The organism is Azospirillum sp. Marseille-Q6669, from assembly GCF_965111635.1.
Genome location: NZ_CBCOOP010000001.1, coordinates 2,131,779 through 2,187,418, shown reverse-complemented (window position 1 = coordinate 2,187,418; position 55,640 = coordinate 2,131,779). Strand labels below are relative to the sequence as shown.

At 68.9% G+C, this 55,640-nt stretch carries 53 protein-coding genes (2 of these 53 cut by a window edge); 25 read left to right on the top strand and 28 right to left on the bottom strand.

What is annotated here, in order from left to right:
* Positions 1-402: the 5' portion of a hypothetical protein gene (locus tag ACWPXE_RS09660; protein ID WP_454017630.1), read on the bottom strand. 192 nt of this gene lie to the left of the window's left edge; the window shows 402 of its 594 coding nt (coding positions 1-402); the start codon lies at positions 400-402; its stop codon lies beyond the left edge, outside the window.
* A gap of 120 nt (positions 403-522) precedes the next feature.
* On the opposite strand from ACWPXE_RS09660, the gene ACWPXE_RS09655 reads away from it, so the two are divergent.
* Positions 523-2,829, top strand: coding sequence for a hybrid sensor histidine kinase/response regulator (locus ACWPXE_RS09655; protein WP_454017629.1), 2,307 nt, complete (start codon positions 523-525; stop codon positions 2,827-2,829).
* Positions 2,830-2,953: 124 nt separating this feature from the next.
* Positions 2,954-3,076 (top strand): hypothetical protein, encoded by a 123-nt coding sequence (locus ACWPXE_RS09650; protein ID WP_257722160.1) that lies wholly within the window; start codon positions 2,954-2,956, stop codon positions 3,074-3,076.
* Between the two features lie 19 nt (positions 3,077-3,095).
* On the opposite strand, the gene pdxA is transcribed toward ACWPXE_RS09650, so the two are convergent.
* From pdxA to lptG, 3 genes are all read right to left on the bottom strand, one after another.
* Positions 3,096-4,124 carry a 4-hydroxythreonine-4-phosphate dehydrogenase PdxA gene (gene pdxA / locus ACWPXE_RS09645; RefSeq protein WP_454017628.1) on the bottom strand — a complete coding sequence of 343 codons (1,029 nt, stop codon included), beginning with the start codon at positions 4,122-4,124 and terminating at the stop codon, positions 3,096-3,098.
* Positions 4,124-5,569 carry a peptidylprolyl isomerase gene (locus tag ACWPXE_RS09640; protein WP_454017627.1) on the bottom strand — a complete coding sequence of 482 codons (1,446 nt, stop codon included), beginning with the start codon at positions 5,567-5,569 and terminating at the stop codon, positions 4,124-4,126. The genes pdxA and ACWPXE_RS09640 overlap by 1 nt, the downstream gene beginning before the upstream one ends.
* 139 nt (positions 5,570-5,708) lie before the next feature.
* The gene (gene lptG / locus ACWPXE_RS09635; RefSeq protein ID WP_014197489.1) at positions 5,709-6,803 is read right to left on the bottom strand and encodes an LPS export ABC transporter permease LptG; all 1,095 of its coding nucleotides are present in this window, start codon (positions 6,801-6,803) and stop codon (positions 5,709-5,711) included.
* A gap of 226 nt (positions 6,804-7,029) precedes the next feature.
* On the opposite strand from lptG, the gene ACWPXE_RS09630 reads away from it, so the two are divergent.
* The 3 genes from ACWPXE_RS09630 (at position 7,030) to ACWPXE_RS09620 (ending at position 10,573) form a co-directional block, all read left to right on the top strand.
* Positions 7,030-8,532 carry a leucyl aminopeptidase gene (locus ACWPXE_RS09630; protein ID WP_454017626.1) on the top strand — a complete coding sequence of 501 codons (1,503 nt, stop codon included), beginning with the start codon at positions 7,030-7,032 and terminating at the stop codon, positions 8,530-8,532.
* A gap of 143 nt (positions 8,533-8,675) precedes the next feature.
* Positions 8,676-9,125, top strand: coding sequence for a DNA polymerase III subunit chi (locus tag ACWPXE_RS09625; protein WP_174451997.1), 450 nt, complete (start codon positions 8,676-8,678; stop codon positions 9,123-9,125).
* A 200-nt stretch (positions 9,126-9,325) separates the two neighbouring features.
* Positions 9,326-10,573, top strand: coding sequence for an ATP-binding response regulator (locus ACWPXE_RS09620; RefSeq protein ID WP_454017625.1), 1,248 nt, complete (start codon positions 9,326-9,328; stop codon positions 10,571-10,573).
* A gap of 45 nt (positions 10,574-10,618) precedes the next feature.
* Here the strand turns inward: ACWPXE_RS09620 and ACWPXE_RS09615 are convergent, their stop codons facing one another.
* From ACWPXE_RS09615 to ACWPXE_RS09595, 5 genes are all read right to left on the bottom strand, one after another.
* A complete protein-coding gene (locus ACWPXE_RS09615) occupies positions 10,619-11,935 on the bottom strand; it encodes an MFS transporter (protein ID WP_454017624.1) in 1,317 nt (438 codons plus the stop codon).
* Positions 11,936-12,155: 220 nt separating this feature from the next.
* Positions 12,156-13,271: a DUF2336 domain-containing protein gene (locus tag ACWPXE_RS09610; protein WP_454017623.1), complete on the bottom strand. Its 1,116-nt coding sequence runs from the start codon at positions 13,269-13,271 to the stop codon at positions 12,156-12,158.
* 149 nt (positions 13,272-13,420) lie between these two features.
* On the bottom strand, positions 13,421-13,687 hold the full coding sequence (locus ACWPXE_RS09605; protein ID WP_454017622.1) for a neuropeptide-like protein 29: 267 nt from the start codon (positions 13,685-13,687) through the stop codon (positions 13,421-13,423).
* Between the two features lie 104 nt (positions 13,688-13,791).
* Positions 13,792-15,930, bottom strand: coding sequence for an excinuclease ABC subunit UvrB (gene uvrB, locus ACWPXE_RS09600; protein WP_237905770.1), 2,139 nt, complete (start codon positions 15,928-15,930; stop codon positions 13,792-13,794).
* Positions 15,931-16,147: 217 nt separating this feature from the next.
* The gene (locus ACWPXE_RS09595) at positions 16,148-17,020 is read right to left on the bottom strand and encodes a branched-chain amino acid aminotransferase (protein ID WP_200483878.1); all 873 of its coding nucleotides are present in this window, start codon (positions 17,018-17,020) and stop codon (positions 16,148-16,150) included.
* A gap of 140 nt (positions 17,021-17,160) precedes the next feature.
* Between ACWPXE_RS09595 and ACWPXE_RS09590 the strand changes: the two genes are divergently transcribed.
* Complete coding sequence (locus ACWPXE_RS09590; protein ID WP_035676767.1) at positions 17,161-17,673, top strand: MarR family winged helix-turn-helix transcriptional regulator; 513 nt, start codon at positions 17,161-17,163, stop codon at positions 17,671-17,673.
* A gap of 37 nt (positions 17,674-17,710) precedes the next feature.
* On the opposite strand, the gene ACWPXE_RS09585 is transcribed toward ACWPXE_RS09590, so the two are convergent.
* On the bottom strand, positions 17,711-17,968 hold the full coding sequence (locus ACWPXE_RS09585) for a hypothetical protein (RefSeq protein WP_454017621.1): 258 nt from the start codon (positions 17,966-17,968) through the stop codon (positions 17,711-17,713).
* A gap of 153 nt (positions 17,969-18,121) precedes the next feature.
* Positions 18,122-18,328: a cold-shock protein gene (locus ACWPXE_RS09580; RefSeq protein ID WP_014197503.1), complete on the bottom strand. Its 207-nt coding sequence runs from the start codon at positions 18,326-18,328 to the stop codon at positions 18,122-18,124.
* 324 nt (positions 18,329-18,652) lie between these two features.
* Between ACWPXE_RS09580 and ACWPXE_RS09575 the strand changes: the two genes are divergently transcribed.
* From ACWPXE_RS09575 to ACWPXE_RS09540, 8 genes are all read left to right on the top strand, one after another.
* Positions 18,653-20,809, top strand: coding sequence for an ATP-binding protein (locus ACWPXE_RS09575; RefSeq protein WP_454017620.1), 2,157 nt, complete (start codon positions 18,653-18,655; stop codon positions 20,807-20,809).
* Between the two features lie 75 nt (positions 20,810-20,884).
* Entirely contained in the window at positions 20,885-21,583 is a 699-nt protein-coding gene (locus ACWPXE_RS09570; RefSeq protein ID WP_035676932.1) for a response regulator, read from the top strand.
* A gap of 49 nt (positions 21,584-21,632) precedes the next feature.
* Positions 21,633-22,994 carry an ATP-binding protein gene (locus ACWPXE_RS09565; RefSeq protein ID WP_014197506.1) on the top strand — a complete coding sequence of 454 codons (1,362 nt, stop codon included), beginning with the start codon at positions 21,633-21,635 and terminating at the stop codon, positions 22,992-22,994.
* A gap of 19 nt (positions 22,995-23,013) precedes the next feature.
* Positions 23,014-23,346, top strand: a complete 333-nt coding sequence (locus tag ACWPXE_RS09560) for an HNH endonuclease (protein ID WP_454017619.1) — start codon at positions 23,014-23,016, stop codon at positions 23,344-23,346.
* A 117-nt stretch (positions 23,347-23,463) separates the two neighbouring features.
* Positions 23,464-24,642 (top strand): NAD(P)/FAD-dependent oxidoreductase, encoded by a 1,179-nt coding sequence (locus tag ACWPXE_RS09555; RefSeq protein WP_454017618.1) that lies wholly within the window; start codon positions 23,464-23,466, stop codon positions 24,640-24,642.
* Between the two features lie 65 nt (positions 24,643-24,707).
* The gene (locus tag ACWPXE_RS09550; RefSeq protein ID WP_014197509.1) at positions 24,708-24,863 is read left to right on the top strand and encodes a hypothetical protein; all 156 of its coding nucleotides are present in this window, start codon (positions 24,708-24,710) and stop codon (positions 24,861-24,863) included.
* A 111-nt stretch (positions 24,864-24,974) separates the two neighbouring features.
* Positions 24,975-25,226 (top strand): hypothetical protein, encoded by a 252-nt coding sequence (locus ACWPXE_RS09545; RefSeq protein WP_014197510.1) that lies wholly within the window; start codon positions 24,975-24,977, stop codon positions 25,224-25,226.
* Positions 25,227-25,368: 142 nt separating this feature from the next.
* Positions 25,369-25,641, top strand: a complete 273-nt coding sequence (locus tag ACWPXE_RS09540; RefSeq protein WP_454017617.1) for a ribbon-helix-helix domain-containing protein — start codon at positions 25,369-25,371, stop codon at positions 25,639-25,641.
* Positions 25,642-25,755: 114 nt separating this feature from the next.
* On the opposite strand, the gene ACWPXE_RS09535 is transcribed toward ACWPXE_RS09540, so the two are convergent.
* Together ACWPXE_RS09535 and ACWPXE_RS09530 are read right to left on the bottom strand one after the other, a co-directional pair.
* On the bottom strand, positions 25,756-26,391 hold the full coding sequence (locus ACWPXE_RS09535) for a histidine phosphatase family protein (RefSeq protein ID WP_454017616.1): 636 nt from the start codon (positions 26,389-26,391) through the stop codon (positions 25,756-25,758).
* Between the two features lie 146 nt (positions 26,392-26,537).
* Positions 26,538-27,362, bottom strand: coding sequence for an AraC family transcriptional regulator (locus ACWPXE_RS09530; RefSeq protein ID WP_454017615.1), 825 nt, complete (start codon positions 27,360-27,362; stop codon positions 26,538-26,540).
* Positions 27,363-27,482: 120 nt separating this feature from the next.
* Here ACWPXE_RS09530 and ACWPXE_RS09525 point away from each other — a divergent pair, with 120 nt between their 5' ends.
* The 4 genes from ACWPXE_RS09525 (at position 27,483) to ACWPXE_RS09510 (ending at position 32,842) form a co-directional block, all read left to right on the top strand.
* Positions 27,483-28,025, top strand: a complete 543-nt coding sequence (locus tag ACWPXE_RS09525; protein ID WP_454017614.1) for a carboxymuconolactone decarboxylase family protein — start codon at positions 27,483-27,485, stop codon at positions 28,023-28,025.
* A 37-nt stretch (positions 28,026-28,062) separates the two neighbouring features.
* Positions 28,063-28,218 carry a hypothetical protein gene (locus tag ACWPXE_RS09520; RefSeq protein WP_454017613.1) on the top strand — a complete coding sequence of 52 codons (156 nt, stop codon included), beginning with the start codon at positions 28,063-28,065 and terminating at the stop codon, positions 28,216-28,218.
* Between the two features lie 185 nt (positions 28,219-28,403).
* Entirely contained in the window at positions 28,404-29,564 is a 1,161-nt protein-coding gene (locus ACWPXE_RS09515) for an efflux RND transporter periplasmic adaptor subunit (RefSeq protein ID WP_454017612.1), read from the top strand.
* A gap of 14 nt (positions 29,565-29,578) precedes the next feature.
* On the top strand, positions 29,579-32,842 hold the full coding sequence (locus ACWPXE_RS09510) for an efflux RND transporter permease subunit (protein ID WP_454017611.1): 3,264 nt from the start codon (positions 29,579-29,581) through the stop codon (positions 32,840-32,842).
* Positions 32,843-32,858: 16 nt separating this feature from the next.
* On the opposite strand, the gene ACWPXE_RS09505 is transcribed toward ACWPXE_RS09510, so the two are convergent.
* A complete protein-coding gene (locus tag ACWPXE_RS09505; protein WP_094304876.1) occupies positions 32,859-33,284 on the bottom strand; it encodes an NUDIX hydrolase in 426 nt (141 codons plus the stop codon).
* A gap of 1 nt (position 33,285) precedes the next feature.
* On the opposite strand from ACWPXE_RS09505, the gene ACWPXE_RS09500 reads away from it, so the two are divergent.
* Positions 33,286-33,411: a hypothetical protein gene (locus ACWPXE_RS09500; protein WP_454017610.1), complete on the top strand. Its 126-nt coding sequence runs from the start codon at positions 33,286-33,288 to the stop codon at positions 33,409-33,411.
* A 2-nt stretch (positions 33,412-33,413) separates the two neighbouring features.
* Here ACWPXE_RS09500 and dgcN read toward each other — a convergent pair whose 3' ends face one another.
* The 5 genes from dgcN to ACWPXE_RS09475 all read right to left on the bottom strand — a co-directional run bounded on the left by dgcN (position 33,414) and on the right by ACWPXE_RS09475 (position 39,821).
* A complete protein-coding gene (dgcN, locus tag ACWPXE_RS09495) occupies positions 33,414-34,427 on the bottom strand; it encodes an N-acetyltransferase DgcN (protein ID WP_454017609.1) in 1,014 nt (337 codons plus the stop codon).
* Between the two features lie 51 nt (positions 34,428-34,478).
* Positions 34,479-36,554, bottom strand: a complete 2,076-nt coding sequence (locus tag ACWPXE_RS09490; RefSeq protein ID WP_454017608.1) for a TRAP transporter permease — start codon at positions 36,552-36,554, stop codon at positions 34,479-34,481.
* Between the two features lie 170 nt (positions 36,555-36,724).
* Positions 36,725-37,702, bottom strand: coding sequence for a TAXI family TRAP transporter solute-binding subunit (locus ACWPXE_RS09485; RefSeq protein ID WP_454017922.1), 978 nt, complete (start codon positions 37,700-37,702; stop codon positions 36,725-36,727).
* A 144-nt stretch (positions 37,703-37,846) separates the two neighbouring features.
* Positions 37,847-38,698: an S-formylglutathione hydrolase gene (gene fghA / locus ACWPXE_RS09480; RefSeq protein ID WP_454017607.1), complete on the bottom strand. Its 852-nt coding sequence runs from the start codon at positions 38,696-38,698 to the stop codon at positions 37,847-37,849.
* Between the two features lie 7 nt (positions 38,699-38,705).
* The gene (locus ACWPXE_RS09475; RefSeq protein ID WP_237906501.1) at positions 38,706-39,821 is read right to left on the bottom strand and encodes an S-(hydroxymethyl)glutathione dehydrogenase/class III alcohol dehydrogenase; all 1,116 of its coding nucleotides are present in this window, start codon (positions 39,819-39,821) and stop codon (positions 38,706-38,708) included.
* A gap of 134 nt (positions 39,822-39,955) precedes the next feature.
* Between ACWPXE_RS09475 and ACWPXE_RS09470 the strand changes: the two genes are divergently transcribed.
* Complete coding sequence (locus ACWPXE_RS09470) at positions 39,956-40,873, top strand: LysR substrate-binding domain-containing protein (protein ID WP_454017606.1); 918 nt, start codon at positions 39,956-39,958, stop codon at positions 40,871-40,873.
* A 180-nt stretch (positions 40,874-41,053) separates the two neighbouring features.
* Complete coding sequence (locus ACWPXE_RS09465) at positions 41,054-42,133, top strand: calcium-binding protein (protein WP_454017605.1); 1,080 nt, start codon at positions 41,054-41,056, stop codon at positions 42,131-42,133.
* A 78-nt stretch (positions 42,134-42,211) separates the two neighbouring features.
* Here the strand turns inward: ACWPXE_RS09465 and ACWPXE_RS09460 are convergent, their stop codons facing one another.
* The 3 genes from ACWPXE_RS09460 to ACWPXE_RS09450 form a co-directional block, all read right to left on the bottom strand.
* Positions 42,212-43,447: a YeeE/YedE family protein gene (locus ACWPXE_RS09460; protein ID WP_454017604.1), complete on the bottom strand. Its 1,236-nt coding sequence runs from the start codon at positions 43,445-43,447 to the stop codon at positions 42,212-42,214.
* 130 nt (positions 43,448-43,577) lie between these two features.
* Positions 43,578-44,825, bottom strand: coding sequence for a cation:proton antiporter (locus tag ACWPXE_RS09455; RefSeq protein WP_454017603.1), 1,248 nt, complete (start codon positions 44,823-44,825; stop codon positions 43,578-43,580).
* A gap of 62 nt (positions 44,826-44,887) precedes the next feature.
* Positions 44,888-45,982 (bottom strand): MBL fold metallo-hydrolase, encoded by a 1,095-nt coding sequence (locus ACWPXE_RS09450; protein ID WP_454017602.1) that lies wholly within the window; start codon positions 45,980-45,982, stop codon positions 44,888-44,890.
* 95 nt (positions 45,983-46,077) lie between these two features.
* Here ACWPXE_RS09450 and ACWPXE_RS09445 point away from each other — a divergent pair, with 95 nt between their 5' ends.
* Positions 46,078-47,160, top strand: a complete 1,083-nt coding sequence (locus ACWPXE_RS09445) for an ABC transporter ATP-binding protein (protein WP_454017601.1) — start codon at positions 46,078-46,080, stop codon at positions 47,158-47,160.
* Here ACWPXE_RS09445 and ACWPXE_RS09440 read toward each other — a convergent pair whose 3' ends face one another.
* The 3 genes from ACWPXE_RS09440 to ACWPXE_RS09430 all read right to left on the bottom strand — a co-directional run bounded on the left by ACWPXE_RS09440 (position 47,161) and on the right by ACWPXE_RS09430 (position 50,466).
* Complete coding sequence (locus ACWPXE_RS09440; RefSeq protein ID WP_454017600.1) at positions 47,161-48,888, bottom strand: ABC transporter permease; 1,728 nt, start codon at positions 48,886-48,888, stop codon at positions 47,161-47,163.
* A 19-nt stretch (positions 48,889-48,907) separates the two neighbouring features.
* Positions 48,908-49,936 (bottom strand): ABC transporter substrate-binding protein, encoded by a 1,029-nt coding sequence (locus ACWPXE_RS09435; RefSeq protein ID WP_454017599.1) that lies wholly within the window; start codon positions 49,934-49,936, stop codon positions 48,908-48,910.
* 140 nt (positions 49,937-50,076) lie between these two features.
* The gene (locus ACWPXE_RS09430; RefSeq protein ID WP_454017598.1) at positions 50,077-50,466 is read right to left on the bottom strand and encodes a hypothetical protein; all 390 of its coding nucleotides are present in this window, start codon (positions 50,464-50,466) and stop codon (positions 50,077-50,079) included.
* A gap of 245 nt (positions 50,467-50,711) precedes the next feature.
* On the opposite strand from ACWPXE_RS09430, the gene ACWPXE_RS09425 reads away from it, so the two are divergent.
* Positions 50,712-51,020, top strand: a complete 309-nt coding sequence (locus tag ACWPXE_RS09425; RefSeq protein WP_454017597.1) for a SelT/SelW/SelH family protein — start codon at positions 50,712-50,714, stop codon at positions 51,018-51,020.
* 10 nt (positions 51,021-51,030) lie between these two features.
* Here the strand turns inward: ACWPXE_RS09425 and ACWPXE_RS09420 are convergent, their stop codons facing one another.
* Positions 51,031-52,164, bottom strand: a complete 1,134-nt coding sequence (locus ACWPXE_RS09420) for a D-alanyl-D-alanine carboxypeptidase family protein (protein WP_454017596.1) — start codon at positions 52,162-52,164, stop codon at positions 51,031-51,033.
* Positions 52,165-52,515: 351 nt separating this feature from the next.
* On the opposite strand from ACWPXE_RS09420, the gene ACWPXE_RS09415 reads away from it, so the two are divergent.
* Positions 52,516-54,117 (top strand): L,D-transpeptidase family protein, encoded by a 1,602-nt coding sequence (locus ACWPXE_RS09415; RefSeq protein ID WP_454017595.1) that lies wholly within the window; start codon positions 52,516-52,518, stop codon positions 54,115-54,117.
* Between the two features lie 120 nt (positions 54,118-54,237).
* The gene (locus ACWPXE_RS09410) at positions 54,238-54,618 is read left to right on the top strand and encodes a hypothetical protein (RefSeq protein WP_454017594.1); all 381 of its coding nucleotides are present in this window, start codon (positions 54,238-54,240) and stop codon (positions 54,616-54,618) included.
* 330 nt (positions 54,619-54,948) lie between these two features.
* Here ACWPXE_RS09410 and ACWPXE_RS09405 read toward each other — a convergent pair whose 3' ends face one another.
* Both ACWPXE_RS09405 and ACWPXE_RS09400 read right to left on the bottom strand, forming a co-directional pair.
* A complete protein-coding gene (locus ACWPXE_RS09405) occupies positions 54,949-55,431 on the bottom strand; it encodes a MarR family winged helix-turn-helix transcriptional regulator (protein ID WP_237905742.1) in 483 nt (160 codons plus the stop codon).
* A gap of 117 nt (positions 55,432-55,548) precedes the next feature.
* Positions 55,549-55,640: the 3' portion of a hypothetical protein gene (locus ACWPXE_RS09400; protein WP_237905741.1), read on the bottom strand. Its footprint extends 97 nt past the window's final position; the window shows 92 of its 189 coding nt (coding positions 98-189); the start codon falls outside the window, past its right edge — the gene reads right to left on this strand; the stop codon is at positions 55,549-55,551.

The following is a 55,640-nucleotide window of genomic DNA, read 5'->3' as shown; positions in this document are numbered from 1 at the left end:
GGTCAGCAGCTTGTCCTTGCCGATGTGGAACAGCCGCTCGACCAGCGTGACCTTGACCAGTTCCACGGCCCCCAGCAGCAGGGCGCCCTGGACCGCGTGCCCGGTCCCCATCAGGTACAGGCCGACCGGCTTCAGCGGCTCCAGGACCACCAACGGAATCACGAACAGCGCCAGCGTCGGATAGGGGCCGAGCCGGCGGATGCGCGCGGCCAGCCGTTCGGCGAAGCGCTGCCGCCCGATCCAGGCGGCCAGCGGGCGCAACGCCTCCAGCGCCACCGCGTCGATCAGGAAATAGACCAGCGCCGCGACGGTCAGCAGAGGGCGCAGCACGAAGCGGCGCAGCAGCCCCGCCAGCTTCCGCCCCAAAATCCGAGAGGAGGAATTTCCGTTCGAGGTAGCCATTAGGTCTTTCGTCAGGCGGACAGGGGCGTTTCGCCGGCTTGGGTTCGCCGCGGATTTCCACTATCTAACGTTTCTGCCATTGCGCGTCCGTCCCCTCGTCCACTCTCGGTGCGCCCCATCGTGCTCGGCCATTACGATCCTTACCTCGTTGCGCTGTCCATTGTCGTGGCCTCTTTCGGCGGCTATGTAGCTCTGGACCTCGCCTCTCACGCGCGGGATGCCGGGCGGGGACGGAACGGCTGGCTGGGCGCCGCGGCGCTCGCGCTCGGGGCGGGGATCTGGTCGATGCATTTCATCGGCATGATGGCGATGCGCATGCCCGTGCCGGTGTCCTACGACATCCTGCTGACCGCGTTATCCTTTCTCCTGGCGGTCGGGGTGTCGGGGACCGGCCTCTTCGCCGTGGCGCACGGCGGGGGCGGCCGGGCGACCCTGGCGGCGGCGGGTCTGCTGACCGGCTTCGGGATCGTCTCCATGCATTACGTCGGCATGGCCGGCATGCGGCTGCCGGTGCCGCTGATCTACGACACGCTTCTGGTCGTCGCGTCGGTGGTCATCGCCGTTGCCGCCTCCACCGCCGCGCTCTGGCTCGCCTTCCGCACGGCCAGCCCCCTGCAGCGCCTGTCCGGCGCGCTGGTGCTCGGCGCTGCGGTGGTCAGCATGCATTACGTCGGCATGGCCGCCGCCAGCGCCGCCGAGAACGCCATGGGCCACGCCATCGGTGTGGGGGCCGTCTCGGCCGGCGATGATCTCGGCCTCGTGCTGTCCACGCCGTCCCTGGCGGTGGGGACCGGAATCGGGACGCTGCTGATCCTCTCACTGGGGCTGCTCTCCGTCCTGATCGACCGGCGCCGCTCGGCGGAGCGCGCGGCGGGGCAGGAGGCGCGCTATCGCGCCGTCGTCGACTCCGCCGTGGACCCCATCGTGGTGATCGACGAGACCGGCACCATCCAGTCCTTCAACCGGGCGGCCGAGACGACCTTCGGCTACGGCGCGGAGGAGGCCATCGGCGCGAACGTCCGCATCCTGATGGCGGAGCCGCACCGCTCCGCCCACGACGACTACATGGCGCATTTCCGCGAGACCGGCGAGCGGCGCATCATCGGCATCGGGCGCGAGGTCGAGGGCCGGCGCAAGGACGGCTCCCTCTTCCCGCTGGAACTGTCGGTGGCCGAATGGCACGATGGGCGGCAGCGCCTGTTCACCGGCATCATGCGCGACATCACCGCCCGCAAGGCGGCGGAGGACGCGCTGCACCGCGCCAAGGCGGAGGCGGAACGCGCCCGCGAGGAGGCGCTGGCCGCCCGCGACAATGCCGAACGGGCGGACATGGCCAAGACCAAGTTCCTCGCCGCGGCCAGCCACGACCTGCGCCAGCCCGTGCAGTCGCTGTTCTTCTTCGCGCACGCCCTGTCCGACCGGCTCGACGGCCATCCCGCCTCTCCCCTGCTGGCGAGCATGAGCGAGTCGCTGAACGGCCTCCGTACGCTGCTGGACAGCCTGCTGGACGTGTCGCGGCTGGACGCCGGGGTGGTCACCCCCGCGGTGACGGAGTTCGCGCTGGGTCCCCTATTGCAGCGTCTGGCCGACGAATACCGGGGCCGCGCAGCGGAGGTGGGAATCGCGCTGCACCACGTTCCCACCGACGGCTGGACGCGCAGCGACCCGGCGCTGATCGAGCGCATCCTGCGCAATCTCGTGGAAAATGCCATCCGCTACACGGAGAGTGGGCGGATTCTGATCGGCTGCCGCCGTTCCGGCAGCGGCCTGCGAGTCGAGGTGCTCGACACCGGAATCGGCATCCCCGAGGACAAGCGCGACGAGGTGTTCGTCGAGTTCACCCAGCTCGCCAACCCCGAGCGCGACCGGCGCAAGGGACTGGGGCTGGGGCTCGCCATCGTGCGGCGTCTGGCCGGGCTGCTCGGCCACGAGGTGACTCTGCGCTCCCGGCCGGGACGGGGCAGCGCCTTCGGTCTGACCGTGCCCTCGGTCGCGCCGCGCCAAGTGATGAAAACCTGCCGCCCGGCCGCCCAGTCCGCCGCCAAGCCCGCCGCCAACGGTGGCAAGGGTTTGGTCGTGGTGGTGGAGGACGACGCCATCATCCTCCTCTCCATGCGGACCATGCTGGAGGAATGGGGGTACGAGGTGGTGGCCGCCGTCTCCGCCGACGAGGCGGTGGGCACCCTGACCAGTCTCGGTCAGCGCCCCGACATGATCGTCGCCGACTATCGCCTGCGCGAAGGGCGGACGGGGCTTCAGGCCATCCGCGACATCTACGGTGTCTGTGGGGTGCGGGTGCCCGCTCTGGTGCTGACCGGCGACACCGACCCCGCGCGCATCGCCGAGGTCCAGCAGAGCGGCCACCGCCTCCTGCACAAGCCGGTGGCGCCGGAGGTGCTGCGCAGCGCCCTGACCTCCGCAGCATAGGCACCGCCGCTCCCGGCCAAGTCCCGAGTGTGGTTGAAAGCGCGCTCCGCCCCGCTTATGGTCTTGGAAAGAGGCGCGTTTGCGCCGAAACCACAACCAAAGTCAGGTTCCAGGAGCGCCCCCCATGAAAGCCATGCTGCTCGGCTTCGCCGCCGCCATCGTCATCGCCGTCGGCGCGTCGGTTGCGCTGACCTCCATCGACCACAGCTCGGCCAGCCGCTTCTCCAGCAGTTCGGTCCGCCTCTGACGCTTACCGGCGGTGAAGGTCAGGCGCGGCGGCGGGCGGCCATGGCCTCCGCCGCCGTCAGGGCGGCGATCAGGCTCGACGCGCCGGCCTTGCCCGTGCCGGCGATGTCCAGCGCCGTCCCGTGGTCCGGCGAGGTGCGGACGAAGGGCAGCCCCAGCGTGATGTTGACCCCCGTGTCGAAGTCGATGGTCTTCAGCGGGATCAGCGCCTGATCGTGGTACATGCACAGCGCCGCGTCGTAACCGCGCCGCGCCGCCGCGTGGAACAGCGTGTCGGCGGGCCGCGGCCCCACCGCGTCGATGCCCTCTGCCCGCAGGTCGGCGACCGCCGGGGCAATGACGTCGATCTCCTCACGCCCCATGGCGCCGCCCTCCCCCGCGTGGGGGTTGAGCGCGGCGACGGCCAGCCGGGGCCGGGCGATGCCGAAGTCGCGGGCCAGCGCCGCCGCGGTGACCCGCCCGGCGTGCAGGATCGCCTCCCGCGTCACCAGCGGCACGGCGTCGCGGACGGAGACATGGATGGTCACCGGCACGACCCGCAGATCCTGCGCGGCCAGCATCATCACTGGCTCCTCGGTGAGCCCGGCCAGATGGGCCAAATACTCCGTGTGCCCGGGATGGCGGAAGCCGGCGGCGTAGAGCGCCGATTTCTGGATCGGGTTGGTGACGACCGCCGACGCCTCCCCCCGGCGGACCAGATCGACCGCCCGGTCGATGCTGGCGATCACCGCCGCTCCGTTGGCCGGGTCGGGACGGCCCGGCGTGACCGGCACCGCCAGCGGCTGGGGCAGCACCGGCAAGGCCGTACTGAACAGTGCGGCGCCCTCGGCCATGCTGCCGACTGCCCTGACCGGGACCGGCAGGCCGAGCCGGGCGGCGAGCGCCTCCAAGCGGGCGGGATCGTCCAGAAGGACGAAGGGCGGCACCGCGCCGTCCGCGCGGCCCCCCCCCCTGGCTATCGACCAGGCCTTAAGAGCGATCTCCCCGCCGATCCCCGCCGGCTCGCCCATGGTCAGGGCGAGCGGCGGCCGGACGCCGGATTCGGTCATCAGTTGCGGATCTCCACGAAGGCGGTGCGGCGCAGGTCGCGCAGGTAGCGGCGGGCCAGCAGGTCGGCGCGCTCGTTGATCAGGTCGCGCTCGATCTCCTCGCGCGGCGGCATCTTGATGTCCTTCGGGTCGATCGGCGGCGGGGCCGGGGCGGCCACCGGCTGCGGCTCGGCTTCGGGCGGCGGCTCGATCATCGGCACGTCGCGCTTGCAGACGATCAGGATGACGGCGCCGCCCGGGCTCATCAGCACCGGGCTGGGCTGGCCGAGCGGGATGCCGACGGCGAGTTGCTGGAGGCCCGGCGCGAGGTCCTTGACCCGCAGCGTGCCCATGTCGCCCGACTCCGGAATGCCCATGGCACGCGCCTTCTCGTCGAAGTCGGTGCAGCTCTTGATCGACTTGCGCAGCTTCTCCGCCTGGGCCTGGACCGCCTTCAGCTCCTCCTTCGAGGGGGCCGGGATGACGATCTGCTTCATGTTGACTTTGGCCTTGGCCAGATCGGGCTTCGGCTGGGCGCGCGGACGCGGCGGCGGGGCCGGCGGCGGGGCAGTGGAGGCGTTGCTGCCGAATGGCCGCTGGTCGCGCACCAGCAGGACGTGGTAGCCGGTCGCCGTGCGCACCGGCGAGGAGAGCTGGCCGGCGCGCATGGTGGACAGGGTCTTGTCCAGTTCCGCGTTCAGCTCGCCCGTGCGGACCCAGCCCATGTCGCCGCCCGAGGCGGCGCCGGCGGACTGCGAGAACTGGCGGGCCAGGGCGGCGAAGTTTCCGCCGCGGCGGACCTCTTCGACCAGCCGCTCGGCGTTGCGCCGCACCTCCTCGTCCTGGTCGGGGCTGTCCACGGCCAGGAAGATCTCGGCCACCAGATACTCCGGCTTGCCGATGTTGGCCTTGATGCGCTGCATCACGGCGTCGATCTCCTCGTCGCCGATCACCACCTCCTGCCGGATGCGGCGCTGCATCACCCGCTGCCAGGACAGCAGGGCCCGCACCTGCTCGCGCAGGGTGGAAACCGGGACGTTCTGGGTCTTCAGCAGGGTTTCGAGCTGCGGGCGGCCCATACGGTTCTGTTCGGCGATGCGCCCAATGGCCTCGTCGATCTCCTTGGACGGGACCGAGACGCCGAGACGCTTGGCCTCCTGCAACTGGAGCCGTTCGTCGATCAGCTGGCGGAGCACCTGCGGGGTCAGGCGCTGGCGCGTCTCCGCGCTGTCCTGGGCACCGGCGTTCAGCAGGGCGAGGCGGATTCGCGCGTGCACGTCGGACAGCGAGATGACCTCGTCGTTCACGACGGCGGCGATGCGTTCCGCAGGGCCTTGCGTTCCCGCAGCAGGGCTGTTTGGAGCGTTGGGAGCCCGCGTCTGGGCCGCGGCGGGCGCGCCGGCGGCAAGAAGGGCGCAGGCGGTCGCCACGGCGAAGGCAGACCGGACGGCTCGCAAACTCTGCATGGTGCTCCAGACTCCAGAGGTGGTTGCCGTTTAATACGGCCCCCCCGGGCGCGTGTAAACGGAATCGTGGACCGCATCCTGGAACGGAATTGTGTCCAAAGACCGGGCGGCCGGCGTCAGCCCTGCTCCGGATCCGGCGTCAGCCGTCCTCCAGATGCAGCAGCACCGCGGTGCCGAGCAGCACGCTGACGCAGGCCGGGCTCCAGGCCGCCATGGCCAGCGGGATGGTTTCGGAGATGCCGAAGGTGCGGATCACGTCGGTCATCACGAACAGCACGAATCCGGTCAGAACGCCGCCGGACACCATCGTCATCGTGCCGCCGCGCCGCGGCAGCCGCAGCGAGAAGGCCGCGGCGAACAGCACCATCGCCACATAGAGCAGGGGCTGCGACAGCAGCGACTGGTAATGCAGACGGTGGCGGACCGCCGGGAAACCGGTGGCCTCCAGCGTGCGGATGAACTGCGGCAGATCCCAGAAGGAGATCGTCTCCGGCGCGGCGAAGCTTTCCTCGATGGTGGTCCGGTTCAGCTCCGTCGGGATGACGTAGGTCGGGACCGTCTCCGACTCCTTCTTGCCGAGGTTGATCGTCGCGTCCTGCAATTCCCACTTCCGGTCGCGCAGCACGGCGCGCGGCGCGTCCACCCGCCCGATGTAGGTCATGTTGGTGTCGAAGCGCAGGACGATCACCTGGCTCATCTCGAAGGTCAGCGGGTTCACACCGTCGGCGTGGATGAAATACTGCTCCCCCGCCTCCTGCTGGCGCAGCCACAGGCCGCTGCGCGAGACGTCGAAGCTGCTCGACTTCAGCTTCAGATAGCGGTCCTGAAGCTGGTTGTACTTGGCGATGAAGACCGCGCCGACCGGGTTGATCATCGTCACCTTGACGGCGCCGATCATCAGCGCGGCGATCAGCACCGGGGTCAGGAACTGCCACGCCGACACGCCGACCGCGCGGGCCACCACCAGCTCCGCGCTGCGCGTCAGCCGCCAGAAGGTGAACATGCCGCTGAACAGGATCACGAAGGGAAAGATCTGCTGGCCGATCTCCGGCAGCTTCAGCAGGGCCATGCGCAGGACCAGCCAGAAGGTGATGTCCGGCTTGGTCCCGGCGCGGCGCAGCAGTTCCACGACGTCGAGCAGCAGGATGATCGACAGCAGGATGCCGAGCAGCAGCAGGAACCAGGTGACGAACTGGCGCCCGATGTAGCGCGACAGCGTGGCGGATGAATACATGGGCTCCGGCCTCCCCGGCCGATCGACGGGCGGTACGCGGCGCGCCGGAGGCTTCCACCACGGCGTGCCGGGGCTATGTACTGCGGACGGGCGCGGGAAACAACCGGTCCGCGCCTTGACAGGGCGCACGGGAAGGTCTTTATCCCAGGGTGGTTGCGGATCGATCCCACCCGCCCCGGCGCCCGCGCGCCGGCCGTCCCAGCCGAGAGGAGCCCGAGAGGAGCCGATGAAGTTCGCCTTTGCGAAGCCCGCGCTGCCCAAGTCCGGCACCGTCGCCGTCACCGTCGCCACCGATCGCGCGCTCGGCGCCGCGGGGCGGGATCTCGACCAGAAGACGGGCGGCACGCTGTCCCGCGCCATGAAGGCCAGCCGCTTCACCGGCAAGAAGGAGGAGACGCTGGCCATCCTCGCCCCCGCCGGGGTCGAGTTCGACCGCGTCCTCCTGGTCGGCGTCGGCAAGGGGGAGGATCTGTCCGAGGCCGCCCTCCAGGCCGTCGGCGGCGCCATCGTCGCCGCCCTGGACAAGTCCGGCGAGGCGGAGGTCTCCGTCCTGCTCGACCTGCCGGACGGCGGCACCGTGGCCCCCGACGCCGCGGCGGCGGAACTCGCCTTCGGCGCGCAGCTCCGCTCCTACCGCTTCGACAAGTACCGGACGACCGAGAAGAAGGAGGCCAAGCCCTCCCTCAAGAAGATCATCGTCCTGACCGCGGAGCCGGACGCCGCCAAGCGCGCCTATGGCCGTCTTGAGCCGCTGGCCGAGGCCGTCGCCTACACCCGTGATCTGGTGTCGGAGCCGGCCAACGTCCTGAATCCGGAAAGCCTCGCCGACCGCTGCCGGGACCTGACCGACGTCGGCCTGCAGGTCGAGGTGCTGGACCTCAAGAAGCTGAGGAAGCTCGGCATGGGCGCGCTGATCGGCGTCGCCCAGGGCAGCGCCTTCGAGCCGCGCGTCGTCGTGATGCGGTGGGACGGTGCCCCCGACGCCGAGGACCGCCGCCCGCTCGCCTTCATCGGCAAGGGCGTGACCTTCGACACCGGCGGCATCTCCATCAAGCCCGCCGCCGGGATGGAGGACATGAAGTGGGACATGGGCGGCGCCGCGGTGGTCATCGGCACCATGCGCGCGCTGGCCGCCCGCAAGGCGAAGGTCAACGCCGTCGGCATCGTCGGCCTGGTCGAGAACATGCCGTCCGGCACCGCGCAGCGGCCCGGCGACGTGGTGACCTCGCTGTCCGGCCAGACCATCGAGGTGATCAACACCGACGCGGAAGGCCGCCTCGTCCTGGCCGACTGCCTGACCTACGCGCAGGAAACCTTCAAGCCGCGCCTGCTGGTCGACCTCGCCACGCTGACCGGTGCGGTCATCATCGCGCTGGGCCATGAGCACGCCGGCCTGTTCGCCAACGACGACTGGCTGGCCGAGAACCTTCTGGCCGCCGGCAAGTCGGTGGGCGAGCCGCTGTGGCGCCTGCCGATGGGCGACGCCTACGACAAGGACATCAACTCCGACATCGCCGACATGAAGAACGTCGGGTCGGGCCGCGGGGCCGGCAGCATCGTCGGCGCGCAGTTCCTCAAGCGCTTCGTCGAGGACCTGCCCTGGGCGCACATCGACATCGCCGGCGTCGCCTGGTCGAAGAAGGACACGGCCATCGTGCCGAAGGGCGGCACCGCCTTCGGCGTCCGCCTGCTCGACCGCTTCGTGGCGAACTATCATGAGAGCAAGTAAGGTTTAGCCCTCTCCCCTCCGGGAAGAGGGTGGCCCGTAGGGCCGGTGAGGGGGTTGCGCTTTTGCCGAACGCACTGACACGCATATCCCCCTCACCCCAACCCTCTCCCCAGAGGGGAGAGGGGCATCTCGACGATGAGGCCATGACCGAGGTCCGTTTCTATCACCTCCAGCGGCGCACGCTCGAACAGGCGTTGCCGAAGATTCTGGAAAAGGTCCTGGAGCGCGGTTGGCGCGCCGTCGTCCTGGCCGGCTCGCCGGAGCGGGTGGACGCGCTCAATCAACATTTGTGGACCTACGACCCTTCCTCCTTCCTGCCACACGGCGCGTCCCGCGACGGCTTCGCCGCCGAACAGCCGGTCTGGCTGACCGCCGAGGAGGAGAACCCCAACGGGGCCACCGTCCTGGTTCTGGTGGACGGGGTGACCAGCGACGCGATGGGCTCCTTCGACCTCGTCTGCGACCTGTTCGACGGAAACGACGGCGACGCGGTGCTCGCCGCCAGGGACCGTTGGAAGATCTGCAAATCCGCCGGACACGCCCTCACCTACTGGCAGCAAAACGACCGCGGCGGTTGGGAAAAGCGCGCCTGAAACCAAGGACTGTTATAGGTTTAAAGAATTCTTCGAGTGATACCGCTAACGCGACGTAATATTGCATTCCTTTGTCACCACCGGTCTTGACGGGCCTCCTGTGCGCAAGGTTAATCTAAAACCCGTAAAATCCCGCGGGGCGGCGCACAGGTGGAGGGCAGCATGCAAAGGTGCGTCGGACCGGCAGCGGCGGCACCGCCATGACCCGCAGCGCTCTCGACCCGACGCTCGCTCGCGACGTCAAGGACGCCGCCATTCTGATTGTCGACGACAACGCGTCGAACGTCGATCTGGTGCGCGACATCCTGACCCATGAGGGCTACACCGCCGTGCGGGGGGAAACCGACCCCCGGCGGGTTCCCGCGCTCTGCGAGGCGCAGCGCTTCGACCTTCTGCTGATCGACATCCGCATGCCGCACATGAGCGGCTTCGATCTGATGGAGCGCGTCAACACCCTGTACAGCGACGATTACGTGCCCATCCTGGTGCTGACCGCCCACACCGACCAGGAGACGCGGCGGCGCTCGCTGGAGCTGGGGGCCAATGACTTCCTCACCAAGCCCTTCATCGCCTGGGAGCTGCTGCACCGCGTGCGCAGCGTGCTGGAAATCCGCAAGCTCTACCAGCGCGCCGCCGAGCAGAACCGCGGTCTGGAGCGCCGCGTGTTGGAGCGCACGGCGGAACTCAGCACCGCCCTGGAGGCGGCACGGCAGGCCGACCGGGCCAAGCTCGACTTCCTCTCGGTGACCAGCCACGAGTTGCGGACCCCTCTGAACGCCATCATCGGCTTTGCCGAGGTGCTGTCCAGCGAGGCGCACGGGCCGCTCGGCCACGACGACTACATGGATTATGTCCGGCTCATCGAGGAGAGCGGCAAGGCGCTGCTCGGCATGGTCAACAACATCCTGGACTTCACGCGGGGGTCCGGCGGCATCGACCTTGCCGAGTCGACCATCGACCTGCCCGGCCTGCTGATCCAATGCATCGATCTGCTCGGCGCCAAGGCGCAGGCCAAGTCACAGACCATCACGCTTCAGCCGGGACCGCCCGTCACGCTGCGTGCCGACCAGCGCCGCTTGGCGGAGATGATCGTCCATCTGCTGGACAACGCGGTGAAGTTCGGTCACCGGGGCGGGCGGGTCTCGCTGCGGATCGCCCTGCAGGGCGGGATGGTCGCCGTCGCCGTCGCCGACGACGGCCCCGGAATTCCGCCGGACATCGTCGACCACGTCTTCAGCCCGTTCATCCAGGGCGAACGTTCGCTCGTGCGCCAGCACGAGGGCATCGGGCTCGGCCTGCCCATCGTCCGCCGCTTCGCCGAACTGCACGGCGGTCGCGTGGAGTTGGACAGCGCACCGGGGCACGGCACGACAGTGACCATCCTCCTGCCCGCCGCCCGCCTGACGGCCCCGCCCATCGCCGGCCTCAGGGAATTTCGGGCGTTCTAAAAGTGTCCCCGGTTCCGGATGGGTTGAGCCCCGGCATCGGACGGGTCATTCGGCGAGGCTGGGCTCCTCCAACGGTCCGGCCCCAGCCTCGGCAGGGTTGGCCGGAGCGGATTCCGGCAACCCGAGGAACAGGGCGGCCAGCGCGATCAGGGCCATCGCCCCAGCCGTGAGGAAGGCGGCGGAATAGCCGAAACGATCCACGATCACGCCGGTGACGAAGCCGCTGGTCGCAGCCCCCACGCCCTGCATCGTGGCGACCGCCCCGAAGGCAAGGTTGTAGCGCCCGGTTCCGCGCATCAGATCGGCGATCACCAGCGGCGTCAGGGCTGTGAAGATCCCGGCGCCCACCCCGTCCAGAAGCTGGACGCCAATCAGCCAGGCGCTGTTGTCCGACAGGGTGTAGAGGACGGCCCGCAGGGGCAGGATGGCGAAGCCGACCAGCAGGATCGGCTTGCGGCCCAGACGGTCGGCCGTCCGCCCGACCAGAATGGCGATGGGAAGCATGACGAGCTGGGCGGCGATGATGCAGGACGACATCATGACCGTCGCCCATTCCGGGTGCGCCGCGGCCAGCTTCTGCCCGACCAGCGGCAGCAGGGGCGCGTTGGCAAAATGGAACAGCAAGGCGCAACTGCCGAAGATCAGCAACGGCCGGCAATGGACCAGGATGCCCATGCCGCAAACCTTCTCCCCGTCGGCCGCTCCGCCTTCCGACCCGCCGCCTGCCGGCGCCTCCACCCCGCGGGCTCGGCGCTGGTCGATGGCGGAGGCCGGGATCGACAGGACGGCGATTGATGACAGGACCGCAAACACCGGCACCAGCAGAAAGACCGCCTGCTGGGAGAACAGCCAGCCGACCAGCCCGGCGAGCGCCGCCACGCCGACGTTGCCCGCATGGTCGAAAGCGGCGTTGCGCCCCATCCGCCGGGCGAGCATGCGCTGCGGGACGAGGCCGAGGGTCAGGGCCGCCACCGCCGGACCGAACACGTCCCCGACCACCGCGATCAACGTGTTCGCGATCAGGACCGGCCAGAAGTTGGGGAACAGGTAGATGCACAGCGCCCCCGCGCCGAGCACGGCCAGCGCCAGGACGATGGCCTCGCGCTTGCGGTGGGTGGAGTCGATGGCCGCCCCGATGGGCGTCTGCACGGCAAGCCCGAGCCAGCCGGCCAGACTGGTCACCAGCCCGACCTCCGACTGGCTCCAATGCTGCTGGGTCACCAGAAAGACGTTGAGATAAGGGCCGAGCGCCCCACGCACGTCCGCCAGCAGGAAGTTCACGGCGTCCAGCGACGCCGGCCGGAAGCTGTGACCGGATTCATCCGGAACCACCGCCTCCCGTCCCTTGCTCTCATCGGGCAACCGCGTTCCCCCTTCCAAGGTTCTGGCAGGAAAGACCGCGGCCAGACGCAAAGGTTAGGAACAGCGGGCATCAAAAAATGGCACCGTGAGGCAGGCTGCTCAAGGTGATCGTGAGGGCGTGCTCAGATCACGTCAAAGCCTTATCAAATGATGAGCTGCCAACCCCGTTTGATACCGCAACCGAAAACTGCAGGCCGAGCAATTTTCGAAGGCTCCAGCGTTAATTCGTTTCCTCGCGCATGAGGTCGCCCAGCTTGTCGAGCAGGTAATCCAAATCCTCCGCCGCCAGATCCTCGTACTGGGTCAGGATGCGCTCGATCACCCGACGGCGGTGGCGTTCGATGTCGTGCGCCTCGCCGTCGTAGGGGGTCTCTTTCAGCACGTCCAAGGCGATCCGGCAGGCGGGCAGCAGGGCCGGCGGCTGCTTGGCCTTGTCGTAGATTGACTTCAGACCCAGCCGCCCAGCGTCGTGGATCAGCAGACGGGCGTTGGTCAGAGGCACGTTGGCCAGATGGGACAGCGCCGTCTCGAAGAAGGCGCTGTCGCCCATGCACAGCGCCCGCACCAACAGCGACGGGGTCAGGCGGCCGCTGCGCGACAGCTGCGCGACCAGCCGCTCCAGCGCGCCCTCGTCGCTTTCTCCGGAGAAGAGGGCGACCGTGGCGCGCTCGCGGCTTTGCAGGATCAGGTCGGCGGCGACCTTGGCCGGGAGATCGTGGTTGGCCACCAAATGCTGTTGCAGCTTTTCCGACACCACGGCGACCAGCCGCTCGGCGATGGTGATCGGCAGGCGGGCACGCTGGACCAGCGGTTCCTGCACGGTTTCGCTGTCGGCGAAGCGTTCGATGACACGGCCGAGCGTGCGCTCGCCGAGATCCGCGCTCTCGTTGGCGACCAGCACCGCCACAGCCCCTTCCGATGCGGTGTCGATCAGCGCGTCGGCGACGCTGGCCGACAGGGCCGGACGCTGCGCGATGGCGGTGTGCTTGGCGTCGGTGCCGGTCCGCACCAGTTCGACGAGGTCGGCGTCGGTCAGCACCGTGGAGACGCTGAGCACCGGGATCGCCACGGCCTCCACGTCGCGGGCCAGCATCAGCGCGACGTCGCGCGGCAGCGCCGGGTTGGCCTTCAGGTTCTCGGCCAACGACTGGCGCACGCGCACCACGGCGTCGCGCGCCATGAAACGGATGATGTCCTCGGCGAGCCGGCGCTCGCCGTCCGTCAAGGTGGCGGCGGAGAATTGCTTGGCAACCTTGACCGCCAGTTCGGAACGGCTGTTCGGCGACGGGTCCGACAGCAGTCTGGACACGTCGTCCTTGGTGAGTTGGTCGCTCATGGGTCCCGGACCCTTTCCTGCCCTGCTTCGCCTCCCGCGCTTCGGATTCATGCATCAGCGGGAGCGAATGTATTCAGGTCATGATCGGACCAAAGCATTGAACCTTTGTTAACGACGATTGCCGGGAGCGGGCCGGCCCCGGCCGCCTCTCACCAGCCGCCGTGGCGGTGCCCGCCGTGCGGTTTGTGGTGACGGGGGCCGCCATGATGACCGCCGCGATGGCCGCCATAGTAGGGGCGGCCATACACCACGGGCGGCGGCCCGTAATGGCGGTACAGCGGGCGCTCGTAATAGCCGTACCCATAGGAACGGTGTCCATAGCCATAGACGGGTCCGGGTGTCCCGGCGGCGACGTAGCAGCCGGACAGGAGAAGGGCGGCGAAGGACAGAAGAGACAGCGAGCGGAGCGTCGTCATTGGCGTTCCTGTGCCAGGGGTCGCGGCCCGGCGAGCGGGCCGTACTGGCAGGATGAACGCCTGGAAGGGGGATATTATTCCCGAAGTGGTTCCGCCCTTTCCCGTCAGCGCCGTCCCCGCCGCCCCTGTTTCTTCGGCGCGCCCTCGGGAATGCCGCGGCCCTGGCGGGCGGAACTGATGCCGATGCTGCCCGGCTGCTCCAGCCCGAGGTCCATCGCCTCCAACCGGCGGAGTTCGTCGCGCAGGCGGGCGGCCTCCTCGAACTCCAGGTCGGCGGCCGCAGCCTTCATGCGCTTCTCCATGTCGGCCATCACGGACTTCAGGTTGTGGCCGACCAGTTCCGACGCGTTCAGGCCGGTCTTCACGGTGACGTGGTCGCCGCGCTCGTAGACGCTCTCCAGGATGTCGCCGATGGCCTTTTTCACGGATTCCGGCGTGATGCCGTGCTCCAGATTGTAAGCCCGCTGCCTCTCGCGGCGGCGCGCCGTCTCGTCGATGGCGTACTGCATGCTGCCGGTGATCCTGTCGGCGTAGAGGATCGCCCGCCCCTCAATGTTGCGGGCGGCGCGGCCGATGGTCTGGATCAGCGAGGTCTTGGAGCGCAGATAGCCCTCCTTGTCGGCGTCCAGAATGGCGACCAGCGAGCATTCCGGGATGTCCAGCCCCTCACGCAGCAGGTTGATGCCGACCAGCACGTCGTAGGCGCCGAGCCGCAGGTCGCGGATGATCTCGATGCGCTCCAGCGTCTCCACGTCGGAGTGGATGTAGCGCACGCGCAGCCCCGCCTCGTGCATGTATTCGGTCAGCGCCTCGGCCATCTTCTTGGTCAGGGTTGTGACCAGCACGCGGTTGCCCTTCGCCACCACCTCCTTGCACTCGTGGATCAGGTCGTCCACCTGCGTCTCGGTGGGGCGGATGATCACCTCCGGGTCGATCAGGCCGGTCGGGCGGACCACCTGCTCGGCGAAGACACCGCCGGTGCGCTCCATCTCCCAGGGGCCGGGGGTGGCGGAGACGAAGACCGTCTGCGGGCGCATGCCTTCCCACTCCTCGAACTTCAGCGGGCGGTTGTCCATGGCGCTGGGCAGGCGGAAACCGTATTCGGACAGCGTCTCCTTGCGCATCCGGTCGCCGCGGTACATGCCGCCGATCTGCGGCACCATGACGTGGCTTTCGTCCACGATCAGCAGCGCGTCGCCCGGCAGATACTCGAACAGCGTCGGCGGCGGCTCGCCCGCCGCGCGGCCGGTCAGGTAGCGGGAATAGTTCTCGATGCCGGCGCAGGCGCCGGTGGCCGCCATCATCTCGATGTCGAAGGTCGTGCGCTGCTCCAGCCGCTGCGCCTCCAGCAGCTTGCCCTGGGCGTTGAACTCCTCCAGCCGGAGCTTCAGCTCGCGCTTGATCTGCTCGATGGCCTGATTGAGCGTCGGCTTGGGCGTCACATAGTGGCTGTTGGGATAGATACGCACGGCTTCCAGCGAGGCGATCTTCTCGCCGGTCAGCGGATCGATCTCATGGATGCCCTCGATCTCGTCGCCGAACAGCGAGATGCGCCAGGCGCGGTCCTCCATGTGGGCGGGGAACAGCTCCACGGTGTCGCCGCGCACCCGGAACAAGCCGCGCCCGAAGGCCGCATCGTTGCGTTTGTACTGAAGCTCGGTCAGCTTGCGCAGCAGGTCGGGCTGGGCGACGACCTGGCCCTTGCGCAGATCGACGGTCATCTCCGAATAGGTCTCGACCGAACCGATGCCGTAGATGCAGGACACCGACGCCACGATGATGACGTCGTCCCTTTCCAGCAGCGCCCGCGTCGCCGAGTGGCGCATCCGGTCGATCTGCTCGTTGATCGAGGATTCCTTCTCGATGAAGGTGTCGGTGCGCGGAACGTAGGCTTCTGGTTGATAGTAGTCGTAGTAGGAGACGAAGTATTCCACCGCGTTGTTCGGGAAGAAGGACTTCATCTCTCCGTAGAGCTGCGCCGCCAGCGTCTTGTTCGGGGCGAGCACCAGGGTGGGGCGCTGAACGTGCTGGATGACGTGCGCCATGGTGAAGGTCTTGCCGGACCCCGTGACGCCGAGCAGCACCTGATCCTTCTCGCCGGCGCGCAGCCCCTCGGTCAGTTCCCCGATGGCGCGCGGCTGGTCGCCGGAGGGCTTGAACTCCGACACCAGTTCGAACTTCTTGCCCGCCTCCAGCTTGGGCAGGGACTTCTGCGGGAGGGCAGTCAGGACGGGATGGGACATGCGGGTGCGCTCGCGCCAGGGGTACGGAACGGGAACCGAGTATATGGCCCACCCCACCCCCGCTGTCGAGCGTGGGCTTGTCCGGAGTGCCCGCTCGCGCTTCCCCCTCCCTTTCTTTCCCTCCCCGCTTTTAGCGGACCCATGGTCCGCCTACCGCGTCAGCGCAAAGCTTTGGTTTGCGCGAGAGCTGCGCAAGGGAGGGAAAGAGGGGCGTTCCTTACCCGCGCACCAGCGCGTCGTAGTCCTTCACCAGCGTCTCGCAGACGCGGCCCGGCGTGAAGCGGTAATCGCCGATCTGGCCGACCGGGGTCACTTCCGCGGCGGTGCCGGTCAGGAAGACCTCCTGGGTGTTCGCCAGTTCGTCGGGCTGGATGTGGCGTTCGATCACCTCGATGCCGCGGGCCTTGGCGAGGTCGATCACCGTACGGCGGGTGATGCCGTCCAGGAAGCAGTCGGGCTTCGGCGTGTGGATCTTGCCGTCCATCACCAGGAACAGGTTCGCCCCGGTCGCCTCGGCCAGATAGCCGCGGTAGTCGAGCATCAGCGCGTCCTGATAGCCCTCGGCCTCGGCCGCGTGCTTGGACAGCGTGCAGATCATGTAGAGGCCCGCCGCCTTCGACGCGGTGGGGGCGGTGTCCGGGGCCGGGCGGCGCCAGGGCGCCCAGGTCAGCTTGATGCCGGCCATCTTCGCCTCGGGGCTGAAATAGCTCGGCCACTGCCAGACGGCGATGGCGACGTGGATGCGGCTGGCCTGCGCCGCCACGCCCATCATCTCGCTGCCGCGCCACGCCACCGGGCGAACATAGGCGTCGGTGAAGCCCATCGCCTTCACCGTCTCGTTGGTCGCCGCGTCGATCTCCGCCACCGAATAGGGAAGTTCGAAGCCCAGGATGCGGGCCGAGGCAGCCAGACGCTCGCTGTGCTCGGTCAGCTTGAACACCGTGCCGTTGTAGACGCGCTCGCCTTCGAACACGCAGCTCGCATAGTGCAGGCCGTGCGACAGGACGTGCAGATTCGCGTCGCGCCACGGCACCAGCGCGCCGTCGTACCAGATCACGCCGTCGCGGTCGTCGAAGGGAAGGATGGACATGGCGGCTCCCACCTTGGTCTTTGGCCCGTTGCTCGGGACTTGGAATGGAATTGTCGAAAGCCGCGCTTGTCTCGCGGCCTTTGTTCGTTTATGTCTGGCTTATTGACCCATTTGTAACGAATCGCACCGATCACGTCAACATGGCTGACATAAAAGCGGGCGTGAACCAGCTTTTCCTGCGCGAAGAGGAACTTCGCACGGGCATGGAGCTGCTGTTCTACGCCTACCGGGAATTCACCGCGGAGCCGGACGAGATCCTGGCGCAGATCGGCTTCGGCCGGGCGCACCACCGCGTCATCTACTTCGTCGGGCGCTACCCGAAGATCACCGTGTCGGAGCTTCTGGCGATCCTGAAGATCACCAAGCAGAGCCTGTCGCGCGTGTTGGGGGAATTGGTCCGGCAGGAATTCATCCAGCAGCAGACGGGCGTGCGGGACCGGCGGCAGCGTCTGCTGGAACTGACCGAAAAGGGCGTGGAGCTGGAACGCCAGCTCTCCGAAACGCAGCGGCAGCGGATCGCCCGCGCATACCGCATGGCGGGGGCGGAGGCCGTGGAGGGCTTCCGCAAGGTGATGCTGGGCATGATGGACGAAGAGGACCGGGTTAAGTTCGCTCCTCCGGTGCCGGCCCGGCTCGCCGCCGTGAAGCGGTAGGAACCGGGCCGGAAAGCCGGTCGGGCCAAGCCTTCGGTCAGCTGTCCTTGGCCGGGGTCGCTTCCGTGGTGGTGGCGGCAGGAGCCGCATCCGCCGGCGGGGTGCCGGCGGCGCCCTCCGCCCCTTCCTTGCCCGCGGCGTTCGCGGCGCCGCGGCGGCGGAAGGACGTGCGCTTGTACACCACGCTGTCCGAGGACCCCGGCGGGCACTGAACGATTTTACCCCCCTTCGCAAGAAACTCGCGGGTCATGGAGTCGAGATCATTCCGATCCGCGCTGCGGTTATCGGATGCCATGCATGCCTCCTGTGATCGTCATCGTGCCCCATGGCACCATCCGGGCGGTCCCGGTGGTCCATGGAGCATGCGTTTCTTTTGTGAAGCGGCTGTTACAGGATTGGGGGCAACCGGCCCCTGAAGAGCGGCTCCGACAAAAATCGGAGCTGAAAATCACGCTTCCTTCAGGTTGGCCGCGGCGCTCTTGCCCTTCTTGGGGTCGCGCTGGAGTTCGTAGGACAGCTTCTGGCCTTCATGAATGTTGATGCCCGACCGCTCAACGGCGGAGATGTGGACGAACACGTCGGCCGTCCCGTCATCCGGCTGGATGAAGCCGTAGCCCTTGGTGGTGTTGAACCATTTCACGGTTCCAGTAGCCATCTGGTAGTTCCTTGAACGAGGTTTCCCATGGCGCTCGTGCCACGGGTTCACATCAAATCACCGAGGGGAAGGACCAGACGCAGCGATCTGCAAGCGGACCGTAGACCCAAAGAAATTCGACTCTTTTCATGTGGGGATCGCAAGGCCGTGATGCAACCCGAACCCTTCGGGCAAAGCCCTGCGCACTTGCTTCGACTCACGACTCTTGCCTCGTTCGTCGGTGTCGTCCCTGCCCTTCGGCAGAGTTGTCCCCGGCTTGTTGCTTAGCCCATGATTTTGGCAACCCGATTCTTTTGTCTTAGCTTTCCTGAAGGAGCCGGCTGCATGCAGCGTGCCCATCTCGTGGCCGCGTTCCTGACCTTTGCCGCCCTGTGCGTCGGCGTGTCCGCCCTGTCGGTGTCCCGCGACCGCCACGCCACGCTGGAACAGGCCCGCCGGGAGTTCGCCGCCACCGCCCATCTGCTGGACGAGCACGCCAGCCGCGCCATCGAAGCCGGGGACGCCCAGTTGCGCATGCTGCTGGACGCGCTGGAGCGGTGGGACCGCCACGACCGCGCCGAAGGGCAGCGCATCCAGGCGGCGATGCGCGCCCGCGCGGAGCGCCTGCCGCAGATCAACGGCGTCTGGGTGCTCGACGCGCGGGGGCGGCTGATTCTGGACAGCGCGGAGCACCCTCCCCCTCCCCGCGACCTGTCGGACCGGGACTATGCCCAGGTCCATCTGGACTCCACGCGGGGACCGCCGCCGGGCCTGCATGTCGGGTCTCACCTGCCCGGCTCCGGCGTCATCCAGGGACGCTTCACCATCAGCCGCGCCCTGCGCGACGAAGAAGGAACCCTCCAGGCGATCGCGGTGGCGGGCATCCAGAACACCTATTTCTCGCAGATGTACGGCGAGGCCGGATGGGGCGAGGGGGCGCGTCTGGCCCTGTTCACCAGCGGCAAGGAGAAGCTCGCGGAATGGCCGCCGGACAGCGCCGTCGAGCCCCCCACCACCGCTTGGCCCCAGCCCTGGGACCCGCCGGACGGCCCGGCGATCATCGAGGGCACGCAGATCACCGCCGCGCGAATGCTGACCGGTTTCCCGATCGTCGTGGTGGCGAGCCGCCCCCTGGCCGAAGTGCTGGCCCCCTGGCGGGAACGCGCCCTGTGGACCACGGCGGTCAGCGGCGGCATCTTGACCGGGGCGTTGGTGCTGTTCGTCTTCGCCCTGGCCGGCGCCCGGCGGGAGGACGCGGTCCGGGCAGAGCTTCTGCGCGCCAACCAGAGCCTTGACGACCGCGTCCGCCAACGTACGGCGGACCTGGAGAAGGCACTGCGCAGCGCGGAGATGGCCAGCCTCGCCAAGATGAAGGTGCTGGCGACCGTCAGCCACGACCTGCGCCAACCTCTGCAAGGCCTCGCCGCCTTCCACGAGCTGCTGCTGAAGGAGGCGCCGAACCCGACGCTCCAGCAGTTGGGCGCCATGGCCTCGGCGTCGCTCCAGGCCGGGCAGCGTCTGCTCGACGATCTGCTGACCCTGTCGCGGCTGGAGGCCGGCGTGGTGCCGGTGGAGATCAGCGCCTTCCCGCTCGCCCCGCTGCTCGACCAGCTCGCCGCCGAACTGCGGGGGGAGGCCGAGGGCAAGGGCCTGCGGCTGATCGTGATGCCCACCACCGCCTGGGTGCTCAGCGATCCCACGCGGTTGCAGCCGATCCTGCGCAACCTGCTCTCCAACGCCGTCAAGTACACGGCGCGCGGCGGGGTGATCGTCGGGGCGCGGCGGCGCGGCGACGGCTTGCGGGTGGAAATATGGGACAGCGGCCAAGGCATCGCCGCCGCCGAGCTGGGCACGATCTGGGAGGAGTTCTACCAGATCGGCAACCCCGCCCGTGACGGGTCGCGCGGCGCCGGCCTCGGCCTGTCCATCGTCGAGCGCACCGCCCGCCTGCTCGGACACCCGCTGGAGGTCCGGTCGCGGGTCGGCCGCGGCTCGGTCTTCACGGTCACCCTGCCCCGCGTTCCGCCCCCTGCGGTCCCGACGCCGATGGCGGTTGCACGGTCGGCGGACCCCGCCCCCCTGGCTCGCGCCGCCGAGTCCTCTCCCGGCCGTCTGGCCGGACGGCGGGTGCTGGTGGTCGAGGACGATCCGCTGCAGCGCAGTTCCCTGACACTGCTGCTGGAGCAGGCCGGAGCGGGAGTGATGGCGGCGGAGAGTTTCGATTCCGCCCTCGCCGCCGCGCAGGCCACGCTTCAGGCGCCTTCGGCGATCCTCAGCGACTACCGGCTGCCCGGCGGCACCGACGGGTTGAGCGGCATCCAGACCCTTCGCGGGGTGCTGGGACGGGAGGTTCCGGCCATCCTGCTGACCGGGGAACTGTCCGCCGACCTCGTGCGCGCCGCCAAGGACGCGGGCTGCTTCGTGCTGACCAAGCCCGCGGCGCCCAACCGCATCCTGTCCACCCTGGCGGAGCTGACCGCGGGCGCCGATGCGGCGGCTTGATACGGGGCCTGATGCGTGGTCTGGCCGGCGCCGCTTCTCTTGGTGCGGGGGGTGCGGTTGCGCTACAGTCGCGCCATGACCGAAGAAGACCAGCCCCACATCCTGGTCGTCGATGACGACACCCGCCTGCGCGAGCTGCTGCGCAAGTATCTCGCCGGCAACGGCTTCCTGGTGGCCACCGCGAAGGACGCCGCGGAGGCGCGGGCCAAGCTGGCCGGGCTCGCCTTCGACCTGCTGGTCCTCGACATCATGATGCCGGGCGAGACCGGGCTGGAGCTGACCGAATCGCTGCGGCGGGAGCGCGACCTGCCCATCCTGCTGCTGACCGCGCGGGGTGAGCCGGACGACCGCATCGCCGGGCTGGAGGCCGGGGCCGACGACTACCTCGCCAAGCCGTTCAACCCGCGCGAGCTGCTGCTGCGCATCAACTCGATCCTGCGCCGTCAGGCCAGCCGCCCGGCCGACCCGGTGCCGCCTCAGCCGGTTAAGCTCGGCCCGATGATCTACCTGCCCGATCGCGACGAGTTGCGGGCGGGCGAGGAGGTGGTCCGGCTGACCACCGCGGAGGCCGGGCTGCTGCGCGTGCTCGCCGCCTCTCCCGGCACCATCTTCTCGCGTGAGGAGTTGACGGAGCGCAGCAAGGTCGCCGGCAACGCCCGCACCATCGACGTGCAGGTGACCCGGCTGCGCCGCAAGATCGAACCCGACCCGCGGGAGCCGCGCTACCTCCACACGGTGCGCGGCGAGGGCTATGTGTTGAGGCCGGACCCGTAACGGGGGCCGCCGGAGCACCCAGAGGACCCAGAGCACTAGGACCAGGACCATGACCACCGACACCGCCGCCGCACCGATGCCGATGCCGCGCCGCGAGCAGACGGGGCTGCTGAAGCGGTTCCTGCCGCGGACGCTGTTCGGCCGCTCGCTGCTGATCATCGTGACGCCGGTCATCCTGGCCCAGGCGGTGGCCACCTGGATCTTCTACGACCGCCACTGGGACACCATGACGAACCGGCTGGCCTTCGCGGTGGCCGGCGACATCGCCATGGTCATCGGCATGCTGGAGCACGACCCGACCCCGGAGGGGCGCAACTGGACGCTGGCCGCCACCGCGCGCAGCACCGACCTGATCGTGACGCTGGAGCCCGGCAGCACCCTGCCCGACCACCCGCCGAAGCTGCGCGGCATGCTGGAGAACACGCTCAGCAAGGCGCTGCACGAGCGGGTGCGGCGACCCTTCGCCATCAACACCCGCATCACCCGCGAATGGTACGAGATCCGCGTGCAGATGCCGGACGGCGTGCTGTCGGTGATGTCGCCGGAACGCCGCCTGTTCAGCCCGACCAGCTACATCTTCATCCTGTGGATGGTCGGTTCGGCCCTGGTGCTGTTCACCGTCGCCATCATCTTCATGCGCAACCAGATCCGCCCCATTAAGCGCTTGGCCGCCGCGGCGGACGCGCTGGGCAAGGGCCGCGACGTGCGCAACTTCAAGCCGGAGGGAGCGACCGAGGTGCGGCAGGCCGCCGTCGCCTTCCTGCGCATGCGCGAGCGCATCCACCGCCAGATCACCCAGCGGACGGAGATGCTGGCCGGAGTCAGCCACGATCTGCGCACGCCGCTGACCCGCATGAAGCTGGCGCTGGACATGATCGGCGACGGGCCGGAGGTCGAAGAGCTTCTGACCGACGTCACCGAGATGGAGACGATGATCGAGGGCTATTTGGCCTTCGCCCGCGGCGAGGGGACGGAGGCCGTGCAACCGACCGACCTGACCCGCATCCTCAACGAGGTGGTCTCCGGCGTCCGCCGCGAGGGGGCGGAGGTGGCCCTGACGGCACCGGACGGGCTGACCCTGCCGCTGCGCCCCAACGCGACGCGGCGCTGCCTCGCCAACCTACTGTCCAACGCGCGGCGCCACGGCGACCGCATCTGGGTGCGGGCGGAGCGCGAGCACGGTTTCATCGACATCCTGGTGGACGACGACGGGCCGGGCATCCCGCAGGCCTCCCGCGACGACGTGTTCAAGCCCTTCTTCCGCCTGGACAGTTCCCGCAACCAGGCGACCGGCGGGGCCGGGCTGGGGCTGACCATCGCCCGCGACGTCGCCCGCAGCCACGGCGGCGACATCACGCTCAGCGACAGCCCCTACGGCGGCCTGCGCGTGCTGATCCGCCTGCCGGTGTGAATTGCCGAAGGATTCCGCCATGCCCGTCAGTCCCGACGAGTACCGCCTCATGGACGTTCTGCAAGGCGGGCGCTGCTTCTATTGCGGGGAGCCGGTGGGGGCCCAGGCGACCTTCGACCATCTGATTCCATTGGCCTATGGCGGCCTCGACGCGGCGCCGAACGTCGTGCTGGCGCACCGCCGCTGCAACCAGCGCAAGGCCGACCGCCTGCCGACGCCGGAGGAGATCGACCGCTTCGTCACCGAGCGCCGGCGCAGCCGATTGGGCGTCTGGCCGCCGCTGCTGGCCCTGCGCAACGCCGCTCCGGGGGACGAGTGGATGACCGTCGCCCGCGCCATCGCCGGGCTGTGAGCGCTGGGCCAGTAGCGGAGGGCTGTGAGCGCCGGGCCTCCTGAGCCCTCTTGACGGCGGCCCCGCCTTCTGGCCCGATCACCGGAACGATAAACAAGGTTAATTCGGGAGCGTTCGATGGCGGATCGGTACGACGTCGTGATCGTCGGCGGTGGTGTGATGGGCTGCGCGGTCGCCTATTTCCTGGCGAGCGACCCCGGCTTCGGCGGCACCGTCGCGGTGGTGGAGCGGGACCCGACCTACCAGCGCGCCTCCTCCGCCCTGTCGGCCAGCTCGATCCGGCAACAGTTCTCGACGCCGGCGAACATCGCGCTGTCGCAGTTCGGCCTGTCCTTCATCCGCAACGCGACGGAGCATCTGTCCGTGGACGGCGACCCGGTGGATCTGGGCCTGCGCGAGCCAGGCTATCTCTATCTGGCGACCGGGGCCGGGGCGGACATCCTGCGCCGGAACAACGCCATCCAGCTGTCCTGCGGCGCCGACGTGGCGCTGCTGTCGCCGGAGGAACTGACCGCCCGCTTCCCCTGGCTGTCGGTGGAGGGGATCGCGCTCGGCTCGCTCGGCCTGTCCGGGGAAGGCTGGTTCGACGGCTACAGCCTGATGCAGGCCTTCCGCCGCAAGGCCAAGGCGCTGGGCGTCACCATGATCGCGGGGGAGGTCGCGGGCATCGACACCGCCGACGGCAAGGTCACCGCGGTGCGTCTGGCCGACGGGCAGCGGCTGTCCTGCGGGGTGGCGGTCAACGCTGCCGGGCCGCAGGCCCGCCGCGTCGCCACCATGGCCGGGGTGGAGCTGCCGGTGTCGGCGCGCAAGCGCTGCGTCTTCGTGTTCGACTGCCGCGAGGAGCTTCCCGGCTGCCCGCTGGTCATCGACCCGTCCGGCGTGTGGTTCCGGCCCGAAGGCAAGCAGTTCATCTGCGGCGCCCCGCCGCCCGCCGATCGCGACCCGGACACCGACGACCTGACGGTGGAGCACGACCTGTTCGAGGAGATGATGTGGCCGGCGCTGGCCGAGCGCGTCCCCGCCTTCGAAGCGATCAAGGTCACCAACGCCTGGGCCGGCTTCTACGAATACAACGAAATCGACCAGAACGCGATCATCGGGCCGCATCCGGAGCTTCGCAACTTTCTGTTCTGCAACGGCTTCAGCGGCCATGGCCTGCAACAGGCGCCGGGCGCCGGACGCGGGCTGGCGGAGCTGATCGCGACCGGCGCCTACCGCAGCCTGAACCTGTCGGCCTTCGCCTATGACCGTCTGGTGGAGAACCGCCCCCTGCTGGAGACGAATGTGATCTGATGGAACGGGTACGAGCCTGACCGGTTGATGGGGTCACCTTTCCGAACGGAGCAAGAGGCCCCGCAATGAAGCAGCCCCACACCGAAGAGACTGTCAAGCACACCGACGACCAGCAGAACACCGGCAACCACAAGAAGCCGGACGCCCCCGACGCCAAAGGCGCCGACCGTTTCGGCGGCACCCGCAAGGGCGCGGAGAATGTGGAGCCGACCAAGGACTGACGCTGGGGACTGAGGCCGGCCCGAAGGGCTTGCACCGGCGGGGGCGGGCGTGCCACACCCCCTGGCGCGTCCGTCCCCAATCAGGCCCCACCCAGGCCGGGAGCCCCTCCCATGGCTCACGCCATGTTCAAACGCTACAAGATCCTGTTTACGCGCCCCCTGCCCGGCCTGCGTCCGGGCCGGCCCGAGCGCGACGCCATGGTGGAGCGGGTCAAGCGCTTCGCCAGCCAGAACGGCATGGCCGGCGACCTGCACGCGATCGCGCCCAACGCCGGCTTCGGCATCCTGGAAATCCAGTGCACGGACAAGCTGGCCCGCCGGCTGAGCGACCTGTCGGATGTCGAATCCGTTTTGGAGGCGTAAGCGGCTGATGGCACACCCTGTGACCTTATGGCCCCGCGCCACGAACCCCTGCGTTTCATGTGAAGTTCATCACATGTTTTTCGGCTCGGACTCCGCGACGCTTCACACATAAGAGTGCAACCAGTCGCGCAACGGTCCCGCCATGTCATCGAAGAAGCTCAGAAACGTCTATGTCGCCGGAAAGCGCACCAGCATGCGGCTGGAGACCGCCTTCTGGGAAGGGCTGGAGGAAATCGCGCAGAAGGAAAGCCTGACGGTGGGCGAACTGTGCAATCGCCTCGCCGAGCGGGTGGAGGCTGTGGATGCCAACAACCTTTCCAGCGCCGTACGGGTCTACGTGCTGGAATACTTCAGGGCGGCCACGCCAAAACCGCGGGAATCCTCTTACACCCCCTTGGCCATCGCGGCCGAGTAACAGGTGGCATTCCCGGCCGGCCTTGGGAGCGCAAAGGGTGCTCGACGGCGCCCGGAACCGTCCGATGTTGTCCAGGCCCACGGGGCACGGTGCTGGCGCCGTGACCCGTGGGCTTCAACGCGCCAACCATCCATCTGGAGCGTCTAGCTGGAGCCGTCCGTCGATTCTGAGGCGCTCTTCGATGGCCGGCTTGTCCGTTCCGTTCGCCCGCAGGAGAACCGATTCTCCGGACGCCGGGAAGACACCGGTCAGCGCGGTCACAACCACCTGATGCGTCACCAGCACGACCGGAGCGCCATCGGCTGGCAGTCCCGCCAGAAAGCGGCGCAACGAGGCCATCTGTGCATCCTGCTCCTCACGCCGCTCGAAGAACGAGTTGAGCACCGGAAGCTCCCGCACCGCACCGACATCGAGAAGCCGCGCCGTTTCCAGGCATCGACACCATTGGCTTGAATAGACCGTGGCCCCCCCGACAGCGAGGCTGCGCAGCCGATCACCGACCCGCCGTGCCTGCTCGCGGCCGTTCGCGTCCAAGTTGCGCTGGGTCGCACAGTCGCGGAGCTGAAAATTCGGCGGATCGCCGACTCCGGGTGCCTCCGCATGCCTCATGAGGATGATCAATCCCCTTGGATCGACTTTGCCGGGATCAGCGGCCGAACCCACCGAAGCGGAACACGCGATCAAAACGGCAATGGCCACGAGGGCAATGGCGATGAGGGCAAGCGACCTGCGGCGGAACGGCTTCGGCATCGGACCATCGCGGTTGACGGCAAATTGATGAGGTCAATATTGGTCCGGCGAGCCGAAAGCCCAGGCCGCCTTGCGGCCCGCCACTCTGCCACCAGACGGCGTCGCCGTGTCTCGCATCCGGGACGTCCCACCCCTGGAGCGGCTCCCTACGACACGCTTGCCGACAGGGCCCGCGACAGCGCGGCATGGCTGGCGTAGCCGACGTCGCGAGCCGCCTGTTTCAGCGTCGCCCCCTCACCCAGCCGGGCTCTCGCCAATTGAAGGCGCCAGCTCCGCAGATAGAGGCCCGGCGTCATGCCCACCACCTCGGCGAAGGTTTCGGCGAAGACGCTGCGCGACATGCCAGCCTCATCCGCCATGCGTTCCAGGGTCCAGGCTGCCGATGGTTGCCCATGCAGCCGGACCAACACGCGGGACAGCGCGGGATGGGCCAGACCGGCCAGCAATCCCGTGCGGCCGTCCGCCCGTTCAATGGCGTGGCGCAGCACATGGACGATCGCGACCTCCGCCAGCCGATCCAGGACGACCTGACGGCCACACCCCTGCCCTCCCGCCTCGTCGAACAGCAACTCCAGCACCGCGGCCAAGGCCTGCGCCTGATCGAGCGGGACGACCATGACGTCGGGCAGTCCATGCTCCAGCGGGTTGCGCAGGCCGCCGAGGTCGATGTCGGCGCAGACGAGATCCACCGTGGCCGCCTCGCTCCGCCCGTCCGTATCGGTGGTGTCCATTTCGGTGGTCAGGTGATGGCGGTGCGCCCGCGGCAGGAGGATGGCCGCAGGTCCCATCACCTCAAGGAGGCGCCCCCGTCCGCTCTCCAGACCGAGGCGCCCGCCCCGCAGCAGGTGGAGATGGCCGCCGGCGCGCTCGCCCAGCACGGCGCCTGTCCCGCAGAATCCGCCGGCGTGAAACACCCGCGCGGTGATGCGCACACGCTGCAAGGCGGCAGCCAAACGGTCCGGCTGGTTCATGATGGCCTTTCGGACGATCTGCAAACAAAAACGGACGATTTGTTGCGGATCGTACGGCTATCCTCTGCCCATGTCGAGGCGGCATCGGGTCGCCTCACCGATTTGGAAAGACAGACTCCCATGGCCCGCATCATTCCCGTCGACCGCAGCAACCCGCCCGCCGCAGTCGCTCCGCAACTCGCCGCCATCAAGGCGAAGATCGGAAAGGTACCGAACGTGCTGGCCACGCTGGCGCACTCCCCCGCGGCGCTCGGCAGCTATCTGGCCGTCACCGGCGCGCTGGCCGGAGGCGCCTTGTCCGCCAAGGATCGGGAGCGCATCGCGCTGGCCGTCGCGCAGGCGAACGGCTGCGACTACTGCCTTTCCGCCCACAGCCTGAGCGGCAAGGCCGTCGGGCTGAGCGAGACGGAGGTGTTGGTGGCGCGCGCCGGCCAGCCGGAGGACCCGCGCTCGAACGCCATCGTGACGCTGGCCCGGTCCATCGTGGACAACCGTGGGCGCGTCCCGACGGTGGTGCTCGAGGCCGTCCGGGCGGCCGGGCTCGACGACGCCATCATCCTGGAGGTGCTGGCCAACACCGTCGGCAGCGTCCTGACCAACTACGCCAACAACCTGATCGAAACCGACCTCGACTTCCCCAGGGCGCCGGCCCTTCCGTCCTGATCGGCGGTGATCGAGCATCTGAAGGCGCAACCGCGCCATGCCGCTGAAAGCCTTCAGCGTCGAGACGATGAAAGGTCTGGCGACCGACGCCGCGGAGGTCATCGTCGAGGCCATCCGCGACAACCCGGGCGGCGAGCGCACGCTGGTCCACGACGTCAACGCAAGCCTCGCCGCCCCCCCCACCCCTGTTTGATCCCGTCCGGGCTCGCCGATCAGCCTTTCCGTTCTCTTTTATAACGGGTGGCAGCCGCAGCTTTCGCGCGCTGTGGAACTCCGCCGATCCATGCAACCATCGATGTTCCTGAAGCGGGAGCGAAGGCGGCCATGATGGTGGTGGGGACAAGCAAAGCCGCATTCTGGATGAAGGCCGGTCCGGCGATGCTCCTTATCGCCATCGCGGCGGTCGGTGGCCTGGGAATGGCCGGCCCATCCGGCCACCGCGCCCATGCCGCCGACACCGCCCAGAATGCCCCGCCGCCGGTGACGGTCAGCCCGCCGCTGCGCAAGGAGATCGTCGAATGGGACGAGTTCACCGGCCAGTTCCAGGCGGTGGACTTCGTGGAGATCCGGGCACGGGTCAGCGGCTATCTCGACTCCATCGCGTTCCAGGACGGGCAAGTCGTCAAGCAGGGCGATCCGCTGTTCGTCATCGACCCGCGGCCGTTCGAGGCGGCTCTGGCCTCGGCGCGAGCGGAGCAGCAGCAGGCCGAAGCCAAGCTGGACCTGTCGAACCGCCAGCTCGCCCGCGCGTCGGAGCTGCGGCGCAGCGACAACGTCGCGGCCAGCGTGTTCGACGAACGTCAGCAGCAGGTCCGTGTCGACGCCGCCGGGGTCGAGGTGGCGAAGGCCGCCGTCCGGACGGCGGAGTTGAACCTGAACTTCACCCGCATCACCGCCCCGATCGCCGGCCGCATCAGCCGGCGCGAGGTCAGCGTCGGCAACCTCATCGTCGGCGGGGACACCAGCACGACGACCCTGTTGACCACCATCGTCTCGCTCGATCCCATCTACTTCACCTTCGACATGAGCGAAGCCGACTACCTCGCCTACCAGCGGGCGGCGGCGCGCGGCGCGCTGAAGTCGCAACGCGACGGCGGCATCGAGGTCGAGGGCCGCCTGTTCGACGAGCAGAGCTGGCCCCTGAAGGGCACGCTGAATTTCATCGACAATCAGGTGAGCCCCGGCGCCGGCACCATCCGTGCCCGCGCCGTCTTTCCCAACCCGTCGCTGCTGCTGACGCCCGGCCAGTTCGGGCGGCTGCGCCTGCCGGGGTCCGACCGCTACACCGCCACGCTGATCCCCGATCAGGCGGTGGTCAGCGACCAGGCCAACAAGATCGTCCTGACGGTCGCCGACGATGGGACGGTGGTGCCGAAGCCGGTGCGGCTCGGCCCCATTGAGGACGGGCTGCGCGTCGTGCGCTCCGGGCTGGAGGAGACGGACAAGGTCATCATCAACGGCCTCGTCCGGGCCCGGCCGGGTGCCAAGGTGACCCCGCAGGACGGACGGATCGAGCCACCCAAGCCGCCGGCCGGTTGAGCGGAGCCGGGGCCATGAACATTTCGCACTTCTTCATCAACCGGCCGATCTTCGCGGCGGTCCTGTCCATCTTCATCACGCTGATCGGGGTTTTCGCCTATCTGACCCTGCCGGTCGCGCAATATCCGGAAATCGCACCACCGACCATCGTGGTCAACGCGACCTATCCCGGCGCGTCGGCGCAGGTGGTCGCCGACACCGTGTCCGCTCCCATCGAGCAGGAGGTCAACGGCGTCGAGGACATGCTCTACATGGCCTCGCAGGCGACAAGCGACGGGCGCCTCCAGCTTACCATCACCTTCAAGCTGGGCACCGACCTGGACACCGCGCAGGTGCTGGTGCAGAACCGACTCGCCGTGGCCGAGCCCCGCCTGCCGGAGGACGTGCGGCGCATCGGCGTGACCGTGCGCAAGAACTCGCCCGACATGCTGATGGTGATCCACCTGAACTCGCCGGACGGGACGCGCGACCAGCTCTACATGTCCAATTACGCGCTGCTGCAGATCAAGGACGTTCTGGCGCGCCTGGACGGGGTGGGCGACATCCAGGTGTTCGGCGCCCGTGACTACGCCATGCGGGTCTGGCTCGACCCCGACCGGGTGGCGGCGCGCGGCCTGACCGCCGGCGACGTGGTGCGGGCGATCCAGGCGCAGAATGTCCAGGTGTCGGGCGGCGTCATCAACCAGCCGCCGGTGCCGGCTCCCGGCGCCTTCCAACTGAACGTCGAGACGCTGGGCCGCCTGACCGACCCGCGCGAGTTCGGCAACATCATCGTCAAGACCGACGGGGCCGCGGTCACCCGTCTGCGCGACGTGGCCCGGGTCGAGCTGGGGGCGCAGGACTACAACCTCAACGCCTATCTGGACCGTCAGCAGGCGGTGCCGCTGGTCATCTTCCAGAGGCCGGGCTCCAACGCGCTGGAAACCGCCGACCGCATCCTGGCAACCATGGCGGACCTGTCCAAGGGCTTCCCCAGCGGGATGCGCTACGATGTGGTCTACAACCCGACGGAGTTCATCGCGCAGTCCGTGGAGGAGGTCTACAAGACGATCTTCGAGGCCGTGGCGCTGGTCGTCGTCGTCGTCGTCCTGTTCCTCCAGACGTGGCGCGCCTCCATCGTGCCGATCGCCGCGATCCCGGTCTCGCTGATCGGCACCTTCACGGTCCTGGCGGCGCTGGGCTACTCGCTGAACACGCTGTCGCTGTTCGGACTGGTGCTGGCGATCGGCATCGTCGTGGACGACGCCATCGTCGTGGTGGAGAATGTGGAGCGGTTCATCCGCCAGGGCATGAAGCCCAAGGACGCCGCGCACGAGACGATGAACGAGGTCGGCGGCGCGCTGATCGCCATCGCTCTCGTGCTCACCGCGGTGTTCATTCCGGCGGCCCTGGTCAGCGGCATCTCCGGGCAGTTCTTCCGCCAGTTCGCGGTGACCATCGCGACCGCCACGGTGATTTCCTGCCTGGTGTCGCTGACCCTCAGCCCGGCGTTGTGCGCTCTGCTGTTCAAGCCGCACGAGGAGCACCCGCCCAAGCCGTCGCCATTGACGCGCCCGGTCCACACCTTCTTCCGCGGCTTCAACCGGGGGTTCGACCGGCTGTCCAACGGCTATGCCGGGCTGACCGGGCGGCTGGTGCGGCTGCCGGTGATTGTGCTGGCGGTCTACGGCGTGCTGCTCGCCCTCACGGCGTGGCAGTTCAGCCGGGCGCCGACGGGATTCATCCCGAACCAGGACCAGGGCTATCTCATCACGGTGGTGCAGTTGCCGCCCGGTTCGTCGCTGGCCCGCACGGACGAGGTGGTGCGCACCGCGGTCGATACGCTGCTGAAGACGCCGGGGGTGATCCACGCCGTGCCCTTCGCCGGCTTCGACGGCGCCACCTTCACCAACGCGCCGAACGCCGGGGCGATCTTCGTCACCCTCGCCCCATTCGCCGACCGCATCCCGAAGGGCCAGACCGCGGAGTCCGTGCTGGGCGACCTGCGGACCCGGCTGGGCGCCATCGAGGACGCCTTCATCATCACCATCCCGCCGCCGCCGGTGCGCGGCATCGGCAACTCCGGCGGCTTCAAGATGATGGTCGAGGACAAGCGGGGCCGCGGCCTGCCCACGCTTGAGGAGGCGGTGAACGAGCTGTCCGCCGCGGCGAACCGCATCCCAGGCCTCGTCGGCGTGTTCTCGCTGTTCAACACCAAGACGCCGAAGGTCTTCGCGGACATCGACCGCCAGCGCGCGGAAATGCTGGGCGTCACCGCCGATCAGGTGTTCGAGGCGCTGCAGATCTATGTCGGCTCCGCCTTCGTCAACGAGTTCAACCTGCTGGGCCGCACCTACCGTGTGACCGCGCAGGCCGACGGGCGGTTCCGCCAGACCCCACGCGACATCGCCAACCTGAAGACCCGCAACGCGCAGGGCGACATGGTCCCGATCGGGGCGGTGGCGGAGTTTCAGAACATCACCGGACCCTACCGCGTCGCCCGCTACAACCTCTATCCGGCGGCGGAGCTTCAGGGGAACACGCTGCCCGGCTTCTCCACGGGCTACGCGCTGGCGGCGATGGAGAAGGCGGCGGCCGACACGCTGCCAGACGGCTTCGGCTTCGAATGGACCGAACTGGCCTATCAGGAGAAGGCGGCGGGCAACACCGGCCTGCTGGTGTTCGGCCTGTCCGTCGTCTTCGTCTTCCTGGTGCTGGCGGCGCAGTATGAGAGCTGGGCGATGCCACTGTCGGTCATCCTGATCGTGCCGATGTGCCTGCTGGCCTCGGTGACCGGCCTGCTGATGCGCGGGCTGGCGGTGGACATCCTGGCGCAGGTGGGGTTCGTCGTGCTGGTCGGGCTGGCCGCCAAGAACGCCATTCTCATCGTCGAGTTCGCCCGCCAGAACGAGCTGTTCGAGGGCAAGGACCGCTTCGAGGCCGCGGTCGCGGCGGCGCGCACCCGGCTTCGCCCGATCCTGATGACGTCCTTCGCCTTCATCCTGGGCGTCGTGCCGCTGATGATCGCGCAAGGGGCCGGGGCAGAGATGCGCCAGTCGCTGGGCACCGCGGTGTTCATGGGAATGCTGGGGGTCACCCTGTTCGGCCTGATCTTCACCCCGGTGTTCTATACGGTGATCCGCGGCCTGTTCAGCGGGCCGCTGGCCGTCAACCAGCATCCCTCCCCAAGCACGGAAGAGCAGCCTGTCCATCCCCAATCCGGGACGGACACCAACCGGTCCGGAGGGTACCGTCGGGCCGGCGAGGAGGTTCCAGGGACATCCGCTCCCGAGCGGTGAACTGCGCCGGACGGGCTCAGTCCGGCGGAATGCCCAGCCGCAGCAGCATCTCCACGAGGCCGCTTTCCCCAACGGCCAGGGCGGCCTGGGACGGCGTCAACCAACGGCGCTCGCGCTGGCCCTTCTCGGGCCACTCGTCCAGCACCTCGTCGACTTCCAGCAGGAAGACGGTCACCGCGCACAGGACCGACTTGTTGACGCTCAGCCGCTTCATGTAGCGGAAATTGCCGAAGGGCCGGTGATCGACGGTGCCCCGCACGCCGGCTTCCTCGTAGGCCTCCCGCGCCGCCATGGCGCAAGGCTTCACGCCCTCCTCCGCCCACCCCTTGGGGATGATCCACCGCTTGGTTTCCCGCGACGTGACCAGCAGGATTTCCGGCCGGCCGTTGCGAAGGCGGAAAGGAAGGGCGGCGTATTGGGTGGCGGGAGTGCGGCTGCTCATCATGTCCAAGTGGGAAGGCCGGACCCGCGATCCAATTCGGCTGAACGGGATGGCGGGCGATCATTCTTATGACGATGGGCGGCTGTGCTTCGTGCCGCCCATCGTCATCATGATCATCCCCTATTAACGTTACTCAGTGGCAAATTCTTCCGTCAGACGGTCAATAATTTCGCCTACGCCAAACCGGATAGGATCGCTGGCCGGAAGGTTATGGGCCTTGGCCGCCGCCTCCAAACAGGCGCGCGCCTCGTCCTCGCCATAGGCCTTGGTGTTGATGGCGATTCCGACCGGGCGGATGGCCGGGTTGGTCAGTTGCCCGCAGCGGATCGTCAGGTCGATGACCTCCTGGATCGACGGCAGCGGGTGCTGCACGCCGCGCATGGTGGTCCGGGTCGGCTCGTGGCAGACGACGAAGGCGTCCGGCTGGGCGCCGTGCAGCAGCCCCAGCGACACACCCGCGAAGGACGGGTGGTAGAGCGAGCCCTGCCCCTCGATCAGGTCCCAGTGGGCCGGGTCCGCCGCCGGGGCGATCCACTCCACCGCGCCGGAGATGAAGTCCGCCACCACCGCGTCGATGGCGACCCCGCGCCCGGAGATGAAGACGCCGGTCTGGCCGGTGGCCCGGAAATCGGCGTCCATGCCGCGGGCGCGCATTTCCTTCTCCAGGGCCAACGCCGTGTATTTCTTGCCGACGGAGCAGTCGGTGCCGACCGTCAGCAGCCGCCGGCCCGGACGCTTGGTCCCCTTGCCGGTGGCGAAGCGCTCGTCGGAATGGCGCACGTTGAAGAGCTGGCGGCCATGGCGCGCCGCCGCGTCGGCGATGGCCGGGATGCTTTCCAATCGGGTGTGCAGGCCGCTCGCCACGTCCATGCCGGCCTCGATGGCCTGGACGATGACACTCGTCCAATGCTCCGGCAGGACGCCGCCGGCGTTCACCACGCCGACCACCAGCGTGCGGGCGCCCTGCCCCGCCGCCTCCGCGATCGTCATGTCGGGAATGCCGAGGTCGGCCTTGCAGCTTTCCAGCCGGATCTGGCCGAGGCACCAGTCGCGCCGCCAGTCCACGATGCCCTGCGCCGTCTTGGCACCGAGCTGGTCCTGCACATCGCCGAGGAACATCAGGTAGGGATGGGGAATGTTCATGATCGGGTCCTCTCGAAGAGTCCGGTTGTTCTTGTCAGGCGGCTTCGGGGCTCAGGCCGTTTCCGGCGTCAGGCGGCGGGCGGACATCTGGCGGAGCAGGACGGGCACGATCAGCGCCAGCCCCAGCAGCGACGAATACAGCTCCGGCGCGACCAGCAGGATAGCGGCAAACCCCAGCAGCACCCGTTCCCAGGTCCGCATGGTGGTCAGCAGCCAGCCGGTGAGCGTGGCGCCCAGGCAGACGATGCCGACGATGCAACCGAAGAAGGCGATGAGGAAGTCCGGCCAGGTGAAGCCCGGCGCCACCAGAAGGAGCGACGGCGAGAAGACGAAGACGAAGGGCACCAGAGCCTTCGCCAGACCCAGTCGGAAGGCGGTGTTGCCGGTCTTGAAGGGGTCCGCTCCCGCCATGCCCGCCGCCGCGTAGGCGGCCAGCGCGACCGGCGGCGTGATGTCCGCCAGCACGCCGTAATAGAAGACGAAGAAGTGCGCGACGATCGGCGCCACGCCCAGCAGCCCCAGCGCCGGCGCGGCGATGGTCGCCATGATGATGTAGTTGGCCGTCGTCGGGATGCCGCAACCCATCAGAATGCAGACGATGCCCGTCATGATCAGGGTGAACAGCAGCGTCAGCCCCTTCACGTCGGCCAGCCAGCCCGGCAGGAAGGCGCCGAGCACCCCGGCCATCTCGCCGGCGGTGGAGGTGACGATGTAGGAGATCTTGAAGCCGACGCCGGTCAGCGTGACCACGCCGACGATGATGCCCACGGAAGCGGCCGCGGCGCCGACCGCCAGCGCGTATTTGGCGCCGTCGCGCAGGCCGTCCAGAACCTCCCGGATGGTCATGCGCTTGCGCGGGTTCAGCAGGCCGACCGCGATGCACAGGGTGATGCCCCAGAAGGCCGCCAGATAGGGGGTGTAGCCGGCGATCAGGATGCCGATCAGCACCACCAGCGGGATGACCGTCGGCCAGTCGCGGCGGAAGGCTTCCTTCAGGTCCGGCATCTCGTCCGGGCGCAGGCCGCGCAGGCCGTTGCGCTTGGCTTCCAGATGCACCTGAACCAGCACGCCGAAGAAATGCATGAAGGCCGGGACGATGGCCGCCAGGATGATGGTCGTGTAGGGCAGGCCCAGGAACTCGATCATCAGGAAGGCGGCGGCCCCCATGATCGGCGGGGTGATCTGCCCGCCGGTCGAGGCCGTCGATTCCACGGCGGCGGCGAAATGCGGCTTGTAGCCCAGACGCTTCATCGCCGGGATGGTCAGCGAGCCCACCGTCACTGTGTTGGCGACCGACGAGCCGGAGATCATGCCGAACAGCGCCGAGCCGAAGATGGCGACCTTGGCGGGACCGCCGGCGTAGCGCCCGGCCACCCAGGCCGCGCAATCGAGGAAGAGCTGCCCCAGCCCGATGCGCGTGGCGAAGACGCCGAACAGCACGAAATGGAAGACGTAGGTCGCCACCACGCCCAGCGCGATGCCGTAAATGCCCTGCGTCGTCAGGTACAGGTGATCGACGAGCTGCGACACCGTGGCGCCGGGATGCTTCAGCAGCCCCGGCATCTGCGGTCCCCAGATCGCGTAGAGCATGAAGATCGACGCGATGATCGGCAGCGGCCAGCCGACCGACCGGCGGGTCGCCTCCAGCAGCACGATGATCAGGACGGAGCCGAGGATCACGTCGGTGGTGGTCGGGTTGCCGACGCGGAAGGCCAGATCGTCGAGCGGGATCAGCGGGACGTGCATCACCGCGACGACCGCGCCGATGGCCAGCGCCCAGTCCTGAAGGCCGATGCCGAGCGGGCGCAGCAGGGTGCCCATCACCGGTTCGCCGTAGCCGCGCTTGGTGAAGGGGAAGACCAGGAAGACGAGGCCCAGCACGAAGGAAAGATGGATGCCGCGGTGCTCCATCTCCCCCAGCAGGCCGAATCCCGCGGTGTAGTAGTGGAACAGCGACAGAATAATCAGCAGGCCGCCGACCAGATGTCCCGCCAGCGGCGACAGCGGCCGGAAGCGGATTTCGGAGTCGAACTTCTCCTCCAGCTCCCGCGCCTTGGCCTCGTCGAGTTCCATGGACGCGGACTCCAGCCGGATGTCGGGCGGCGGGTCGCGATGGGTATCGGTCATGGATGCTCCAGAATGAATCGGGCGGGGCCGGGGGCTTGCTTCATGACCCCTCAAACCCGAAAACCCTCCAACCCCGGAAGGGGAGGAGGGAATGACCCCACGGGTGGGGACGGGAAAGGGCCGCGCCATGCCGGAACGGCCCCGCCCGGTGCATCGTGTTCAGAGGCGCCTTACTTCAGGACGCCCTGTTCCTTGTAGAACTTCTCCGCACCCGGATGCAGCGGGATGCCGAGGCCCGAGGTGGCGTTCTTCAGCGTGACGAGCTTGCCCTTGGCGTGGCCGGCGTCGAGCGCGGCGCGGCTCTTCTCGTTGTAGAGCGTCTTGACGATGTTGTAGACGAGATCGTCCGGCTGCTTGGCGCTGGTCAGCCACTGGGCGTTGACGGAGATGGTCGCCGTCTCCGGAACGTCCTTGTAGGTGCTGGCCGGAACGGTGTCCTTGGCGAAGAACTGGTACTGGCCCAGCATCTTGTCGACTTCCGGCCCGGTGATCGGAACCAGCGAGATGCCCGACGAGGTCGCGAGTTCGGAGATGGCGCCGGTCGGGTAGCCGCCGACGAAGAAGTAGGCGTCCAGCGCGCCGTCGCGCAGGCGGTCGCCGGCCGGACCCGGCTTCAGATACTCCGCCTTCACGTCCTTCTCGGTCAGGCCGAAGGCGCCCAGCACGATGCGCGCGTCGACCAGCGTGCCCGAGCCCGGCTCGTCCAGCGACACCCGCTTGCCCTTCAGGTCGGCGACCGACTTGATGTTGGCGTCCTTGCGGGCGACCAGATGGATGGTTTCCGGGTAGAGCGTGGCGATGACGCGCAGGTCCTCCACCTTGCCCTTGCCCTCGAACAGGCCGGTGCCGGTGTGGGCCCAATAGGCGACGTCCGACTGCGAGAAGCCCGACTCGGACGAGCCGCCGTTGATCGCGTTGATGTTGGCGACGGAGCCGTTGGAGGCCACGGCGGTGGCCACCAGACCGGGCACGCCGCCGTTGGTGCCGGAGATGACGTTGGCGATCAGGCCACCCACCGGATAGTAGGTGCCGGCGGTGCCGCCCGTGCCGATGCGGAAGAAGGCCGGGGTCTGCGCCACGGCGACGGTGGCGCCGATGGCGACCGCGCCCGCCACGGCAGCGAAGGCCAGACGGCGGGTCTTGGACATGAACTTCACGACAACCTCCCAATTATTTCGCGTCGTAACGAAATCATGCCTTTGGGTAGGAGGCTTGTCGATACGAATGGGTGCCCCGTTCGCACATACGGCCCATTCCGGAGGCGGACGGGCGGTATGTGCGGACGAAACGCGTCAGTCCTTCAGCAGTGCCGCCGCGTGGTGGCGCAGATGGTCGTCGATGAAGCTGGCGATGAAGAAGTAGCTGTGGTCGTAGCCCGGCTGCATCCGCAGGGTCAGCGGGTGGCCCGCCGCCTCCGCCGCCCGCTGCAGGTTTTCCGGCTTCAGCTGCTTCTCCAGGAAGCTGTCGGCATCGCCCTGGTCCACCAGGATCGGCAGCTTCTCGGTGGCGCGGCCCAGCAGGGCGCAGCTGTCCCACTCCAGCCACGCCGCGTAGTCGGTGCCGAAGAAGCGCTCGAACGCCTTCTCGCCCCAGGGCACGCTCGCCGGGTTGCCGATCGGCGCGAAGGCCGACACGGCGCGGTAGCGGCCCGGATGGCGCAGCGCGCAGACCAACGCGCCATGCCCGCCCATGGAATGGCCGGAGATCGAACGCCGGTCGGTCACCGGCAGTTCGGCCTCGACCAGTTCCGGCAGTTCGCGCACCACATAGTCGTGCATGCGGTAATGCTTCGCCCACGGCTCCCGCGTCGCGTTGACGTAGAAGCCGGCGCCCAGCCCGAAGTCCCAGGCGCCGTCCGGGTCGCCGGGCACGTCGGGGCCGCGCGGGCTAGTGTCCGGCGCGACGATGGCGATGCCGAGTTCCGCCGCCATCCGCATGGCGCCGGCCTTCTGCATGAAGTTCTCGTCCGTGCAGGTCAGGCCGGACAGCCAGTAGAACACCGGCACCCTGCCCGATTCGGCCTGCGGCGGCAGATAGATGGCGAACACCATGTCGCAGTCCAGCACCGCGGAGCGGTGCCGGAAGCGCTTGTGCCAGCCGCCGAAGCAGCGGTTCGCCGCGATCTGGGTCAATTGCGACTCCATCCGGTCCTCACGGGTTGTAGAGGATGACGGAACGGATGCTCTTGCCCTCGTGCATCAGATCGAAGGCCTCGTTGATGTCCTCCAACCCCATGGTGTGGGTGATGAAGGTGTCCAGCTCGAACTCGCCCTTCAGGTAGCGCTCCACGTAATCCGGCAGCTCCGACCGGCCGCGCACGCCGCCGAAGGCGGAGCCGCGCCAGACGCGCCCGGTGACCAGCTGGAACGGGCGGGTGCTGATCTCCTCCCCCGCCCCGGCGACGCCGATGATCACCGACTCGCCCCAGCCCTTGTGGCAGCATTCCAGCGCCGCGCGCATCACCTTGACGTTGCCGATGCACTCGAAGCTGTAATCGACGCCGCCGTCGGTCATCTCGACCAGAACCTCCTGGATCGGGCGGTCGTAGTCCTGCGGGTTCACCACGTCGGTGGCGCCGAGCTGCTTGGCGATCTCGAACTTGTCGGGGTTGATGTCGATGCCGATGATGCGCGACGCCTTCGCCATGACGGCGCCGATGATCGCCGACAGGCCGATGCCGCCCAAGCCGAAGATCGCCACCGTCGAGCCCGGTTCGACCTTCGCGGTGTTGCGCACGGCGCCCATACCGGTGGTCACGCCGCAGCCGAGCAGGCAGACCTTCTCCAGCGGCGCCGCCTTGTTGATCTTGGCGACCGCGATCTCAGGCAGCACCGTGTATTCGGAGAAGGTGGAGGTGCCCATGTAATGGAACACCGGCTGGCCCTTCACCGTGAAGCGGCTGGTGCCGTCCGGCATCAGGCCCTTGCCCTGAGTGGCGCGGATCGCCTGACAGAGGTTGGTCTTGCCGGACAGGCAGAATTTGCACTTGCCGCATTCCGGCGTGTAGAGCGGGATCACATGGTCGCCGACCTGGACGGAAGTGACGCCCGGCCCGACCTCCTCGACGATGCCGGCGCCCTCATGGCCCAGGATCGCCGGAAACACGCCCTCCGAATCCATGCCGGACAGGGTGTAGGCGTCGGTGTGGCAGACGCCGGTGGCGACGATGCGCACCAAGACCTCGCCCTGCTTGGGCGCTGCGACCTCGACCTCTTCGATGTCAAGGGGGCGCTTCGCTTCCCAGGCCACCGCCGCGCGTGACTTCACCATCCCACCGTCTCCATGCGTTCGCGTTTCTTTGATGATCGACGTTAGCATTCCGCGCGCGTTGACAACGCTGCAATGTTGGAGAGGATTGTTGCCGTATGGGGATAATCGGCGCGGCATTGGAGGTCTGACGGGTGAGCCGCTGGGATGGCATCGACGAATTCGTGGCGGTCGCCGAGTGCGGCGGCTTCTCCCGCGCGGCGGAGCGGCTGCGCATCTCCTCCTCGCAGGTCAGCCGGCAGGTGGCGCGGCTGGAGGACCGGCTGCAGGCCCGCCTGTTCTACCGCACCACCCGCAGCGTGACGCTGACCGAGGCCGGCCGCTCCCTGCTCGCCCAGTGCCGCCGCCTGATCGAGGAGCGGGACGAGGCGCTGCTCGCCGTCAGCGACCTCCAGGCGGAGCCCAAGGGCCTGCTGCGGCTGACCTGCGCGGTGGCCTACGGCGAGCGGTTCGTCGTCCCGCTGGTCAACGATTTCCTGGAGCGCCACCCCCAGCTCCGCGTCGAGATCGAGCTGACGAACCGCCGGCTGGATCTGGTGCATGAAGGGGTGGATCTCGCGGTGCGGCTGGGGCGCCTGATGGATTCCAGCCTCGTCGCCACGCGGATCGCGCCGCGGGTCATGCATCTGTGCGCCGCCCCGTCCTATCTGGAGCGGCGCGGGACGCCGCGTCGGCTGGCCGACCTCACCGAGCACGACTGCCTGACCGGCACCGCGGACGGCTGGACCTTCGACGCAGGCTCGCTGGAGGATGGCACCTCGGAAGGAAGCGGCCCGGAGTGGCTGTTCCGGCCGCAGGGGCGCTGGCGCTGCAACAGCGGCACGGCGGTGCTGGACGCCGCGCTGCGCGGCTTCGGGCTGTGCCAGCTGCCCGACTACTATGTGGTGGAGCATCTGACGGCGGGGCGGCTGGTCGCCCTTCTGGAAGCCCACCGCCCGCCCAACACCGCCGTCTGGGCCGTCTACCCGCCGCAGCGCCACTTGTCGCCCAAGGTGCGGCTGCTGATCCAGCATCTCAAGGAAGGGCTGGCCCGGCGGCCGGAATATCGCTGACGACACGACACCCGCGCCCAAAGAGAAAATCATTTCACCCGACACCCGTCATGCGTCTTCCCGCCGCAGAACATTTCTCATCAGGAGTGACGGCCGTCACGCTCATCTACCCTGAATTGCCGATACCGTCGCGCGCCGCAGGGATGCGGGTACCGAACAACGATCAATCAGGAGATGAGGATGTCGACGATCATTGGCACTGCGGACGCGGACTCCCTGACGGGTGGATACGATGCCGATACCCTTTCAGGATTGGAGGGCAACGACACCTTGCGCGGTGGGGGAGGCAGCGATCTTCTTGACGGTGGCGCCGGCGATGACTGGCTTTATGGTGTCTCCGGCTCCGACACGCTGCTTGGTGGCGATGGCGACGACCACCTCCATGTCGCGGCCATCCTCTACCATTACAATCAGGTGGATGGCGGAGCCGGCTTCGACACCCTTGTCGTGGAGGGGAGCGGGTCCATCATCGTCGACCTCGCGGCATCACAGATCGAAAGGGTCTATGGCGGTGATGGAAATGACAGCTACAGCAACCACTTCGCCGCCACCGCCGTGGAGATCGACGCGGGAGCCGGCAACGACAATCTGTTCGGAGGCAACGGAAACGACGCCCTGCGCGGCGATGACGGGAACGATACCATCAATGGCGGCCTGGGGGCCGATGTGATCATCGGCGGCGACGGCATCGACTTGGCCTCCTTCATGTACTCCAACGAGGCGGTCACGGTTGACCTTTCCACCGGCATCGGCGTCGGCGGCCACGCGGAGGGCGACCTCCTCAGCGGGATCGAAAATCTCTACGGGTCCTATATGAGCGACACCCTGACCGGGGATTCCGGAGACAACAAGCTGCAAGGGGGGAGCGGCAACGACACTCTTTCCGGCGGGGCCGGAAACGACACCCTTCTGGGCGACTTCGGCAACGATGTCCTGATCGGCGGCGCCGGTGCCGACGCCTTCCGCTTCAACCGGTTTTTCGGAAATGCGGACGTGATCCTGGACTTTGAAAGCGGGGTGGATCGCATCGAACTCGAAGGCTCAAGCTTCGGCCTCCCCGACGGAACGCTTGACGCGGGTCTGTTCGCGCTGGATGCGCCGACGGACGCGGATGACCGCTTCATATTCGACACCGCAACCGGAACGCTGTCCTACGACGCCGACGGCTCCGGCTCCGGCGCCGCCGCCGTGATGGCGACGCTGAATGTGAGGACCCTGTCCGCTTCGGACATCGTGTCCGTCCCTTACCAGCCTTTGTAAAAACTTCGCGTCAGCGACGTGGCGATCCGTCTCCTCGACGGCCCGCCACATCGCTTGTTTCCGATCGGAGCATCCCGCTCAGCAGGCGGTCTGGCGCGGCGTGCGCTCGACCTCCAGGCCGAAGAACGGGCGCAGGGCGGTGCCCAGATAGTTGCCGGCCAGCGCCGCGCCGATCCACACCCAGCCGTGCAGGCTGCCCGACGCGATCCCGCTGAAATAGGCGCCGATGTTGCAGCCGTAGGCGAGGCGCGAGCCGTAGCCGAGCAGAAGCCCGCCGACCACCGCCGCCACCAGCGACCGCAGCGGCAGCTTCCACACCGGGGCGAATTTGCCGGCCAGACCGGCGGCGAGCAGCGCGCCCAGGATGATGCCGAAATCCATCACCGAGGTGACGTCGGCCAGCACGCTCTCCTGCAACGCCCTGGCCTGGGCCGGCGCTTGCCAGAAGGGCCAGGAGGCGACGTCCACGCCCAGCCCAGCCAGCCCTTTGCTGCCCCACAGCGCGAAGGCCGAGGTGATGCCCCACGGGCGCCCGGCCAGCGCCAGCGTCGCGAAGTTCAGCACGGCCAATGCCACCGCTCCCCAGACCAGCGGCCAGGGGCCGCGCAGGAAGCGCCGCAGGCCCTCGGTCTTGGCCGGGGCGCCTTCGATCAGGCGGCCGTGGCGCCGCTTCTCCAGCGCGAGGGTGCCGGCATAGACCGCGGCAAAGAGGACGAGGTTGACCGCCAGCGCCACCGGCCAGCCCCAGGCCGCGACCACCGACACCGGGGCGGCGGTCCATTGCGCCTGCCACCAGGGCAGGTGATAGGCGCCCAGCACCGAGCCGACGATGAAGAAGGCCAGCGTCACGACCATCCGCGTGCTGCCGCCGCCCACCGTGAACAGCGTGCCCGAGGCGCAGCCGCCGCCGAGCTGCATGCCGATGCCGAACAGGAAGGCGCCGGCCACCACCGACAGGCCGACCGGCGACACCAGCCCCTTCACCGGCGTGCCGAACAGCGTCCCCGCCGCCAGCACCGGGAAGAACAGCGCGCAGGCCACGGCGAGCATGACCATCTGCGCCCGCAAGCCCGCCCCGCGCCGGTCCGCGATGAAGACGCGGAAGGCGGAGGTGAAGCCGAACAGCGCGTGGTAGAGCACGAGGCCCATGGCCCCGCCCACCAGATAGAGCGCCGCCTGCCGTCCCGACACGGCGTCGCCGATCCACAGGCCGCCGCCCACCAGGGCGAGCAGCGCCACGGTGACCACCCGCCAGTCGATTCCCGGCAGCAGCGTGGCCGAACCCGCCGCCCGGCCCAGAGTCGTGTCCGTCATCCCGACACTCCAAAACAACAAAAATGAAACGTTGATAAAGGCGATTGCCTGATTGGCTTCAGTAGATAATGGGATGCTTTCCACAGGAAAGGCCGTTCTGCGCATTCCTGTCCTGCGCGGGAGACCTCCATCAGCCCTCGGGGAACAGGCGCCGGGCCAGCCGGCCGAGCGTCAGGCTCTGCACGATGATGGTGAAGGCGACGACGGCGTAGCAGGCGACCAGCAGCAGGTCGCGGTACGGGTTGTCGGGCAGCGACAGCACCAGGGCCACGGCAATGCCGCCGCGCACACCACCCCAGGTCAGAACGGCGGTCGCCGCCGCCTTGCGCTGGCTGCGCAGATGGACGGCGACCACGGGCAGCACGCTCGCCAGCCTGGCCACCAGCGCCAGCAATGGTGCCAGGAACGCCACGACCATCACCGGCGCCTGCCAGGACAGCACCACCGCGGCCTCCAGTCCGACCAGCATGAACAGGATGGCGTTCAGGATGGCGTCCACCATCGCCCAGAAGGCCTTCATGATGAAGCCCGTCCGCTCCGACGAGACATGGTGCTTGGCGGTGTTCCCGATCAGCAGCCCCGCCATCACGACGGCGATTGGGCCGGACAGGCCGAGCCGCTGGGCGAGGCTGTAGGTCGCCGCCGCCAGGGCCAGCGAGATCGACAGCTCCACCGCCGGATCGTCCGCCCGGCTCTTCGCCCAGAAGGCGATCGAGCCGGTCGCCAGCCCGAGCAGGGCGCCGCCGCCCGCCTCCTTCACGATGTCCCAGGCGACGCCCGTCACCGTCAGGTCGGTGTCGGTCCCGGTGGCCAGCCCGAGCAGGAGGGCGAACAGCACCACCCCCATGCCGTCGTTGAACAGGCTCTCCCCCGCGATGGCGGTGCGCAGCCCTTCCGGCAGCGACGCCTTGCGCAGCACGGCCAGCACCGCCACCGGGTCGGTCGGGGCCAGCGCCGCCCCCAGCACCAGGCACCAGATCAGCGGCACCGGCTGGCCCATGGCACCGAAGACCAGCCACATGCCTGAGCCCATGACCCCCGTGGAGATCACCACGCCCAGCGTCGCCAGCAGCGCCACCGCCCAGCGCCGCCGCCACAGCGTGCCGCTGTCCTGCTCCACCGCCCCGGCGAACAGCAGGAAGGCCAGCACCCCTTCCAGCAGCGCTTCGGGCAGGTGGGTGCTGGTCACCAGACGCTCCTCCCAGGCGCGGATGTCGATGGCCGGCACCAGCGTCCCGACCACCGCCGTCGCGAAGGCGAAGCCAAAGGCCAGCAGGAACACCCCCGCCGTCGCCGGCAGGCCGAGCAGGCCGCGGCTGGCGAAGCTGAACAGCGCCGCCAGGGTCAGCAGGATGGACAGCAACTCGAAGGTGCCCATGGACATCCGTCGGCAAAGGGACAAGCCATGCCAACAGGATGTCCGCCGCGTTCCTCTCGCGCTCAGTCTTCCGGAGCGTCCAGCCCTTCCAGGGCCGCCGGGGCGAAGGCGGTCCGCCAGCCCTCCCGGTGCCGGATATCGCCGAAGGCGGGCAGCACCCGCTCCGCCCCCGTGGCGGCCACCAGCGCCGCCAACTGGCGCAGCGTCGGATGGACGTTCCAGCGCCGGTAGCGCGCCCGGCCGGCATCGACCAGGGTCCGCGACGGCGTGCCCTCGGCGAGGTAGCCGGTGAAGACGATGTCCGGCCCGACCGCCCCGCCCCAGCGCTCCACCAGCTCGGCGGCGGCGCCGCTGGTGGCGTTGGGGCCGGCGGCAAAGGTCACGTCGCGTGGGTCGCCCGGCACCTTGGCGCGGTCGAGCAGCCGGCGCAGCCGTTCCTCCGCGCCAGGACGCAGGGCGGTGTCGGCCTCCGCCAGCAGATGGGCGATGGCGGCGAGGTGGGCGTCGTCGATGGCCGGGACGACGCCGTGATCCAGCGCCCACAGGGCCATTTCCGGCCCGCGCCCGTCCGCCGCCACCGGGAACAGCGCGCCGCCCGCGTGCAGGAAGGGCTCCAGCGCGGCCAGCCGCTCGGCCTGCGGGGTGTCGTCCAGCCCGTAGGAGGCGTCGAGGATCACCCGCCGCGCCGGCGGCGGCGGGTCGAAGGGGAACAGGGCCGACTCGTCGGAATGGTCGCCCATGTAGAGAATCCCGCCATCCTCCGTGCCCAGGTGAATCCACACCCCGCCCGGCGCGTGGCCGGACCGCCCGGTGGTCACCGGCACGCCCTGGATCTCCACCGTTCCACGGACCGGCAGGGGATGCGCCGCAACGGTCGGCGGCAGGAAGCGGGCGGCCAGCGGCGTGGCGTAGACCGGCGGACTGCCGACCCGGTGGCGCAGGCGCAGGGCGCCGGCATGGTCACCGTGGGTGTGGGTGATCAAAATGGCGTCCACCCGCCCCGCCCCGCTCAATGGCGGCAGGCGCCCGGCGTCCGGCCCCTCGCCGAGGTCGAGCAGCAGCCGCGCCCCGCCGTCCATCGCCAGGAAGCAGGCCGGCCCCTTGCTGCCCAGCCCCGACAGGGCGCGCAGCCGGACCTTGCGTCCGCGTCCCGTCATAGCCCCCGTCATCGCAGCGTCACTTGACATCACGCCCCCGTTCCGCACTGTGCCTATCCCTCGCCGCCTTCCTGAATAGCGCGACTTCCGGTGCCATGACCACTCAGACGCCTGCTCTCCTGATCGACGACGCCTCCCGCCACTATGCCGGGACGCCCGCCCCCGCGGTGGACGGCGTGACCATCGACGTGGCGGCGGGGGAGTTCCTCGCCCTGCTCGGCCCGTCGGGCTGCGGGAAAAGCACGCTGCTGCGCATGGTCGCCGGCTTCGAGCGGCTGGACGGCGGGCGCATCACGGTCGGCGGGCGCACCCTGTCCGGCCCCGGCACCCACGTCCCCCCGGAGGAGCGGCGGATCGGCCTCGTCTTCCAGTCCTACGCGCTGTGGCCGCACATGACGGTGGCCGGCAACGTCGCCTACCCCCTGGAGACCGCCCGCGTTCCCCGCGCGGAGCGGGAGCAGCGGGTGCGCGCCGCGCTCGACACGGTGGGGCTGTCGGGCTTCGATGCGCGCCACCCCGCCGAATTGTCGGGCGGCCAGCGGCAGCGCGTGGCCCTGGCCCGCTGCCTCGTCATGAGTCCGGAGCTGGTGCTGCTGGACGAACCGCTCGCCAACCTCGACGTGCATCTGCGCGCGGCGATGGAGGAGGAGTTCGCCGACTTCCACGCCAAGACCGGCGCCACCATGGTCTACGTCACCCACGATCAGGCCGAGGCCATGGCGCTGGCGACGCGCATCGCGGTGCTCGACCATGGGCGGCTGGCCCAGGTGGCGGCGCCCCGCACGCTCTACCGCGAGCCGGCGACACGCATGGTCGCCGGCTTCGTCGGCCAGGGCGCGGTGGTGGAGGGTGTGGTGACAGGGCCGGCCGCCGACGGCCGCGCGCGGGTGCGCCTGTTCGGGGCGGAGGCGCTGATCCGCTGCCGCCCTGGCCAGCCGGAGGGGCCGGCGCTGGTCTGCCTGCGCCCTGAGGACCTGGAGCCGGCGGCGGACGGACCCATCGCCGCGACGGTGGTGCGCGCCGCCTACAAGGGCGGATTCGTGCTGGTGGAGGCCGAACCGCAGGCCGCGCCGGGCGTGCGCCTGCTGCTGCGGGTGTCCGGCGACGCGCAGGTCGCGCCGGGCGAAGCGCTGCGCCTCGCGGTGCGCGACGGGTGGGTGGTGCCGGAAGGGGTGTGATCACCCCCGCCAGGGAATGATCCCCGCCGGCAGCCGCCGCCCCAGCCAGCCGACCGCCAACAGCACCGCCACGACCACAGCGATCGTCACCACGCTCAGCGCCGCGGCGAGCGTCGGGCTGCCGCCCTCCTCCAGCGCGTAGACGACGACGCCCAGCGTCTCCCGCCCCTGCGACCACAGCAGGATCGACACGGTCAGCTCGTTGAAGGCGGTCAGGAACACCAGCACCCCGCCCGCCGCTGCCGCGGGCGCCACCAGCGGCGCCACGATGGTGCGCAGGCGGCGCAGCGGGCCGGCGCCGCAGGCGCGCGCCGCCTCCTCCATCGCCGGGTCCAGCGCGGCGCAGGCGGCCTGGGCCGGGCGCAGGGCCAGTGACAGGAAGCGCGCCAGATAGGCCGCCAGGATGATCCCCAGCGTGCCGTAGAGGCTGACGCCCAGCAGCGGCAGCGGCTTCAGGAAGACCAGGATGCAGCCGATGGCCAGCACCACGCCGGGCACCGCGTGCGGCAGTTCGATCAGCACACCGACAGCGCGGACCAGCCGCCCGCCCTTTCCCGGCCCGGCCATCGCGTGGGCCAGCGGGATCGCCAGCAGGATCAGCAGCAGCGCCGCCACCCCCGACAGGACGAACGAGTTGGTGAAGGCCCGCCCCACCTGATCCAGCCCCAGCACCGTCGCGTAATGCGCCAGCGTCGCCGTCTCCGGCCCCAGCGGCAGGCCGTAGACACGGATCAGACTGGTCGAGGCCAGCGCCGCCAACGGCGCCGCCAGGATCAGCGCCACCACGGTCCAGCAGAGGATTTCCAAGGGGCGCCGCGCCCGGCCCAGCCGCAGCACCGCCGCGGGCGCCGAGCCGCCGATCACCCGCGCGTCCACCCGCGCCTGGAGCGCCATCTGCGCGGCGATGCCGACGCAGGCGATGGCGCCGATCAGCACGGCCAGCACCGCGACCTCCGGCAGCACGGACGGCCCGAAGCCCGCCAGCCGCCGGTAGATCAGCGTCGGCAGCACCGGAATTCCCGCTGGGATGCCGAGCAGCGCCGGAACCCCGAAATTGCCCAGCGCCGCGACGAAGGACAGGGCCAGACCGGCGGCCAGACCCGGCAGGCTGAGCGGCAGGACGATGGTGCGCAGCACCCGCCCGCGCCGGGCACCGGCCGCCTGCGCGGCCTCGACCAGATCGCGCGGCACGGCGCGCAGGGCGGCGCGCAGGGCCAGGAAGACCAGCGGCGCGTGCTCGATCCCCATGACCAGGATCATCCCGGCGGAGGAATAGACCGGGTTCGGCGTGCCCGGCGCCGGGGCGAGGCCCAGCGGCTTCAGCAGCGGGCTGCCCGAGCCGGCGAGGTGAATCCACGACAAGGCGACGATCTGCGCCGGGATCATCAGCGGCAGGATCAGGCAGAAGGCCAGCGCCGTCTTGCCTCTCAGGTCGGTCATGCCGCAGAGCAGCGCGAAGGGCACGCCGAGCGCCGCCGCCACGACCGTGGCCCCCGCCGCGATGGCGACGCTGTTGCCGGTGGCGCGCCACGTCATCTTGGACGTCAGGACGCGGGTCAGCGCCGTCAGATCGCCCGTCGCCATCGGCCCGGCAACCTCCCACACCAGCCGCAGGATCGGCAGCAGGACGATCAGCCCGGCCAGCGCGAACAGCAACGGCGCCCCGGAAACGGAAAAACGACCGGCGGCGTGGAAAGGCCGCCGGTCGCTGAAAGTGGCAAGACTCATGTTCAATCGCCGGATGGGCTCAGCCGCCGAAAAGGTCGGCGAAGTCCTTCTTGTTGGCCTCGTCGTCCTTCAGCGCCTTGGCCGGGTCATAGGGCATCAGCGAGATGAAGGAGGTGTCCGGGAAGCCGGCCGGCGGCGCCACCCCCGGCAGCGCCGGCAGGAAGCCCTGGCGGGAGGCCAGCTCCTGCCCCTCCTTGCTCAGCAGGAAGGCGATGAAGGCCTTGGCGGCGTCGGGATTCTTGCTGGTGTTCAGGATGGCGACCGGCTCGGTCACCGCGCTGACGCCCTCCTTGGGGAAGACGAAGGCGACCGGGGCGCCCTTGGCCTGCTCGCGGATCGGCAGGTAATCGACGATGACGCCGTACAGCTTCTCGCCGCTCGCCACCGATTTCAGGATGCCGCCGTTGCCCTTGGCCGCGGTGGTCCCGTTCGCCTGGAGCTTCTCGTAGAAGGCCATGCCGAGGTCCGGCTGCTCCTTCACGGCGGCCATGTGGATGGCCGCGGCGCCGGAATAGAGGGGGCTGGGCATCACGGTGGTGCCCTTGGCCTCCGGCTTCAGCAGGTCGAGCCAGGAGGAGGGCTTCATCGGCGCCGCCGTGTTGTAGGCGATGCCGGTGGTGATCAGCTTGGTGGCGAACCAGGTGCCGTCCGGATCGTGGGTGCCGGGGCGGTAGCCCTGGACCGGCGCGTCCTTGTAGGCCAGCAGGCGCTTCTCCGCCTTCAGCGACTCCATGGTCACCGCGTCGGCGATCAGCAGCAGGTCGGCCTGCGGGCTGCCCGCGGCGATCTCGGCGCGGAGCTTGTTCATCAGCTCGGTCGTGCCGCTGCGGACCCACTCGACCTCGACGCCGGGGTTCTTCGCCTTGAAGGCGTCCACCGTCTGCTTCGCGTCGGCTTCGAGCTGCGAGGTGTAGAGGACCAGCTTGCCGGCCGGCTTGTCCGTAGCAGCGTGGGCGGGCAAGGCCAGCAGAAGCGCGCCGGCGGCGGCGGCGATGGTCGTCCCGATGGCGGCGAACGCCGCGGCGAGGTGTGTGCGCTTGGCCTTCATGTCTCCCGTTTCCCTCTCTGGTCGCGTCTCCGCCGGTCCGAAGCCCCCACTGGATTGCCCCGGCATGCGGACGAAGGCCCTTGTTTACGCCAGAACCATGACAGCCGCGTGACGGCGGCCGTTCCGGACGGTCTTGAGCGTCATACCCGATTGAGGCCGCTCAGGGAAAGGGGACGCCCTGCGGAGGGAGGGTCGACGGAGGCGGATTCCTCCTTGCCGACGGCCAGCGCGTTGCGGGTGGCCTCCAGCCGGTCGGCGGAGCGCGCCACGGCGTTGGCGCTCTTGCGCAGGCGGTACAGGCTGCGCACCATGCTGTCCACCGCCGCACCGCGGAGTTGGGCGGCGCGGGCTGCGGACGCGTTCTCTTCGCCAGGCACGGCGTGCAGGGGTACCGGCTTCGTCACCAGCAGGGTGGAAACCTCAAGCCGCATGGCGTTGTCGCGGACCGCGTGCACGCGGTGGACGAGATCGGCCAAAGAGATGTCGCGGCACAGGCCACGACACCACAGGGCGCCGGTTTCCGACCGCATGCAGAATCCGCAGCCCGTTTCCTGGCGCCACAAGCGCTTTGCGGTGTGTCCCGGCATGCTCCACCTCGTTGGTCCGACCCCAGCAAAGCGCCGGAAGGGGTCATGAAGCAAAGCGTCTTTGGCAATACTGCTCTGTGGGGAGGCCGCAACGCCCCCTCTTCGAACGGAGTCGCGCGAAGGGCTTGGAAGACAAGCCGTTTGGCAGCACCCTTAGGACGACAGCCCAAGCGACAGGAGCGCGGACCGTGACCAGCGAAGCCCCCGAACGGCCCATCCTTCAGATCGAATATTGCCGCCAGTGCCGCTGGATGCTGCGCGCCGCCTGGATGGCGCAGGAGCTTCTGACCACCTTCGAGGAGGAGTTGGGTGGCGTCACCCTGATGCCCGGCACCGGGGGCATCTTCGAGGTGCGACACGGCGCGGCGGTGGTCTGGTCGCGCAAGGCGGAGGGCCGTTTCCCCGACATCACCGAACTGAAGCAGCGGGTGCGCGACCACATCGCCCCGGACAAGCCCCTCGGCCACGCCGACCGCAAGCGGCCGGCGGACCCGTGAGGACAAACGCTTAGCGAACGGCCTTCACGTCGGTGACGGCCACCGTCTGCTTGGGGGGCGCGGCGCCGAAGCCCTGCTCCAGCAGTTCGGCGACCTCGCGGTCACGGGAGGCGGCGGTGGTGCCGCCCAGCACGACGGCGACCAGACGCTGGCCGTTGCGGCTGGCGCTGCCGGCAAGGTTGAAGCCGCTGAGGTTGATGAAGCCCGTCTTGATGCCGTCATAGCCTTCGACCCGGCCGAGCAGCCGGTTGTGGCCGGGCACCACCGTGCCGTTCCAGTCGAAGCGCGTGCGCGAGAAGTAGGCGTATTCCCGCGCCGGGCGGGACACGATGGCGCGCGACAGGCGGGCCATGTCGCGGGCGGTGGTGCGCTGCTCCTTGTGCGGAAGACCGGAGGCGTTGCGGAAGGTGGTGCTGGCCATGCCCAGCGCCTGCGCCTTCGCGGTCATCATCTCGGCGAACTGTTCCTCGCTGCCGCCCAGCGCCTCCGCCAGCACGACGGCGACGTCGTTGGCCGACTTCACCGTCAGGGCGAGGATCGCGTCCTCCACCCGGATGGTCGAGCCGACGGCGAGGTTCAGGCGCGACGGCTTCTGGTTGGTGGCGTGGCGCGACACCGGCAGTTCCTGGTCCAGGCGCAGCGTGCCCCGCTCCAGCGCCTCGAAGGTCAGGAGCAGGGTCATCATCTTGGTCAGCGACGCCGGGTAGGTCAGCGTGTCCGCGTTCTCCGAATCGAGGACCCGGCCCGACTGCGCGTCCATCAACACATAGGCGTGGACCGGCCGGAAGATGGCGGCGCCCGCCACCGTGCCGGCGGCGGCCCCGGCGGCGACGCGCCCCGCGCGGCGCGCCTTGCCGGTGCGATGGACGGCGGCCTTGCGGACGGCGGCCTTCTGGGTGGCCGATTTGTGGACGGCGGCCTTGTGCACGGCCCGGACGGCGGCGGGCTTCGCCGCAGTCTTGGATGCCGCGGCCTTCTGGGGCGCAGCCTTGGCGGCCGTCTTGGCGGTGGGCTTGGGCGCTTGCTTGTGCACCGTCTCCTGGGCCGCCTTGGCGAGGGCGTCCACAGGGTTGAGGGCAACGGGCGTGGCGACGGCAAGGGACAGAAGCAGCGGCAGGACGAAACCGTACGGCGAACGCGGCATGATGGCGACCGGATGGAGAGATGGTCGCCTCCTGTACCCTGAAAGCGGTTAACAAAAAATGTGTCGAATCTTCGGCGCCTTGTGTGATTTTGCGGTCCCGGCGTGAGCGGCGCCATTTACCATTCGATCACGCACGGTTCTCCCATTGCCTGTGTCCCAACGGCAACTCTGCTGTGCACATTGTGGCACAGAAGCATCATCCGGAGCGATGTCACTTGTGCCGCGCCGCCGTGGGCGTCAGATGTCTTATGCCGAAAGGGCGCTGGTTCCCGCGTGTCGTCCATGCGACCTCACGTATGGACAGGGCCTTTCGTTAGCCGTCTGTTCATCGCCGCGTGGGATGCTTCGATTATGCTGACGACCATTCGCACCTGCGCCCGGCCCGCCCTCGGAGCGAGGGTCGCCGTGTGCCTCCTCGCCGGGCTGCTCGCCCTGCCCGCGCAGGCCGCGCCGTCCACCGCTTCGGGCACCTCCACGGGCCGGGATGTCGTGGGAACCTGGATCGCGCGGATCGACCAGCGCGCTGCCGAACTGGAAGCCATGCCCCGCGTGCAGCAAACGCGCGTGGGCTATGGTTCCGTTCTGAAGAAGGGCGACGGCGGCATGGTCGACGTGGTCGCACCCGGCCCCATGCGCCCGTCCGACGTGCCGGAGGGCACCGCCCCCGCCGCCGGGACGGCGCCGACGGTCGTCGTGACTCCGCCCGCCGAACCGATCCCGCAGGCCGATCCGTCGGCAACGCCCGGCAACGCGCTCAGCGGAACGGCGACGCCCGGCACGGTGGTGGAGGTGCTGCCCCCGCCCCCGGCCCTGACCATCCAGGTGCGGGCGCGCACCGCCGACCGCGTCGGCCGTCTGTCCACCCGGCTGATCGAGCTGGGCTTCCTGACCCAGGAACAGTGGACCGAGACCTTCGACGACACGCTCGAAGTGGCGGTCCGCGCCTTCCAGCTGTCCGAAGGGCTGATGCAGGACGGCAAGGTCGGCGAAGTCACGCGCCAGGCGCTCGACCGCACGCCCAAGGAGGCCGCCAAGCTGATGCGCGGCGCCACCGCGTCGATGCGCGCCTTCCAGGCGTCGGTTCCGGACACGGTGATCCTGGTCAACCTGCCCAGCCAGACCGTGTCCTTCATCGAGCGCGGCAAGCTGAACTTCACCATGCGTGCCGTGGTCGGCCGCCCGTCGCGCCAGACCCCGCTGCTCCAGGACCGCGTCACCAGCGTGACGATCAACCCCACCTGGACCGTGCCGCCGACCGTTCTGGTCGAGGACAAGCTGCCGGTGCTGCGCAAGAAGGGCAACACCGGCATCAAGGACGCCGTCGTCTATCTCGACGGGGTCGAGGTGGTGCCGGAAAGCATCAACTGGTGGCAGGTGACGCCGGAGCGCATCCGCATCGTCCAGAAGCCCGGCGACGACAACGCCCTCGGCCGCTTCCGCTTCAACCTGACCAACGGCGACGGCATCTTCCTGCACGGCACCAACGACCCGCGGCTGTTCGAGCGCGACCTGCGCGCCGCCAGCTCCGGCTGCGTGCGGCTGGCCGACGCGCGGATGGTCGCGGAAACCCTGCTGCGCCCCGCCAAGCTCGACTCCGCGGCGATCGAGCGGCAACTCGACAGCGGCAAGACCAAGACGGTCTCCCTGCCCAACGCCGTGCCGGTCCGCTTCGTCTACTGGACCTCCACGGTGGAGACGGACGGCACCGTGCGGGTCCATCCGGGCATCTACGACGACGTCCCGTCCAGCCCGTCCGCTCCGTCGGCCAGCCAGGCCCCCGCCGCCGCGGGAACCGTCTCTGCCCCGCGCCGGGTGGAACCGAAGCCCGTCCGCCCGACCCCGGCCGCCGCCCCGCAGCCGGCCCCGGCGCCCGCCCAGTCCTCCTCCACGGCCACCCCGGCCCGCGCCGCCGACACGCGCAACGGGGCCGAAGCCGTCCGCACGGCAATGTGACGTCGCCGCGCAGGGCCACGCTTCTGAGAACGTAGAAAAGGCGCCGTCTCGACGGCGCCTTTTTCGTACCCATCTTTCCTTATGGCGGCGCTCCGTCCCGCGCCGCGGCGGAGGTGCGTCATGATCCCCTTCCCGGCTTCGGCGCGGCTGTGCGCCCTGCTCCTGCCCGTCCTTCTGATGACCCCGGCTCCGGTGTTCGCCGGCGGCTGGCATGGAGGGAATTTCTTCGGCTTCAGCATTTCGCTGCCGCTGGCCTTCGGCTTCCCGCCCCCCGTCTATGTTCCACCGCCCCCCATCGTCTATCCGCCTGTGGTCTATGCGCCGCTTCCCCAGCCGGTGCCGGCCGCACCGCTGGCCACCCGGACCTCTCCCACCTATCTCGGCCCCGGCGGGCGCTATTGCCGCGATTTCCAGATGCCGGGAATCGTCGGTGGACGCCCCGCGACGCTCGTCGGGACCGCCTGCCTGGACCCGGACGGCCAATGGCGGGTGATTGGTTGAGGGCGGGCGCGGAGCGCAGGCGACTCTATCCGCAATATCGGGATATCCCCAGAAGCTGTGGGTAACTCTGTGAGCGAATCCAGGGGCAACCTGTGAGCACGGCCGTGAATCCACGACCTTGACCAAATTGCCTAAATTTCAGGCACCAATGAAATGCCGGAATTGCCCGGCTTTTGTGGGTTTTAACGGTTCCAAACGAGTCCGGAAAAACAAAAAAGCAACATTCGCAGAGTCAAGGACGCCGTTCAGGTGAATGTGCATAACTCGGGCTAACCCGGACCATTGGCCCCACCCACCGTTTCGACGCGAACACCGGGGAACCGCTGGGGCTCACAGGCATAGGCGGGCCAGCAGATCGGCCAGCCGGTTCCGTTCCTCCGCCGACAGGCGCCCGGTCAGCTCGGCCTCCGCCTGCGCGATGGCAGGCCCGGCCGCCTCCACCACCCGACGCCCGCTGTCGGCCAACCGGACGAGGTTGCGGCGACGGTCCAGGCTGTCGGGGCTGCGCAGGAGATAACCGCGGTCGATCAGCCGCACCACCACCCCCTGCATCGTGGCGGGGTCCATCGCGATGCTCCGGCCCAAATCGATCTGCGACATCGGCCCATGCTGGTGCAGCGCGGCCAGTGCCGCCCATTGCGGCGCCGTCAGGTTGAAGCCGGTCAACGCGTCGCTCAGCATCGCCGTGGCGCGCTGGTGGACACGGCGGATGCGGCTGTGGATGGACTCGGCGGGGACGGTGCAAAGGGCGACGTCGCAACCCTCCCTGCCGTCGGCACCATCGTTGCCGGCCATTTCGGTCGGGAAAGCCATGAACGCGGCGGCCTCGTGTCAATGAAAGACACTTTGGCCTTTAACACCGATCTGTGTCGGTTGTGTTTCAGGAGACGATTACTACGTTACCGTTTTGAAATATGACTAACGTCCAGCTCACTCCGCCGCTTGATGGATCGATGGCGCCGCCCTGTCACGGGCCTCCCGCCGCTCCAGATCGATGAGCTCGACCATCCGGCGCTCCACGG

Bases quoted from the DNA above. Each gene is read 5' to 3' on its own strand.
- ACWPXE_RS09415 (WP_454017595.1), top strand. From the start codon at position 52,516: ATGCTGACGACCATTCGCACCTGCGCCCGGCCCGCCCTCGGAGCGAGG.
- lptG (WP_014197489.1), bottom strand. From the start codon at position 6,803: ATGTATTCATCCGCCACGCTGTCGCGCTACATCGGGCGCCAGTTCGTC.
- ACWPXE_RS09455 (WP_454017603.1), bottom strand. From the start codon at position 44,825: ATGGGCACCTTCGAGTTGCTGTCCATCCTGCTGACCCTGGCGGCGCTG.
- ACWPXE_RS09595 (WP_200483878.1), bottom strand. From the start codon at position 17,020: ATGTCCATCCTTCCCTTCGACGACCGCGACGGCGTGATCTGGTACGAC.
- ACWPXE_RS09505 (WP_094304876.1), bottom strand. From the start codon at position 33,284: ATGAGCAGCCGCACTCCCGCCACCCAATACGCCGCCCTTCCTTTCCGC.
- ACWPXE_RS09585 (WP_454017621.1), bottom strand. From the start codon at position 17,968: ATGGCATCCGATAACCGCAGCGCGGATCGGAATGATCTCGACTCCATG.
- pdxA (WP_454017628.1), bottom strand. From the start codon at position 4,124: ATGACCGAATCCGGCGTCCGGCCGCCGCTCGCCCTGACCATGGGCGAG.
- ACWPXE_RS09460 (WP_454017604.1), bottom strand. From the start codon at position 43,447: ATGACGGACACGACTCTGGGCCGGGCGGCGGGTTCGGCCACGCTGCTG.
- dgcN (WP_454017609.1), bottom strand. From the start codon at position 34,427: ATGAACATTCCCCATCCCTACCTGATGTTCCTCGGCGATGTGCAGGAC.
- ACWPXE_RS09465 (WP_454017605.1), top strand. From the start codon at position 41,054: ATGTCGACGATCATTGGCACTGCGGACGCGGACTCCCTGACGGGTGGA.
- ACWPXE_RS09640 (WP_454017627.1), bottom strand. From the start codon at position 5,569: ATGCAGAGTTTGCGAGCCGTCCGGTCTGCCTTCGCCGTGGCGACCGCC.
- ACWPXE_RS09445 (WP_454017601.1), top strand. From the start codon at position 46,078: ATGACCACTCAGACGCCTGCTCTCCTGATCGACGACGCCTCCCGCCAC.
- ACWPXE_RS09650 (WP_257722160.1), top strand. From the start codon at position 2,954: ATGAAAGCCATGCTGCTCGGCTTCGCCGCCGCCATCGTCATCGCCGTC.
- ACWPXE_RS09485 (WP_454017922.1), bottom strand. From the start codon at position 37,702: ATGTCCAAGACCCGCCGTCTGGCCTTCGCTGCCGTGGCGGGCGCGGTC.
- ACWPXE_RS09560 (WP_454017619.1), top strand. From the start codon at position 23,014: ATGCCCGTCAGTCCCGACGAGTACCGCCTCATGGACGTTCTGCAAGGC.
- ACWPXE_RS09535 (WP_454017616.1), bottom strand. From the start codon at position 26,391: ATGCCGAAGCCGTTCCGCCGCAGGTCGCTTGCCCTCATCGCCATTGCC.
- ACWPXE_RS09515 (WP_454017612.1), top strand. From the start codon at position 28,404: ATGCTCCTTATCGCCATCGCGGCGGTCGGTGGCCTGGGAATGGCCGGC.
- ACWPXE_RS09420 (WP_454017596.1), bottom strand. From the start codon at position 52,164: ATGCCGCGTTCGCCGTACGGTTTCGTCCTGCCGCTGCTTCTGTCCCTT.
- ACWPXE_RS09580 (WP_014197503.1), bottom strand. From the start codon at position 18,328: ATGGCTACTGGAACCGTGAAATGGTTCAACACCACCAAGGGCTACGGC.
- ACWPXE_RS09440 (WP_454017600.1), bottom strand. From the start codon at position 48,888: ATGAGTCTTGCCACTTTCAGCGACCGGCGGCCTTTCCACGCCGCCGGT.
- ACWPXE_RS09610 (WP_454017623.1), bottom strand. From the start codon at position 13,271: ATGAGCGACCAACTCACCAAGGACGACGTGTCCAGACTGCTGTCGGAC.
- ACWPXE_RS09500 (WP_454017610.1), top strand. From the start codon at position 33,286: ATGTCCAAGTGGGAAGGCCGGACCCGCGATCCAATTCGGCTGAACGGG.
- ACWPXE_RS09405 (WP_237905742.1), bottom strand. From the start codon at position 55,431: ATGGCTTTCCCGACCGAAATGGCCGGCAACGATGGTGCCGACGGCAGG.
- ACWPXE_RS09530 (WP_454017615.1), bottom strand. From the start codon at position 27,362: ATGAACCAGCCGGACCGTTTGGCTGCCGCCTTGCAGCGTGTGCGCATC.
- ACWPXE_RS09570 (WP_035676932.1), top strand. From the start codon at position 20,885: ATGACCGAAGAAGACCAGCCCCACATCCTGGTCGTCGATGACGACACC.
- ACWPXE_RS09625 (WP_174451997.1), top strand. From the start codon at position 8,676: ATGACCGAGGTCCGTTTCTATCACCTCCAGCGGCGCACGCTCGAACAG.
- ACWPXE_RS09550 (WP_014197509.1), top strand. From the start codon at position 24,708: ATGAAGCAGCCCCACACCGAAGAGACTGTCAAGCACACCGACGACCAG.
- ACWPXE_RS09410 (WP_454017594.1), top strand. From the start codon at position 54,238: ATGATCCCCTTCCCGGCTTCGGCGCGGCTGTGCGCCCTGCTCCTGCCC.
- ACWPXE_RS09590 (WP_035676767.1), top strand. From the start codon at position 17,161: ATGGCTGACATAAAAGCGGGCGTGAACCAGCTTTTCCTGCGCGAAGAG.
- ACWPXE_RS09510 (WP_454017611.1), top strand. From the start codon at position 29,579: ATGAACATTTCGCACTTCTTCATCAACCGGCCGATCTTCGCGGCGGTC.
- ACWPXE_RS09605 (WP_454017622.1), bottom strand. From the start codon at position 13,687: ATGACGACGCTCCGCTCGCTGTCTCTTCTGTCCTTCGCCGCCCTTCTC.
- ACWPXE_RS09575 (WP_454017620.1), top strand. From the start codon at position 18,653: ATGCAGCGTGCCCATCTCGTGGCCGCGTTCCTGACCTTTGCCGCCCTG.
- ACWPXE_RS09620 (WP_454017625.1), top strand. From the start codon at position 9,326: ATGACCCGCAGCGCTCTCGACCCGACGCTCGCTCGCGACGTCAAGGAC.
- ACWPXE_RS09565 (WP_014197506.1), top strand. From the start codon at position 21,633: ATGACCACCGACACCGCCGCCGCACCGATGCCGATGCCGCGCCGCGAG.
- ACWPXE_RS09430 (WP_454017598.1), bottom strand. From the start codon at position 50,466: ATGCGGTCGGAAACCGGCGCCCTGTGGTGTCGTGGCCTGTGCCGCGAC.
- ACWPXE_RS09525 (WP_454017614.1), top strand. From the start codon at position 27,483: ATGGCCCGCATCATTCCCGTCGACCGCAGCAACCCGCCCGCCGCAGTC.
- fghA (WP_454017607.1), bottom strand. From the start codon at position 38,698: ATGGAGTCGCAATTGACCCAGATCGCGGCGAACCGCTGCTTCGGCGGC.
- ACWPXE_RS09520 (WP_454017613.1), top strand. From the start codon at position 28,063: ATGCCGCTGAAAGCCTTCAGCGTCGAGACGATGAAAGGTCTGGCGACC.
- ACWPXE_RS09630 (WP_454017626.1), top strand. From the start codon at position 7,030: ATGAAGTTCGCCTTTGCGAAGCCCGCGCTGCCCAAGTCCGGCACCGTC.
- ACWPXE_RS09490 (WP_454017608.1), bottom strand. From the start codon at position 36,554: ATGACCGATACCCATCGCGACCCGCCGCCCGACATCCGGCTGGAGTCC.
- ACWPXE_RS09540 (WP_454017617.1), top strand. From the start codon at position 25,369: ATGTCATCGAAGAAGCTCAGAAACGTCTATGTCGCCGGAAAGCGCACC.
- ACWPXE_RS09555 (WP_454017618.1), top strand. From the start codon at position 23,464: ATGGCGGATCGGTACGACGTCGTGATCGTCGGCGGTGGTGTGATGGGC.
- ACWPXE_RS09435 (WP_454017599.1), bottom strand. From the start codon at position 49,936: ATGAAGGCCAAGCGCACACACCTCGCCGCGGCGTTCGCCGCCATCGGG.
- ACWPXE_RS09450 (WP_454017602.1), bottom strand. From the start codon at position 45,982: ATGACGGGACGCGGACGCAAGGTCCGGCTGCGCGCCCTGTCGGGGCTG.
- uvrB (WP_237905770.1), bottom strand. From the start codon at position 15,930: ATGTCCCATCCCGTCCTGACTGCCCTCCCGCAGAAGTCCCTGCCCAAG.
- ACWPXE_RS09545 (WP_014197510.1), top strand. From the start codon at position 24,975: ATGGCTCACGCCATGTTCAAACGCTACAAGATCCTGTTTACGCGCCCC.